Source organism: Bradyrhizobium sp. CCBAU 21365, from assembly GCF_015291305.1.
Classification (GTDB): domain Bacteria; phylum Pseudomonadota; class Alphaproteobacteria; order Rhizobiales; family Xanthobacteraceae; genus Bradyrhizobium; species Bradyrhizobium elkanii.
In genome coordinates this window covers 8,789,969-8,844,585 of the sequence record NZ_CP030036.1, presented here as the reverse complement: position 1 = coordinate 8,844,585, position 54,617 = coordinate 8,789,969, and the positions used below count along the sequence as shown (strand labels likewise).

Annotated in this window: 63 protein-coding genes and 2 tRNA genes (1 of these 65 cut by a window edge); 43 read left to right on the top strand and 22 right to left on the bottom strand. The window is 59.3% G+C overall.

From position 1 onward, the window contains the following. The first annotated feature begins 31 nt into the window (after nucleotides 1–31). A complete protein-coding gene (locus tag XI02_RS46125; RefSeq protein WP_256438803.1) occupies nucleotides 32–157 on the top strand; it encodes a hypothetical protein in 126 nt (41 codons plus the stop codon). Between the two features lie 55 nt (nucleotides 158–212). Here XI02_RS46125 and XI02_RS41865 read toward each other — a convergent pair. Further along, nucleotides 213–287 (bottom strand) — tRNA-Thr (locus XI02_RS41865). 265 nt (nucleotides 288–552) lie between these two features. Here XI02_RS41865 and XI02_RS41860 point away from each other — a divergent pair. The 17 genes from XI02_RS41860 (at nucleotide 553) to XI02_RS41780 (ending at nucleotide 14,227) form a co-directional block, all read left to right on the top strand. After that, nucleotides 553–798 carry a hypothetical protein gene (locus XI02_RS41860; protein ID WP_370142335.1) on the top strand — a complete coding sequence of 82 codons (246 nt, stop codon included), beginning with the start codon at nucleotides 553–555 and terminating at the stop codon, nucleotides 796–798. A 40-nt stretch (nucleotides 799–838) separates the two neighbouring features. Beyond that, the gene (locus tag XI02_RS41855; protein WP_069280267.1) at nucleotides 839–2,536 is read left to right on the top strand and encodes a cyclic nucleotide-binding domain-containing thioredoxin-disulfide reductase; all 1,698 of its coding nucleotides are present in this window, start codon (nucleotides 839–841) and stop codon (nucleotides 2,534–2,536) included. Between the two features lie 185 nt (nucleotides 2,537–2,721). After that, entirely contained in the window at nucleotides 2,722–3,030 is a 309-nt protein-coding gene (locus XI02_RS41850; protein WP_172646579.1) for a UBP-type zinc finger domain-containing protein, read from the top strand. Between the two features lie 171 nt (nucleotides 3,031–3,201). Beyond that, the gene (locus XI02_RS41845; protein ID WP_172646580.1) at nucleotides 3,202–3,711 is read left to right on the top strand and encodes a hypothetical protein; all 510 of its coding nucleotides are present in this window, start codon (nucleotides 3,202–3,204) and stop codon (nucleotides 3,709–3,711) included. A gap of 126 nt (nucleotides 3,712–3,837) precedes the next feature. Continuing rightward, the gene (locus XI02_RS41840; RefSeq protein WP_069280264.1) at nucleotides 3,838–4,662 is read left to right on the top strand and encodes an alpha/beta fold hydrolase; all 825 of its coding nucleotides are present in this window, start codon (nucleotides 3,838–3,840) and stop codon (nucleotides 4,660–4,662) included. A gap of 234 nt (nucleotides 4,663–4,896) precedes the next feature. After that, nucleotides 4,897–5,325: a DUF2948 family protein gene (locus tag XI02_RS41835; RefSeq protein WP_016842465.1), complete on the top strand. Its 429-nt coding sequence runs from the start codon at nucleotides 4,897–4,899 to the stop codon at nucleotides 5,323–5,325. Between the two features lie 122 nt (nucleotides 5,326–5,447). Continuing rightward, nucleotides 5,448–6,743: a histidinol dehydrogenase gene (gene hisD, locus XI02_RS41830; RefSeq protein ID WP_172646581.1), complete on the top strand. Its 1,296-nt coding sequence runs from the start codon at nucleotides 5,448–5,450 to the stop codon at nucleotides 6,741–6,743. Next, entirely contained in the window at nucleotides 6,740–7,246 is a 507-nt protein-coding gene (locus XI02_RS41825) for a UPF0262 family protein (protein WP_016841326.1), read from the top strand. The genes hisD and XI02_RS41825 overlap by 4 nt, the downstream gene beginning before the upstream one ends. A gap of 54 nt (nucleotides 7,247–7,300) precedes the next feature. Continuing rightward, on the top strand, nucleotides 7,301–7,765 hold the full coding sequence (locus XI02_RS41820) for a low molecular weight phosphatase family protein (protein WP_016841325.1): 465 nt from the start codon (nucleotides 7,301–7,303) through the stop codon (nucleotides 7,763–7,765). Nucleotides 7,766–7,963: 198 nt separating this feature from the next. Continuing rightward, a complete protein-coding gene (locus tag XI02_RS41815; RefSeq protein WP_018269043.1) occupies nucleotides 7,964–8,593 on the top strand; it encodes a Maf-like protein in 630 nt (209 codons plus the stop codon). A gap of 356 nt (nucleotides 8,594–8,949) precedes the next feature. After that, nucleotides 8,950–9,144 (top strand): DNA gyrase inhibitor YacG, encoded by a 195-nt coding sequence (gene yacG / locus XI02_RS41810; RefSeq protein WP_172646582.1) that lies wholly within the window; start codon nucleotides 8,950–8,952, stop codon nucleotides 9,142–9,144. Between the two features lie 139 nt (nucleotides 9,145–9,283). Next, nucleotides 9,284–9,359 (top strand) — tRNA-Phe (locus tag XI02_RS41805). 163 nt (nucleotides 9,360–9,522) lie between these two features. Then, nucleotides 9,523–10,722: an integrase arm-type DNA-binding domain-containing protein gene (locus XI02_RS41800; protein WP_194483335.1), complete on the top strand. Its 1,200-nt coding sequence runs from the start codon at nucleotides 9,523–9,525 to the stop codon at nucleotides 10,720–10,722. Nucleotides 10,723–10,876: 154 nt separating this feature from the next. After that, complete coding sequence (locus tag XI02_RS41795) at nucleotides 10,877–11,110, top strand: hypothetical protein (protein WP_194483334.1); 234 nt, start codon at nucleotides 10,877–10,879, stop codon at nucleotides 11,108–11,110. 56 nt (nucleotides 11,111–11,166) lie between these two features. Beyond that, nucleotides 11,167–13,053, top strand: coding sequence for a type IV secretion system DNA-binding domain-containing protein (locus XI02_RS41790; protein WP_194483333.1), 1,887 nt, complete (start codon nucleotides 11,167–11,169; stop codon nucleotides 13,051–13,053). 189 nt (nucleotides 13,054–13,242) lie between these two features. Then, complete coding sequence (locus XI02_RS41785; protein WP_194483332.1) at nucleotides 13,243–14,085, top strand: hypothetical protein; 843 nt, start codon at nucleotides 13,243–13,245, stop codon at nucleotides 14,083–14,085. Further along, on the top strand, nucleotides 14,072–14,227 hold the full coding sequence (locus tag XI02_RS41780; RefSeq protein ID WP_194483331.1) for a hypothetical protein: 156 nt from the start codon (nucleotides 14,072–14,074) through the stop codon (nucleotides 14,225–14,227). The genes XI02_RS41785 and XI02_RS41780 overlap by 14 nt, the downstream gene beginning before the upstream one ends. A gap of 73 nt (nucleotides 14,228–14,300) precedes the next feature. Here XI02_RS41780 and XI02_RS41775 read toward each other — a convergent pair whose 3' ends face one another. Both XI02_RS41775 and XI02_RS41770 read right to left on the bottom strand, forming a co-directional pair. Then, nucleotides 14,301–14,558, bottom strand: a complete 258-nt coding sequence (locus XI02_RS41775) for a hypothetical protein (RefSeq protein WP_194483330.1) — start codon at nucleotides 14,556–14,558, stop codon at nucleotides 14,301–14,303. 156 nt (nucleotides 14,559–14,714) lie between these two features. Next, nucleotides 14,715–14,924 (bottom strand): hypothetical protein, encoded by a 210-nt coding sequence (locus tag XI02_RS41770; RefSeq protein WP_194483329.1) that lies wholly within the window; start codon nucleotides 14,922–14,924, stop codon nucleotides 14,715–14,717. An 89-nt stretch (nucleotides 14,925–15,013) separates the two neighbouring features. Between XI02_RS41770 and XI02_RS41765 the strand changes: the two genes are divergently transcribed. After that, nucleotides 15,014–15,667, top strand: coding sequence for a hypothetical protein (locus XI02_RS41765; RefSeq protein WP_194483328.1), 654 nt, complete (start codon nucleotides 15,014–15,016; stop codon nucleotides 15,665–15,667). Nucleotides 15,668–15,870: 203 nt separating this feature from the next. Continuing rightward, nucleotides 15,871–16,080 carry a hypothetical protein gene (locus tag XI02_RS41760; protein ID WP_194483327.1) on the top strand — a complete coding sequence of 70 codons (210 nt, stop codon included), beginning with the start codon at nucleotides 15,871–15,873 and terminating at the stop codon, nucleotides 16,078–16,080. A 739-nt stretch (nucleotides 16,081–16,819) separates the two neighbouring features. Here the strand turns inward: XI02_RS41760 and XI02_RS41755 are convergent. The 3 genes from XI02_RS41755 to XI02_RS41745 form a co-directional block, all read right to left on the bottom strand. Further along, on the bottom strand, nucleotides 16,820–17,815 hold the full coding sequence (locus XI02_RS41755) for an alpha/beta fold hydrolase (protein ID WP_194483326.1): 996 nt from the start codon (nucleotides 17,813–17,815) through the stop codon (nucleotides 16,820–16,822). Between the two features lie 238 nt (nucleotides 17,816–18,053). Further along, entirely contained in the window at nucleotides 18,054–18,380 is a 327-nt protein-coding gene (locus XI02_RS41750) for a hypothetical protein (protein ID WP_194483325.1), read from the bottom strand. 280 nt (nucleotides 18,381–18,660) lie between these two features. Further along, nucleotides 18,661–19,266, bottom strand: a complete 606-nt coding sequence (locus tag XI02_RS41745) for an ABC transporter substrate-binding protein (RefSeq protein WP_246783630.1) — start codon at nucleotides 19,264–19,266, stop codon at nucleotides 18,661–18,663. 292 nt (nucleotides 19,267–19,558) lie between these two features. On the opposite strand from XI02_RS41745, the gene XI02_RS41740 reads away from it, so the two are divergent. The 3 genes from XI02_RS41740 to XI02_RS41730 all read left to right on the top strand — a co-directional run bounded on the left by XI02_RS41740 (nucleotide 19,559) and on the right by XI02_RS41730 (nucleotide 22,767). Next, entirely contained in the window at nucleotides 19,559–21,550 is a 1,992-nt protein-coding gene (locus tag XI02_RS41740) for an AI-2E family transporter (RefSeq protein ID WP_194483323.1), read from the top strand. Between the two features lie 182 nt (nucleotides 21,551–21,732). After that, the gene (locus XI02_RS41735; RefSeq protein WP_194483322.1) at nucleotides 21,733–22,086 is read left to right on the top strand and encodes a hypothetical protein; all 354 of its coding nucleotides are present in this window, start codon (nucleotides 21,733–21,735) and stop codon (nucleotides 22,084–22,086) included. Between the two features lie 312 nt (nucleotides 22,087–22,398). After that, on the top strand, nucleotides 22,399–22,767 hold the full coding sequence (locus tag XI02_RS41730) for a DUF1236 domain-containing protein (RefSeq protein WP_371814024.1): 369 nt from the start codon (nucleotides 22,399–22,401) through the stop codon (nucleotides 22,765–22,767). 523 nt (nucleotides 22,768–23,290) lie between these two features. Here XI02_RS41730 and XI02_RS41725 read toward each other — a convergent pair. Both XI02_RS41725 and XI02_RS41720 read right to left on the bottom strand, forming a co-directional pair. Next, entirely contained in the window at nucleotides 23,291–23,500 is a 210-nt protein-coding gene (locus XI02_RS41725; protein WP_194483321.1) for a hypothetical protein, read from the bottom strand. Between the two features lie 291 nt (nucleotides 23,501–23,791). Continuing rightward, nucleotides 23,792–24,037: a hypothetical protein gene (locus XI02_RS41720; protein WP_246783604.1), complete on the bottom strand. Its 246-nt coding sequence runs from the start codon at nucleotides 24,035–24,037 to the stop codon at nucleotides 23,792–23,794. A 560-nt stretch (nucleotides 24,038–24,597) separates the two neighbouring features. Here XI02_RS41720 and XI02_RS41715 point away from each other — a divergent pair. From XI02_RS41715 to XI02_RS41695, 6 genes are all read left to right on the top strand, one after another. Beyond that, nucleotides 24,598–25,047 carry a Phasin protein gene (locus tag XI02_RS41715; RefSeq protein WP_194483320.1) on the top strand — a complete coding sequence of 150 codons (450 nt, stop codon included), beginning with the start codon at nucleotides 24,598–24,600 and terminating at the stop codon, nucleotides 25,045–25,047. Between the two features lie 585 nt (nucleotides 25,048–25,632). Beyond that, a complete protein-coding gene (locus XI02_RS41710; RefSeq protein ID WP_194483319.1) occupies nucleotides 25,633–26,742 on the top strand; it encodes a histidine kinase dimerization/phosphoacceptor domain -containing protein in 1,110 nt (369 codons plus the stop codon). Between the two features lie 221 nt (nucleotides 26,743–26,963). Continuing rightward, entirely contained in the window at nucleotides 26,964–27,272 is a 309-nt protein-coding gene (locus tag XI02_RS41705) for a hypothetical protein (protein ID WP_194483318.1), read from the top strand. A gap of 215 nt (nucleotides 27,273–27,487) precedes the next feature. Further along, the gene (locus XI02_RS41700) at nucleotides 27,488–27,943 is read left to right on the top strand and encodes a PAS domain-containing protein (RefSeq protein ID WP_246783603.1); all 456 of its coding nucleotides are present in this window, start codon (nucleotides 27,488–27,490) and stop codon (nucleotides 27,941–27,943) included. A gap of 480 nt (nucleotides 27,944–28,423) precedes the next feature. Continuing rightward, nucleotides 28,424–28,555, top strand: a complete 132-nt coding sequence (locus XI02_RS46605; RefSeq protein WP_371814173.1) for a hypothetical protein — start codon at nucleotides 28,424–28,426, stop codon at nucleotides 28,553–28,555. Between the two features lie 327 nt (nucleotides 28,556–28,882). Beyond that, the gene (locus XI02_RS41695; protein WP_194483317.1) at nucleotides 28,883–29,155 is read left to right on the top strand and encodes a hypothetical protein; all 273 of its coding nucleotides are present in this window, start codon (nucleotides 28,883–28,885) and stop codon (nucleotides 29,153–29,155) included. Between the two features lie 360 nt (nucleotides 29,156–29,515). Here the strand turns inward: XI02_RS41695 and XI02_RS41690 are convergent, their stop codons facing one another. From XI02_RS41690 to XI02_RS41670, 5 genes are read right to left on the bottom strand one after another with little or no spacing between them, the layout of a single operon-like run. Then, nucleotides 29,516–30,244 carry a M48 family metallopeptidase gene (locus XI02_RS41690; RefSeq protein ID WP_194483316.1) on the bottom strand — a complete coding sequence of 243 codons (729 nt, stop codon included), beginning with the start codon at nucleotides 30,242–30,244 and terminating at the stop codon, nucleotides 29,516–29,518. Then, nucleotides 30,241–33,210 (bottom strand): type I restriction endonuclease subunit R, encoded by a 2,970-nt coding sequence (locus XI02_RS41685; RefSeq protein WP_194483315.1) that lies wholly within the window; start codon nucleotides 33,208–33,210, stop codon nucleotides 30,241–30,243. Before XI02_RS41685 ends, XI02_RS41690 begins: the two co-directional genes overlap by 4 nt. Next, complete coding sequence (locus XI02_RS41680) at nucleotides 33,207–34,508, bottom strand: restriction endonuclease subunit S (protein ID WP_194483314.1); 1,302 nt, start codon at nucleotides 34,506–34,508, stop codon at nucleotides 33,207–33,209. The genes XI02_RS41685 and XI02_RS41680 overlap by 4 nt, the downstream gene beginning before the upstream one ends. Continuing rightward, nucleotides 34,498–36,024 carry a class I SAM-dependent DNA methyltransferase gene (locus XI02_RS41675; RefSeq protein ID WP_194483313.1) on the bottom strand — a complete coding sequence of 509 codons (1,527 nt, stop codon included), beginning with the start codon at nucleotides 36,022–36,024 and terminating at the stop codon, nucleotides 34,498–34,500. The genes XI02_RS41680 and XI02_RS41675 overlap by 11 nt, the downstream gene beginning before the upstream one ends. A gap of 9 nt (nucleotides 36,025–36,033) precedes the next feature. After that, on the bottom strand, nucleotides 36,034–36,666 hold the full coding sequence (locus XI02_RS41670; RefSeq protein WP_194483312.1) for a restriction endonuclease subunit S: 633 nt from the start codon (nucleotides 36,664–36,666) through the stop codon (nucleotides 36,034–36,036). A 163-nt stretch (nucleotides 36,667–36,829) separates the two neighbouring features. On the opposite strand from XI02_RS41670, the gene XI02_RS41665 reads away from it, so the two are divergent. The 8 genes from XI02_RS41665 to XI02_RS41630 all read left to right on the top strand — a co-directional run bounded on the left by XI02_RS41665 (nucleotide 36,830) and on the right by XI02_RS41630 (nucleotide 41,506). After that, a complete protein-coding gene (locus tag XI02_RS41665) occupies nucleotides 36,830–37,081 on the top strand; it encodes a hypothetical protein (protein ID WP_194483497.1) in 252 nt (83 codons plus the stop codon). A gap of 136 nt (nucleotides 37,082–37,217) precedes the next feature. Continuing rightward, nucleotides 37,218–37,505, top strand: coding sequence for a DUF3892 domain-containing protein (locus tag XI02_RS41660; protein ID WP_194483311.1), 288 nt, complete (start codon nucleotides 37,218–37,220; stop codon nucleotides 37,503–37,505). 112 nt (nucleotides 37,506–37,617) lie between these two features. Continuing rightward, the gene (locus XI02_RS41655) at nucleotides 37,618–38,205 is read left to right on the top strand and encodes a hypothetical protein (protein WP_194483310.1); all 588 of its coding nucleotides are present in this window, start codon (nucleotides 37,618–37,620) and stop codon (nucleotides 38,203–38,205) included. A 45-nt stretch (nucleotides 38,206–38,250) separates the two neighbouring features. Then, a complete protein-coding gene (locus tag XI02_RS41650; protein WP_194483309.1) occupies nucleotides 38,251–38,619 on the top strand; it encodes a helix-turn-helix domain-containing protein in 369 nt (122 codons plus the stop codon). 501 nt (nucleotides 38,620–39,120) lie between these two features. Further along, nucleotides 39,121–39,822 carry a hypothetical protein gene (locus XI02_RS41645; RefSeq protein ID WP_194483308.1) on the top strand — a complete coding sequence of 234 codons (702 nt, stop codon included), beginning with the start codon at nucleotides 39,121–39,123 and terminating at the stop codon, nucleotides 39,820–39,822. An 877-nt stretch (nucleotides 39,823–40,699) separates the two neighbouring features. Further along, on the top strand, nucleotides 40,700–40,969 hold the full coding sequence (locus tag XI02_RS41640) for a hypothetical protein (protein ID WP_194483307.1): 270 nt from the start codon (nucleotides 40,700–40,702) through the stop codon (nucleotides 40,967–40,969). Between the two features lie 158 nt (nucleotides 40,970–41,127). Then, a complete protein-coding gene (locus XI02_RS41635) occupies nucleotides 41,128–41,274 on the top strand; it encodes a hypothetical protein (RefSeq protein ID WP_194483306.1) in 147 nt (48 codons plus the stop codon). Nucleotide 41,275: 1 nt separating this feature from the next. Further along, on the top strand, nucleotides 41,276–41,506 hold the full coding sequence (locus XI02_RS41630) for a hypothetical protein (protein ID WP_194483305.1): 231 nt from the start codon (nucleotides 41,276–41,278) through the stop codon (nucleotides 41,504–41,506). On the opposite strand, the gene XI02_RS41625 is transcribed toward XI02_RS41630, so the two are convergent. The 6 genes from XI02_RS41625 to XI02_RS41605 form a co-directional block, all read right to left on the bottom strand. Continuing rightward, nucleotides 41,503–42,255, bottom strand: a complete 753-nt coding sequence (locus XI02_RS41625) for a hypothetical protein (protein WP_194483304.1) — start codon at nucleotides 42,253–42,255, stop codon at nucleotides 41,503–41,505. The genes XI02_RS41630 and XI02_RS41625 overlap by 4 nt on opposite strands. Before the next feature lie 347 nt (nucleotides 42,256–42,602). After that, nucleotides 42,603–42,887 carry a hypothetical protein gene (locus tag XI02_RS41620; RefSeq protein WP_194483303.1) on the bottom strand — a complete coding sequence of 95 codons (285 nt, stop codon included), beginning with the start codon at nucleotides 42,885–42,887 and terminating at the stop codon, nucleotides 42,603–42,605. Next, a complete protein-coding gene (locus tag XI02_RS41615; protein ID WP_194483302.1) occupies nucleotides 42,874–43,212 on the bottom strand; it encodes a hypothetical protein in 339 nt (112 codons plus the stop codon). The genes XI02_RS41620 and XI02_RS41615 overlap by 14 nt, the downstream gene beginning before the upstream one ends. Further along, a complete protein-coding gene (locus tag XI02_RS41610) occupies nucleotides 43,212–44,009 on the bottom strand; it encodes a competence protein ComEC (protein WP_210339752.1) in 798 nt (265 codons plus the stop codon). Before XI02_RS41610 ends, XI02_RS41615 begins: the two co-directional genes overlap by 1 nt. Further along, the gene (locus XI02_RS44950; RefSeq protein ID WP_210339751.1) at nucleotides 43,975–44,295 is read right to left on the bottom strand and encodes a hypothetical protein; all 321 of its coding nucleotides are present in this window, start codon (nucleotides 44,293–44,295) and stop codon (nucleotides 43,975–43,977) included. The genes XI02_RS41610 and XI02_RS44950 overlap by 35 nt, the downstream gene beginning before the upstream one ends. A gap of 117 nt (nucleotides 44,296–44,412) precedes the next feature. Next, nucleotides 44,413–44,991 (bottom strand): T4SS efffector SepA family protein, encoded by a 579-nt coding sequence (locus XI02_RS41605; protein WP_194483301.1) that lies wholly within the window; start codon nucleotides 44,989–44,991, stop codon nucleotides 44,413–44,415. A gap of 1,035 nt (nucleotides 44,992–46,026) precedes the next feature. Here XI02_RS41605 and XI02_RS41600 point away from each other — a divergent pair. The 6 genes from XI02_RS41600 (at nucleotide 46,027) to XI02_RS41575 (ending at nucleotide 51,057) form a co-directional block, all read left to right on the top strand. Continuing rightward, on the top strand, nucleotides 46,027–47,016 hold the full coding sequence (locus XI02_RS41600) for an NADP-dependent oxidoreductase (protein ID WP_172646583.1): 990 nt from the start codon (nucleotides 46,027–46,029) through the stop codon (nucleotides 47,014–47,016). Between the two features lie 72 nt (nucleotides 47,017–47,088). Then, nucleotides 47,089–47,760, top strand: coding sequence for an HD domain-containing protein (locus tag XI02_RS41595; RefSeq protein WP_172646584.1), 672 nt, complete (start codon nucleotides 47,089–47,091; stop codon nucleotides 47,758–47,760). A 210-nt stretch (nucleotides 47,761–47,970) separates the two neighbouring features. Then, nucleotides 47,971–48,393 carry a cupin domain-containing protein gene (locus XI02_RS41590; protein WP_172649020.1) on the top strand — a complete coding sequence of 141 codons (423 nt, stop codon included), beginning with the start codon at nucleotides 47,971–47,973 and terminating at the stop codon, nucleotides 48,391–48,393. A 224-nt stretch (nucleotides 48,394–48,617) separates the two neighbouring features. Continuing rightward, nucleotides 48,618–49,592 (top strand): GlxA family transcriptional regulator, encoded by a 975-nt coding sequence (locus tag XI02_RS41585; protein WP_172646585.1) that lies wholly within the window; start codon nucleotides 48,618–48,620, stop codon nucleotides 49,590–49,592. Nucleotides 49,593–49,765: 173 nt separating this feature from the next. Next, nucleotides 49,766–50,407 (top strand): HD domain-containing protein, encoded by a 642-nt coding sequence (locus XI02_RS41580; RefSeq protein WP_172646586.1) that lies wholly within the window; start codon nucleotides 49,766–49,768, stop codon nucleotides 50,405–50,407. A gap of 110 nt (nucleotides 50,408–50,517) precedes the next feature. After that, nucleotides 50,518–51,057: a DUF4863 family protein gene (locus tag XI02_RS41575; RefSeq protein WP_172646587.1), complete on the top strand. Its 540-nt coding sequence runs from the start codon at nucleotides 50,518–50,520 to the stop codon at nucleotides 51,055–51,057. A gap of 251 nt (nucleotides 51,058–51,308) precedes the next feature. Here the strand turns inward: XI02_RS41575 and XI02_RS41570 are convergent, their stop codons facing one another. From XI02_RS41570 to XI02_RS41560, 3 genes are all read right to left on the bottom strand, one after another. Next, nucleotides 51,309–52,964 (bottom strand): MFS transporter, encoded by a 1,656-nt coding sequence (locus tag XI02_RS41570; RefSeq protein ID WP_172646588.1) that lies wholly within the window; start codon nucleotides 52,962–52,964, stop codon nucleotides 51,309–51,311. A gap of 82 nt (nucleotides 52,965–53,046) precedes the next feature. Then, complete coding sequence (locus XI02_RS41565) at nucleotides 53,047–54,063, bottom strand: MBL fold metallo-hydrolase (protein ID WP_172646589.1); 1,017 nt, start codon at nucleotides 54,061–54,063, stop codon at nucleotides 53,047–53,049. Between the two features lie 64 nt (nucleotides 54,064–54,127). After that, on the bottom strand, nucleotides 54,128–54,617 hold the 3' portion of the coding sequence (locus tag XI02_RS41560) for an alpha/beta fold hydrolase (protein WP_244980915.1). Its footprint extends 374 nt past the window's final position; 490 of the gene's 864 nt are visible here — the last part of the coding sequence; the start codon falls outside the window, past its right edge; its stop codon occupies nucleotides 54,128–54,130.

Sequence of the window (54,617 nt, the reverse complement as noted above, 5' to 3'; positions counted from 1 at the left end):
TCGCTCGAAAACGCTTCTGAAGGACACCATCATGCACGGCATCATCGAAAGCCTCAGCCCCGAACACGATCAGATCGATTGGAAATGGGTCGGCAGTGTGTTCGCGTTCTACGTCGTGCTGACGATCGGCGGGATGGGCGCGCTGCTGGCGCGTTGATCCAGCGCATGCGGGCGCACCGCGTGCCTGCGATTGCCATTGTTTGCGAAGATCCTGGTGCTGCCAGACAGGATTGAACTGTCGACCTCTCCATTACCAATGGAGTGCTCTACCACTGAGCTACGGCAGCATGCCCGGGAAAAATTGAATCGGCCCCAAGGGCCCGTCCAAGCGGGCGGTTCTTGCCACAGGCCTCCCTTTGGCGCAAGCGAAACAGCGCCCCTGTCGCCCTTGAAATTGGCAGAAATCGACCGCCTCGCCGTTGATTCCGGCCAATCTGGCCGATTTCGGCCGGATTGGGTTCCCGATCGCGCCGAAACTATCCCGATCCGCGCTCGCCGCCGAATCATATCGCCGCAACTGGCCGACCGGGCAGGGTGCGCGGGCATCCGCCATTGGCTATGCTCGCCTCGCGCGCAGGGCGGTGGCGGTTCGAGAGTTTTGCAATGACAGGCGATCAGGACAGAGCCGGCGGGCAGGCCGGAGCCCGCGTGAAGGATTCACGACAGGATCGTCTCAAGCTGGCGCTGCGCGAAAACCTGAAGCGGCGGAAATCGCAGGCGCGCGGTCGCGAGGATGTGGCTTCCGAACCAGCCGATGGCTCGGTAGATGACGCCGGCGGAAACGAGCCGCGCCGTTAACCCGGTTCGTGCGCATTGTTAAAGGAAGCGGGTCGCCGAGATGGCTGTAGATGAGACGACGATCGATCGGCTGAGCGCAACCGCCTATGCCTTCCCGCGCCATGAGCAGACCTTTCCGACCCTGACCGCGCACGAGATCGAGCGGATGCGCCGCTTCGGCGAGCCGTGCTCATACCAGGACGGCGAGGCGCTGTTCGAGACCGGCAAGCCAGGTCCCGGCATGTTCGTGGTGCTGTCGGGCAGCGTGTCGATCACCCAGCGCGACGGCCTCGGCCATGTCGCGCCGATCATCGACCAGGGACCGGGGCAGTTTCTCGCCGAGATCGGCCAGCTCTCCGGCCGCCCGGCGCTGGTCGACGGCCATGCCGACGGGGTGGTCGAGGCGCTGCTGCTGCCGCCCGACCGGCTGCGCGCGCTTTTGGTTGCCGAGGCCGATCTCGGCGAGCGCATCATGCGCGCGCTGATCCTGCGCCGGGTCAGCCTGATCCAGGGCGGCGCCGGCGGGCCGGTGCTGATCGGGCCAGCCTCGGTCGGCAACATGGCGTCGCTGCAGAATTTTCTGGCGCGCAACGGCCAGCCGCACCACTTCCTCGACCCCGAGACCGACAAGGATGCCGCCGACCTCGTCGCGCGCTATTCGCCGACACGCGCCGAGCTGCCGCTGGTGGTCTGTCCCAACGGCACCGTGCTGCGCAATCCGTCAGAGATCGCGCTTGCGATGGCGCTCGGCATGATCGGCAACAGCGCGCATGAAAAACTCTACGATGTCGCCGTGGTCGGCAGCGGCCCGGCCGGGCTTGCCACCGCGGTCTATGCGGCCTCGGAAGGCCTGTCGGTCGCGGTGTTCGATTCCCGCGCCTTCGGCGGCCAGGCCGGCGCCAGCATGCGCATCGAAAACTATCTGGGCTTTCCGACCGGCATCTCCGGCCAGGCGCTGGCCGGGCGAGCCTTCAACCAGGCGCAGAAATTCGGCGCCGAGATGCTGATCCCGGTCTCGATCAAATCGCTCGACTGCACGAAAGCGTCCGGCGCATTCGTGCTCGACACCGCCTGCGGGCATACGTTGCGCGCGAAATCCGTGGTGGTCGCCAGCGGGGCGCGCTATCGCCGGCCCGAGATCGACAATCTCGATGCCTTTGAAGGCCGCGGCGTCTGGTACTGGGCCTCGCCGATCGAGGCGCGACTCTGCGCCAACCAGGATGTCGTGCTGGTCGGCGGCGGCAACTCCGCGGGGCAGGCGGCGGTGTACCTGTCGGCGCATGCCCGCAGGGTCAACATGATGATCCGCGGCGGCGGGCTCGGGGCCAGCATGTCGCGCTATTTGATAGAGCGCATCGAGGCGACGCCGAATATCGAATTGATGTTCAACACCGAGGTGATCGGGCTCGACGGCGCCGAGACGCTGCAGCGGGTGCGCTGGCGCAGCCGGCTCGCGCCCGACGAATTCACCATGGATATCCGTAATCTCTTTTTGTTTGTCGGCGCCGATCCGGCGACCGGCTGGCTCGAGGGCTGTGGGGTGCAGGTCGACCGCGGCGGCTTCGTGATGACCGGCGTTCAGACCGGCGAGGGCGCGCGCGCCGTGCCGCTGCTCGAGACCACGGTGCCCGGCGTGTTCGCGGTCGGCGACGTCCGCTCCGGATCGGTCAAGCGCGTCGGCGGCGCGATCGGCGAGGGCGCGCAGGTCGTCGCGGCCCTGCACGGCTATCTCGCCGACGCGGGCAGTCCGACGCTGTAAGTACGATTGACGAGGTAAACGCAAACGTTTCCCGTCATCCTGAGGAGCCGCGAAGCGGCGTCTCGAAGGATGGACGGCATCTGTGGCCGATTCATCCTTCGAGACGCGCGTTCCGCGCTCCTCAGGATGACGGGTTGAAGAGGCGCACAAGGCAAAGAAGAGGCGCACAAGGTAAAGAGGTCGCAATGACAAAAGGCTGCACCCATATCGCCGGCATCCTGGATGTCACGCCGAGCGCGCTCGGCTGCGAGGAATGCCTGAAGAGCGGCAGCCGCTGGCTGCATTTGCGCATCTGCCGCACCTGCGGCCATGTCGGCTGCTGCGACGACTCGCCGAACCGGCATGCCACGGCGCATTTCCACGCCACCGGCCACCCCGTGATCGAGGGCTACGATCCGCCGGAAGGCTGGGGCTGGTGCTATGTCGACGAGGTGCTGTTCGACCTGTCGAAGCGCAAGACGCCGCATAACGGACCGATCCCGCGCTATGATTGATACAGCTTCGCACAGGGCGCACGATGCCGCATCGTGTGACATACGTGCGAAAATTTTCAGCAATCGCCGGCGCCGGCAAAATTTTAGATGAGATGTCGGCCGTCCTGCCATCGAAGCATGTAGCAATTTTCCGTCACGCATCGTAACCTCGCATGCGGGTCTCAACGGGGAGTGCGCCACGTGACGACATTGGTGCTTGTGCACGTCATTATCAGCCTGATTGCAATCGTCGCCGGCGTGCTCGTGATGTTCGGGCTGCTCGGCTCGCGCGCGATGCCGGGGCTGACTGCGATCTTCCTCGTGCTCACGATCCTGACCAGCGCCACCGGCTTCGCGATCCCGCCTTTGGTGACCGAGAAGCTGCTGCCGTCGCACATCATCGGCGGGCTTTCGCTGGTGCTGCTCGCGATCGCCTGCATTGCGCTCTATGCGATGCAGCTCAAGGGCGCCTGGCGTCCGATCTATGTCGTGACCGCGATGGTCTCGTTCTATCTCAACGTCTTCGTGCTGGTCATCCAGAGCTTCCTCAAGGTGCCGGCGTTGCAGGCGCTGGCGCCGGCCGTGCCGCCGAACCCGCCGTCCGGGCCGGTGTTTGCGGCGGTGCAGGGCATCGTGCTGGTGTTCTTCGCCGTGGTGATCATCGGCGCCTGGCGCCGGTTCAGGCCGGTCACGTTCGCCTGATCTGACGCGCGCGACATCATTTCGCGGCGACACGCGGCATAGAACACGATGCACGATCGTGCGGCGTCGGGCGCTCATGCCTGACGCGCCGAGAACCGATACATTTGGCAGAAGAGGAGCGATCAAATGCCCACCATCACCACCAAAGACGGCGTCGAGATCTTCTACAAGGATTGGGGCTCCGGGCAGCCGATCGTGTTCAGCCACGGCTGGCCGCTGTCGTCGGACGACTGGGACGCGCAGATGCTGTTCTTCGTGGGGCACGGCTTTCGCGTCGTCGCCCACGACCGCCGCGGCCACGGCCGCTCCGCCCAGGTCGCCGACGGTCATGACATGGATCACTACGCCGACGACCTCGCTTCCGTCACCGCGCATCTCGACCTGAAGGACGCCGTCCATGTCGGCCATTCCACCGGCGGCGGCGAGGTGGTGCACTACATCGCCCGCCACGGCGAGAGCCGGGTAGCAAAGGCGGCGATCCTGAGCGCGGTGCCGCCGTTGATGGTGCAGACCGCGAACAATCCCGGCGGCCTGCCGAAGTCGGTGTTCGACGGCCTGCAGGCCCAGCTCGCCGCCAACCGCTCGCAATTCTACCGCGACCTGCCGGCCGGGCCGTTCTACGGCTACAACCGGCCCGGCGCAAAACCGTCGGAAGCCGTGATCCAGAACTGGTGGCGGCAGGGCATGATGGGCGGCGCCAAGGCGCATTACGACGGCATCGTCGCGTTCTCGCAAACCGACTTCACCGAGGATCTGAAGAAGATCAACGTGCCGGTGCTGGTGATGCATGGCGACGACGACCAGATCGTGCCCTACGCCGACTCCGCGCCGCTCTCGGCCAAGCTCCTGAAGAACGGCACGCTGAAGACCTACAAGGGTTTTCCGCACGGCATGCCGACGACGGAGGCCGAGACGATCAACAAGGATCTTCTGGCGTTCATCAAGGGCTGAGGCGCGGGGCTGCATTCTCCGCCGCGCCGGTCTAACGCGTCCTCGGCGAATGAGGTTCGCTCTGGACGTCCACGAACTCGTCATGCCCGGGCTTGTCCCGGCCATGACGATATGTCGGAACTCCGTCGATCCAATATGCGGTTGCCGGGCGGCGAAGGTGCCGTTTGGGCGGAGCCGGTTCCTCCGGCTCGAAGTCTGGTACCTCCCGGGCCGCGAGGCGTTATAACCACCGTCATGTCGCCGCCCGCGCCGCTGAAACTGATCGCCCTCGACGCCGATGACCTCGCGGTCATCTCGGCCCATGTGCAGGACGCCCGCGTCCAGCCCTCTGACATCGTCTGGCGCCAGGACGAGAAGCGCCTCGTGGTCGGCCTGAACCGGCTGGACTGGGAGCAGACCCTGTCGGGCGGCACCTGCTCGCGCCGGCTGATCGCCGCATTGAGGTTCGACCGGGTGCTGGCATGCAAGTCGCGCAATATCGACCTGGAGGCCCCGGAAGCCACCCTGGAACTGCTCGGGATCGAGTTCTATGCCACCGACCCGCCGGGCGGCAGCGCGCTCCTGATGTTCGGCCATGGCGGGGCGCTGCGGCTCGATGTCGAGTGCCTGGAGTGCGAATTGACCGATCTCGGGGAAGACGACCTTGGGATGGCGCCGGGCTGATTGGGCGTGTCATTCCGGGTTCGGTCCTGCGGACCGCCCCGGAATGACATCCCCCAAGGGTTGACGGCCATTATCCGTCGCGCCATTGAGCAGGGACCCGAATTCCTCCTAAGAAAGCCGTCATGCCCGTTCGCCTGGACCGACAGAGCGCCGATTTCGAGCAGCGATTCCGCGATTTCCTGGCGGCCAAGCGCGAGGCGTCGGCCGACGTCGAGCGCGCCACCCGCGCGATCGTCGACGACGTGGCGGCCCGCGGCGATGCGGCGCTGCTCGAGGCGACCAAAAAGTTCGACCGCCTCGAGATCGACGCGGCCGGCCTGCGCATTACCGCAGCCGAGATCGATGCCGCGGTCGCGGCCTGCGACCCCAAGACCGTCGAGGCCCTGCGGTTCGCGCGCGACCGGATCGAGACCTTCCACCGCCGCCAGTTGCCGAAGGACGAGCGCTTCACCGATGCCGCCGGCGTCGAGCTCGGCTGGCGCTGGAGCGCGGTCGATGCGGTCGGACTCTATGTGCCCGGCGGCACCGCGGCCTATCCGTCCTCGGTGCTGATGAACGCGGTGCCGGCCAAGGTCGCCGGCGTGCCACGCGTGGTGATGGTGGTGCCGGCGCCGGACGGCAAGCTCAACCCGCTGGTGCTCGTGGCCGCTCATCTCGGCGGCGTCTCGGAAATCTACCGCGTCGGCGGCGCCCAGGCGGTGGCGGCGCTGGCCTACGGCACCGCGACGATCGCGCCGGTCGCCAAGATCGTCGGCCCCGGCAACGCCTATGTCGCCGCGGCAAAACGGCTGGTGTTCGGCAAGGTCGGCATCGACATGATCGCCGGTCCCTCCGAGGTGCTGGTCGTCGCCGACGACACCGGCAATGCCGACTGGATCGCGGCCGATCTCCTGGCGCAGGCCGAGCATGATGTCAGCGCGCAGTCGATCCTGATCACCGACAGTGCACGGCTCGCCGCCGACGTCGAGCGCGCGGTCGAGGCGCAGCTGGCGACCTTGCCGCGCGCCGAGATCGCCCGCACCTCGTGGAACGACTTCGGTGCCGTGATCAAGGTGGCAAAACTCGACGACGCGGTCGAACTCGCCAATGCGATCGCGGCCGAGCATCTGGAGATCATGACCGCGGACGCCGAGGGCCTGTCGAACAAGGTCCGCAACGCCGGGGCGATCTTCCTCGGGGCCCATACCCCGGAGGCGATCGGCGATTATGTCGGCGGCTCCAACCACGTGCTGCCGACCGCGCGCTCGGCGCGGTTCTCGTCCGGCCTCGGGGTGCTTGACTTCATGAAGCGAACCTCGATCCTGCGGTGCGGGCCGGATCAGTTGCGTGCGCTCGGACCCGCCGCGATGACGCTCGGCCAGGCCGAGGGTCTCGATGCCCATTCACGTTCCGTCGGATTGCGCCTCAACCTCTCATGAACAAGCCACCAGACGACGAGGATTCCAACAATCGCATCGTCGCGGTGACGCTCGACGAGGAATCGATCGGCCGTTCCGGGCCCGATATCGAGCATGAGCGCGCGATCGCGATCTACGATCTGATCGAGCAGAACCTGTTCGCGCCCGAGGGCGCTGCCGGGCCGGGGCCCTACACCCTGCATATTGCGATCACCGGCAACCGGCTGATGTTCGATATCCGCAAGGAGGACGGCGCGCCGGTGGTCGCGCATCTGTTGTCGTTGACCCCGTTCCGCCGCGTCGTGAAGGACTACTTCATGATCTGCGACAGCTACTATCAGGCGATCCGGACCGCGACGCCGGACAAGATCGAGGCGATCGACATGGGCCGCCGTGGCATCCATGACGAGGGCTCGCGCACGCTGCAGGAGCGGCTCAAGGGCAAGGTGCGCGTCGATTTCGAGACCGCGCGGCGGCTGTTCACGCTGATCACCGTGCTGCACTGGAAGGGTGAAGGCGCATGATCGGTGAAGCGGTGATTGACGGGGGCGTACCCCGATCGAAAAAAGCCTGATCGCATGGAAGCGCCGCGCGCGCGCAACCCCCAGGCCGTGCTGTTCGCATGCGGCCTGAACAGCGTGCGGTCGCCGATGGCCGAAAGCCTGCTGCAGCAGATGTTTCCGCAAGGCCTCTATGTCCGCTCGGCCGGCGTCAAGAAGGGCGAGCTCGACCCGTTCGCCGTCTCGGTCATGGCCGAACTCGGCCAGGACATTTCCAGCCACAAGCCGCAAACCTTCGAGGAACTCGAGGACTGGGAGGGGCTGAACTTCGATCTCATCATCACGCTGTCGCCGGAGGCGCACCACAAGGCGCTGGATCTCACCCGCACGCTCGCCGCCGATGTCGAATACTGGCCGACGCAGGATCCGACCGGCACCAGCGGCAACCGCGAGCAGAAGCTGGCCGCCTATCGCGAGGTCTGCGATGGTCTTCTGCTGCGCATCCGCCGCCGCTTTGCCAAGGCTGGCGCGGCAAACCTGTGAGGCACGGCGAGGCGAGGGGACCGGCGTGTTCCGATTCGCAGAACCGCCGCTTGTCGCCAGACTGACAAACAGCTGTGCTTATGGGGCCTTGTCTCCAGGCGGGGGCGCGATTCGCGACCGGTTCCAAGGTTGTGCATCCATGCCCCATCCGATAGGTTCCGCCCGCGTCCGTCCCTCCGATTCAGCCCAAAAGCCCGCATGCTAGGCCGTCCCAAATTCGTTCTTGCTTCCGGTTCGCCGCGGCGGCTGGCCCTGCTCAACCAGGCCGGCATCGAGCCCGATGCGCTGCGCCCGGCCGATGTCGACGAGACCCCGCGGCGGGGCGAGTTGCCGCGCGCCTGCGCCAACCGCCTGGCGCGCGCCAAGGCCGACGCCGCGCTGAAATCGGTGCATCTTGACGACGACCTGCGCGGCTCCTTCATCATTGCCGCCGACACCGTGGTCGCGGTCGGCCGTCGCATCCTGCCCAAGGCCAATCTGGTCGACGAGGCCGCGCAGTGCCTGCGGCTGCTGTCGGGCCGCAATCACCGCGTCTACACCGCGATCTGCGTGGTGACGCCGCGCGAGGCATTCCGTCAGCGCCTGGTCGAGACGCGCGTGCGCTTCAAGCGGCTCAGCGAGGACGACATCCAGGCCTATATCGGCTCCGGCGAATGGCGCGGCAAAGCCGGCGGCTACGCGGTGCAGGGCATTGCCGGATCGTTCGTGGTCAAGATGGTCGGCTCCTACACCAATGTGGTCGGCCTGCCGCTCTACGAGACCGTGACCTTGCTCGGCGGCGAGGGCTTTCCGATCCGCCACGGCTGGCTCAACTCCGTCGCGGTGTGAGGTATCCACTTTCGCGCGGCGACGGCCGTCGATAGCCGGATGCGATAGCTCCTCCCACCGGCGCGCTGCCAAAATATCGAAAACAACCCCATGCAAAGGAGCCGGCGGCTGGCGGCCTTCGACACGGCAACTTGACGCGTCGGGCAACTCAGCGGCATTCTTCCATTATCCAGAAATCGCGGAGACGCCCCTCGCTCCGAGGCTATCGCCCTGTGCTTGCGGGCGCGGTCGCCGTCTCGAGCCACGAGGCCAGGCACCTGCGCGGCCGGCGACGACGCATGTGCGATTGCCCTGCCCGCAAGCAGAGAGGGAGCGCAGCGGAACATGCGGCAGATGATGTAAACTCCGGCCCAGCCATGACCGACCAAGCCCGAACGCCCAAGGCCACACCCTCTGCCACCCCGCGCGCCTGCCCGATCTGCGGCAAGCCCGTCGAGCAGGCCTTCCGCCCGTTCTGTTCGGCGCGCTGCCGCGACGTCGACCTCAACCGCTGGCTGACCGGCCGCTATGTCGTTCCCGGCCGCGAGGACGACGAAGAGGACCCGGAATAGCCAAGATTTCCCAACAAGTTGGGGAAAGAGTGTCGGGCGGGCTCGCCGCGCCGAAGCCTTTGGCGAAGGCGGGTGGACACGACGCCCCGACCTCTCTATAAACCGCCCGCTCGCTCCGGCCTTTCGGCCCCGCGGGTATGCCCAGGTAGCTCAGTTGGTAGAGCATGCGACTGAAAATCGCAGTGTCGGTGGTTCGATCCCGCCCCTGGGCACCATGACTTCCGCCCACCGTGCTCCATCACGCTCCACGGCGACCTGAAATCCGAACTCCCGCAAAGAGTTAGGGGCTCAAGGTTCACCACGGCGACCTGTGACAGCCCGGAAAATTGCGAGTAGCTGCGAGAGTAGGACGTTCCTTGACACCAGGAGCCTACTCACATGCTCACGACCTTTCAGATCACCTCGGCGAAACCCGCCGAGAAGATGTACCGACTGGCTGACGGCCTCGGCCTTGCGCTGCAGGTCGAGCCGAACGGCACGAAGCTATGGCGCTTCCGCTACCGCTTCGCCGGGACGCAGAAGATGCTTTCGCTCGGGTCATTCCCCGAGGTGACGATCGCGCAGGCGCGCACGAAGCGCGACGAGGCGCGCGCCGTGCTCGCGACCGGCACGGACCCGGCCCGTAAACGCGAGCAGGACCGCATCACTGCGCAGCTCAACGCCGCCAACACCTTCGGCATCATCGCGCGGGAATACCTCGACCGCCTCCATGCCGAGAACGCTGCAGCCTCGACGATCTCGAAAAACAAGTGGCTGCTCGAAGACCTTGCCGGACCGCTCGCCAAGCGTCCCATCGCCGAGATCACCTCCGCCGAGCTCCTGCAGCTCCTGCAGCGGATCGAGAAAAGCGGCCGCAGGGACACGGCGCACCGGCTACGCGGGACACTCGGCAGCGTCTTCCGTTACGCAGTCGTGACATTGCGGGCACCGCTCGACCCCACAGCAGCGCTGAAAGGCGCCTTGCTCAAGGTGGACACCACGCACCGCGCCGCGATCACGGACGAGCGCAAGCTCGGGGGCCTCATGCTCGCCATCGACGAATACGATGGCTGGCCGACGCTCCGCGCCGCGCTGCTCCTGCTCGCACTCACGATGGTGCGGCCCGGTGAAGTTCGGCACATGCGCAAATCCGAGCTCATCATCCCGAAGGCACTGTGGCGCATTCCGGCCGAGCGCATGAAGATGCGGCGACCGTTTGACGTACCACTCTCCCGGCAAGCGCTCGCCGTGATCCGCGACATGTGGGACCTCACGCCCGGCAACGGGCTGTTGCTTCCGTCGATCAGATCGAGCGTGAAGCCGCTCTCGGAGAACGCCATGAACAGCGCACTCCGCAGAATGGGCTACGGCCAGGAGGAGATGACCGCGCACGGCTTCAGATCGTCGGCATCGACAATTCTTAACGAGCGCGGTTTTGACGACGACGTGATTGAGGCGGCGCTCGCCCACCAGGACGAGGACGAGGTGCGCAGGGCCTACAACAGATCGGCGTATTTCCCACAACGGGTCGAACTGATGCAGGACTGGGCTGACCTGTTAGACAAATTTCGTAAGGATTCCAGGCACAAAGCGGCATAGGGGCGTAATGGTGAACCGTGGGGAGACTCGACTCTCCACGGCAAATCAGTGACAATGCTGCCGCCTTGTTTGGAACCAGGGCACGCGATTGCAAACGCGTAATACAACCCGCCTGTAAAGGTCACATAGCAGGCCGACCCCGCAAGGTTTGGCAATGGAAAGGAAAATCCGACTACCGCTCTATCTCTCGTTCAAGGCTCTGCAAGAGAAACTGGGATGGCCACAAAAGCGAACGCAGACGACGCGCTACTACACCGAAAAGGCGTATGCGCATCTCGGTTTTCCCAAGCCTGGGAAGATCGGCGACCGCTTGCAGTGGTACACCCCGGACATTCTCGACTTCTACAAGCGCCAGGGGCTTCCTGTCCCTGATGTGGAGCTCGAATAGAGAAAAAGCAAAACAGGCCCGCGCATCGCGGGCCTTTTGGTTTTCTGGGGGTAGCCATGAACATCCTTGACGACCACTGCGCGCTCTGCGGCAAGAAGCTCAAGTTTTTCGACAAGCACGAGCACTACAACATCGGGGACCGCATCCCCTATGAGAAGAACGCGCCGCGCCCATACTTCTGCTCCGATCGCTGCCTGTACTGGGCGGCGAAGACGCAAGTGAAAGACCTGACGCCCCGTGAGCCGCCCACATATGAGGAGTGGTACGACCTCCCGTTCATTTACTCGCTCGATGGCGTGACGAAGTACCCCCGCGACGAAGCGCCGTATCCCGATTTCCTCACATATTTTCAAAACGCCGAAAAAGGACGTGTAACCGACCATCTCAAAGCGATGCACAAAACTTTGCGCGAGTTTCGGGAAAAGTGGCTCGAAGCCCGCGCCGACGCGGAACTGCAACGACTGCGCCAGGAGGATGAAAAGGTATTGCAGAAGCTCGCGAAAGAAGAAGCCGAGCTCGCGGCCGAGGAGCACGAGCGTGCATTGATCGAGCAAGGAGAGAGAGAGCAGGAGGAGAGGATGCAGAAAGACGCCGAGCGTGCGCTCTCGCTTCCCTACAGTGTTCGCTACGAGGGAGTGTCGATCACCGGCCCGGCCGGATCAGGGAAGACACACCTCCTGCAGGAATTGATACTCAACGACCTCACGGAGCGAAACCCGCCCGGCATTATCGTGATGGACCCCAAGGGCCTCATGGTGAAGCGCCTCGCGCGCCTCGACTACTTCAACCCCGACAACGGACGTTTGCGAGACCGCGTTGTCGTGATCGACGCCGCCGAGAAGCCGTATCCGGCGCTCAACCTGTTTGCCAACACCGCGCGCACCAGCGCGGAGCGCGATATTCTGTTCAGTCAGGCAATCTCAACCTTCCGATACATCTTTTCGTCCGGCAAATTCAATCTCACGCCCAAGCAGGCCAACTGCTTCGGCTATTGCGTCGCGGTCATGTTCGAGATGAAGGGTACGTTGAGCGACATTCAGTCCTTACTTCGGAAAGGAGGCGAGCGAGACGAGCGCGTCCAGGCCGCAATCCGCCGACTGCCCGATACACAGCGCTCATTTTTCGTGCGTGACTTTTCCGAGACATCCTACGGCCAGACGCGCGACGAGATCATCACGCGCCTCAACGAGCTCATGCTCATGCCAGCTTTCGTCGGCATGTTCGACCAGCGCCAACGCAAGATCGACCTGCTCGACTGCATCCAAAAGCGCAAGATTGTGCTCATCAACACGGGCATGAACCACAACAAGCTCGTTTCGCAGATGCTCGGCAGGCTCTTCATATCCATGCTGTTGAACGCTGCGCAAATGCGCACGCTGATCCACCCATCGCAGTGGCATCCGGTGATGTTTTATTGCGACGAGTTTTTAGAGTTTGCCGATAGCGACAAAACGCCCGAGCTGCTCCGCTTTGTCCGTGAATACAATATCGGCTGCACGGTCGCCTTCCACAACATGTTCGCGGAGGAGATGACCGACTCGTTGCGGTCGAGCATATCCACGAACACCAGGACGAAATTCGCCTACAATCCGAAGGGCAGGGACTTGCCGTATCTCACGGCCGACTTCGGCTGCAGGCCCGAGTTCTTCGCGCAGTACCCCAAGACCGACGACTATGCGCGCTTCATCTGCAGTGTGGACGGCATCATCCCGCCCACGCCCGTGACGATCCCGTGGCTCAACGTGCAGGACGAGCCGCAGATGACGGAAGAGCAAGCCCGGTGGGTGTGGGGCTATGGGAAGCAGAAGATGGCGCCTGACGTGCAGGAGAAGCCCAAGGCGCTCCCAGCGCCGCTGCGCGCGTTGCCCGAGTCCTTGCCCAAGATCGCGCCGACCAAGCAGGCGAACCCCCAGGATGATCCTGATTATTTTCCGCGCGCATAGTACGCCAACATCCGCCGCGCTCGCCCGCTGCTCCCCACCGAGCCCTTAGACAGGCTGGGCGCCGTGGCATAATTCAGGTGTATGGGAGCAGTCACTCAACGATCGCACAGCCGCGCGGAGATCGGACCTCTCCGTCATTATGCGGACGGCCACATCATCAGGCCGAGACTTACTTCGGCGCGGCGGGAAATGATCGCGCGCATTTACTCGCGCCGCAGATATGCCACGCCCGAATATGTCGCAATGTTGCTCGACCTCAACTATCTTGCTCTCAATCGGGTATTCAAAAAGCTGCGCGAGCTTCGCGTCCTAAAGCTCTGCTATTCCCAGGACACCAATCCCGGCGATCGGCTCGTTGGCTATCTCTATTCAGAGCTCGGCGACGAGGGCTACGCCGTCCTCGACGACGAGGGTATTGAGCTTCAAATACCCGAGCACGACAACAACCATGAAGCGCACGACATCGCCCGCGATTTGGTCATGCTATCTCTCGAAATCGGCATCAAGGAAGACGGCGACCTCGAGCTCATCTATCGTGACGACCTTCCGAAAAGCTACGAGCTTCAGAAGGTGAACGGCAAGCGGCAGTTTATGACCCCCGATGAGCCGCCCTTCACGATCCGCAGCAAATCGACGGGTATGTCTCGTCATATTGGCGGCGTAGAGATCGAGACAGGCTCGAACGGTGTCTCGCGCAAGGATGCCAGTCGCGCAGCCCCGGTTCAGAAACTCAAGCGTATTATCTGGCTCATTGAAAGCGGCGAGCTGCAGCGCACGCACAATTTCGGCAAGCAATTCTTCTGGATGTTCGTGTTCCGCACCAACATCCGCATGGAATCCGTCATGGTCTATCTCGAGGAAATGACCGCGCACAATCCCTCGCTGCGCAAGCATTTCCTATTCAAAAGACACCCGATCTTCGGCAAGTCGAAAGACAAGCCAAGGGCCACGGGTCACATACTCACGGAACCGTGGCAGCGCGTGAAGTGTGAACCCCTGTACCTAGATGGAGGCAAAGGTGCCCGACAGTAGACTGACTGAAATCAAGGACCTCATCATCCAGAAGGAGAAAATCGAGGAGCGGCTCGCGGTGCTTCTTGGAGACAAGGAAAAGCCCAGGCGTGGCAGGCCGAAGAAGGAGGAGGCCGGGGAGCCTGCTACAATTCAGGAATGAGTAAGGGCACCAACGGCCTCGGAAACAAATAAAGAAGCCCGGCATTTGCGCCGGGCTTTTCCGTTGCAATGATCTACTCGCTCGCGGGTTCGTCGGTCGGCGGCTCATTGTCCGGCAGCGGGATCATGACCTTGATGACGCCATCGAACCCGACCGGGATCGCGTTCACCTTGAGGCTGACGACGACGTTGCCGTCCTCGCGGCCCTTCCAGGCCGCACCGATCTGCGCCCATGCGCGGCCGCTTCTTGCGCGAACCGTGTAATCGGGCTGACGATCTTCGCGAGTACGCCGCACAGCATTGCGGGCGCGTTGGCTAATGCTTCCTTCCATGTTCAGGCTCCTCTCCCGCAGGTTTGTGCATTGAGGTGCGGGACGCCAGAGCCGATCACGCCTCTCTCTAGAGAGCATGATCGACAAGGCATGCAATGCGTCGGTAAGACGTAGGCCCTCGGGCGTCCCGCACTCAATCGTCTACCCTGCAGTATATCATCCCCCGTCACTCGGCACATGCCCGGCAACAAACCGTTCCGCACGCTTGAGTACCTTGATCGCGCACAACAGCTCCGCATGGCTCAATTCCTCGTCGGGTTGGTAAAGCGACACAGTGAACTTGCCTGGCGCTTTGTACGTCACGTCCGCACGCACCCGCCCGATGGAAAAACTCGGATTGAGTCTCGTCACATCAAAATTCGGCATTGAAACCTCCGTTGTTGACTCGCGATGCTATCGTGGCGCGCGGATGGTACAATGGGCTGCAGTGCTCTCTGACAACAGGAGGACTGCTCATGAGCATCTTTTCGGAGGTGAAGGAGAACGTCACCATCGAACAGGCCGCGCAGTATCTCGGCCTGAAACTGGTTAAGACGCCATCAAGCGGTGAGCGTCGCTATAAGTGTCCCGTGTGCGAAACGAAAGACCCCGATCCTCTGTGCATCGGAGACGAGTCTTTCACATGTTACGGCACCGGGAAGAAACCACATGGCGACGTTATCGCGCTGGTCGCGCACTGTAAGCAAATTTCGCAGACGGAAGCCGCAAAGCTACTTGCCAAGCATTTCCTTGCGGCTCCGGCGAGCACAGCCACCAAGCCCCGGCAAGCGCAAGCTACCGAAGGCGAGGGGCGGTCGGAGGCGCTTGCGGGAAGTGCTCTCCGGCCGTTGATATTCGATGATTGGGAGCACCCGACCATGAAGCTATTGAAACTCGACCCCGGCGTGCTGCAAGCGATTGGCGGCGGCATCGACCACACCGACCTGCTCGACGAGCGCATCTGCGTCCCGCTCCGCAAGGAAAATGGCGAGCTCGTGGGTTATCTGGCAATCGCCACGATCCCCGCGCAGAAGCCGCTCATGCTTTTTTGGCCCGAGGACATGACCATCTACATCGAGCCGGAAAAGCGCAGCCAGGACGAGATGCGAAAGCTCTTGCGCATCGTGTAGCCGATTCCTATGTTGGTCCCGAGGGCGTTCCAACCCTCTTGACGTTTCGTGCGACCCCGGCCGTTTTTCCAAGCGGTCGGGGTTACTTTTTTGTGATCGACGTGTCCAATGTCCACCACCGTGCCCCGTCTCCTTTTGTACTGGATTGATCCTGCTGACCCGTATGCAAAATAGGCATCCTCCCGAAACCAAAGGAGGATCACATGGCATTCGGAAGATCACACGGCCGCTTCATGGAAGGACAGCCGAACCACAACATCCGCACCGAGCGCGATCACGACGGACAGGTTGTCGTGGAGCGTCAGACGCGGAGCTTGTGGGGCACACCCTTCGGCGTATGGGAGCGCGCCGTGAATACGGGCAACCACGAGGACGCCCGCGACTTCGCAGACGAGGACCAGGACGACGACTAGCGCGTGGTACGATGAACTGCGGCCTTGAACAACAAAAGCAATAGCCCACTAAACCAATCAAGCCGCTCCCGGTTCTCTGGCGCTCCCAAACTGCCCCGCTTCGGCGGGGTTTTTTTAGTCCGGAGATTGCTAACTAGTGAATATGCACATTCAAAAACCGTCAAGATCGAGCATCAGATTAACTCCCAGGGCAGCAGCTCATTGCATTCCTTATCGGCGCCGCTGACGCGGCACGACTAGCCGCGACCTGACGCGACAGGCTCCGGCATGCCACGACCGGGCACGTCACAGCCAATTTGGCGACGGCATGTGTCCATGTGCAGAGAACGAGCGAGCCACCTTGCGACCCCTGCTGCAGCCCGCATTCCGTACGCAGTTGGCAAGTCACTACGATCTAGGGTGCGTACTCATAAACTCTGCCGCTGAGAGTAGGCGCACCTATGTCCGCTTGTCCCCCAACAGCGGCGCGAAAGCGGACATTGTCGGACTTCCGAGATGGGCCAGAAGCTGACACAGGCCGCCACTTCGCGTTGGTCATGGTCCGTTGGCGGGGCATCCCACGGGCGAAAGCGTTCGGCGGCGCCCTGCTGGTTCCCCGGGAAGATGTGCACGGCGATGGCGCGTTGGGTGCGGGTAGCACCGCAATACGGGCGGTATTCCGGGGTGCAGCGTGAAAATCTGGCCCGTCTAGTCAGGACGATCAATCGCCCTGACTCGCTATGTCAAACCCCAACGCTGCTCAATTTGCGCCTGCTTCGTGGATAGCATCCATGACATCGTTGGTCGCGGACTGCTGCACCATATGGCCGGCACCGGCGACACGGCGCATCTTGCTCTGCTTCAATTCCGAATGCAGACGACCCGATTGCTCGTCGATGTCGATCAAGCGGTCATCCTCACCGGCAATGATTACGACCGGCAATTTGAGCTCACCGTATGATTTCGAGCCGTGAAAAGCTGCGGGAATCATCATCGCAGCTTCCGCAGCGCTGGCGCGAATCTGCGACGGACGCACCGCCATTGCCTTGGGAAAACCATGAAACTTCCCGGGCACCGCCGCCGGACCAAAAAGCTTCCGTAACATCAAGGGCCAGATCGCCCGTGAGAGAAGCGGTGCTACGGTGGTCGCAGCCACGTCGCCAAATCCGGGAATAGCCGGGCCAGATTGCGCCAGCACATCGGCGCGTGCCGTAGGGAAGTAATAGCCGGAGGCAAGGACCAGCGCCGCGACCATGGATGGATGTCGCGTGGCCAAAGCAATCGCGACCGACGCGCCCCAGGAATGTCCAAGCACGATTGCGCGATCAACATTGAGACGGACCAACGCCTTGTTGAACAGATCCGCCTGTGCCTGCGGAGTCCAGACAACGTTGCGCGGCCTGGTACTGTGCCCGAAGCCGGGCCGGTCGAAAACTATCGTTCGATAGCTTTGGGAGGCCAATTCGATCAGGCCGGACGATTCGAAGTCCTGGATCATGCTGCCGTTACCGTGAAGCAGAACCAGCGGCTCGCCTGTCCCGCGCTCGACGTAGTGGAGATGCACGCCATCGATCTCCAGAAACCGCCCTTGCGGCGGATTTTCGCGCTCGGCCTTCTTGGCGAGCCGCCAATTGACGAACGCGGCAGCCGTGAGGACGCCGGCGGCTGTGGCGAACGCGGCAGCGACGGGATATTTTTTTACGTTATCAACGTAGATCGCCGTCAGGGACGGCGAGCGCGAGCGAATGGTTTTCATGGAGACCGCTTTCTTTAACGATAAGATGGAGGAGCACTACTGTCCCGGTCGCACGCCGGCTTCCTTGTCTTGGAATTTCTTGTGCGTATTGAAGCGAAGGCGTTATGTTCCTAAGTGCAAACCAGTGACGATTTGCTTGTGGCGCGGGAGTTTCGCAACGCGCGATTGAATCGGGGACACGCCAAAGCGCCGCATAACACGTGCATGAAGAAAGCCCGCATTTCTGCGGGCTTTCTTGTTACCAGCCGCGACCACCGCCGAAGCCGAACGAGACGCTCGGACCACCATAGCCATAGCCACCGCCGCCATAGTACGGCTGGCCATAGCCGTATCCGCGACCATAGTACGCACGCGGGGCGTAGTATCCGTAGCTGTTGCCGTAGTGCGGCCGATAGCTGCGATAACCGTAGTGGCGATAGTAGCGGCCACGGGAACTAAAGTCCGTGGATTGCTGGGTCACATCGGTTGCGGCCCTCGCCGTGACATAGTTGTCCGCGGCGTTTGCAGCGGAGCCACCGACAAGTGCTGTCGCACCGACGGCAAGAGCGAAAACTAGCTTGGTCATGAAGACTCCCATCAATTACTGTGGGAAGCTAATGGATCGCGCCCGGATACGTTCCTGTTCGCCGCATTACATCGCGGTAAGTCGTTGAACGTCCGTTCATATTCCCCAGTGCCGTGAGGACTCGCACCACCGAGGTGGGAGGTGCCCGGTATGTCCGCGTGGGGTCAAAGGCGGTAGTTGCCGATAGCCTGCCGCTCGTCCGGTCTATCCCCAAGAGCAGACGTGGGGGCGATCAGCACGAAGAGGCAGCTATGGGCCAGAAGCAGTCATTTTGACTTGTCTATTCGATCACCGCGTCGGCACGGGCGAGAAGCGCCGGCGGAACTTTAAGACCAGGCGTCTGGGCGGCCTTCGTGTTGATCACCAGCTCGAACTTGACCGGAGTTTGCACGGGGAGTTCGCTTGGCTTTTCACCTTCGAGGATACGGTCAGCATAGATCGCCCCACGTCTATATTCCTCGATGAGAAAAGGACCGTAGGAGATCAGGCCGCCGCTCTCGAACGAACGGGACCAATTAATCGCGGGAATGCCGTGTCGAACCGTCAGGGCAACAATTTTCGCGCGCTGAAGCTCCGTGAATGCGTCCGGTATGACAACGAGAGCGCTGTTTGACTTTCGCGCCTCAGCTGTGACTTGGGCCTCGACTGCGTCCATATTCTCAACAGGCGAAATTACGGCCTCAATTCCGAGAGCAGACGTTGCCGTTTTGAACGGCTCCACATAGCTTTCGATGAAAGTCGCTGATTGCGGGTTAAAAAGCATCGAAGCCCGAATGATGCCTGGCGCGATCTCCTTGATCAACTCAGCCCACTTGCCTGCCAGCGAAGGGACGATCGGCGCGAAGCCTGTCATATTACCGCCCGGTCGCGGAAGACTTGCGATCAATCCCGCGCCAACCGGGTCGGCAACCAAAACAAAAACTACGGGAATGGCACGGGTCTTCTAGGAGTTCCAAAGTCGATTACCTCCGCGACGACTAAGGGAGCTTAGCGAGGCGCCTGGGGCTTCTTTCGCCTACGAAGAAACCTTTGTGCTTCCCTTGGATTGGTATTCTGCGGCGGAACCCGAAAAGGCAGCCGTCCATCGAAGCCGCACGGCGTAACGCCCGTGCGGCTTTTTTGTAGACCGAGCGCCACTCCTGGAGCGGTCTTACGGCGACTTCAGTCTTGGGAAGCAGATGAAACAGCTGACGCGGCGACCATTTCGTGAGCGAACGACAGAAGAACTGGTGGCCCTGCTCGGTGCGGTAGCCACTGCAATTCTGGCTGCCATCCTCATCTCGATGCTTTATTTCGGGCGTGATATCTTCGTACCTGTCGCGTTGGCGATTCTGCTTAGTTTTGTGCTGGCACCCCTGGTTGGATTACTGCAGCGTATCCGCGTGCCCCGCGGATTGGCCGTCATAACCGTGGTCATTCTTGCCTTTTCGCTGATCTTTGCGGTCGGCAGTCTGCTTGCCACGCAACTGACGCAACTCGCGGGTGACCTCCCCCGCTACCAATCGACGATCAGCGAAAAGATCCAGTCCTTTCGGGACACCAAAGCCGGCAGAGGCACGCTCGAACGCGCTTCCGACATGCTGAAAGATCTCGGCAAGGAACTTGATAAGCCAAAAGACGCGCCTCTTGCGGGTCCGCCAGCTTCGGTGACGGCTTCGGGCTCTCCGGTGCCGCTCGTGCCCGTTCCGGTCGAAGTACGACAGCCCGACCCAGGCGCGCTGGAAAGCCTGCGCACCCTGATCTCTCCGTTGATTCATCCGCTCGCGACCACCGGCATCATCATTATCTTCGTCATCTTTATTCTGCTGCAACGGGAAGACCTGCGTAACCGCCTGATCAGGCTGGCAGGCTCGTCCGATCTGCAACGTACGACAGCTGCGCTTGACGATGCAGCGAGCCGCCTCAGTCGGCTCTTTCTCACCCAGCTGATGCTAAACGCTGCCTTTGGCGGCGTGATCGGCCTCGGTCTGTGGCTCATCGGCATTCCCAGCGCTATCCTCTGGGGTATTCTCGCGGCGGCGCTCCGCTTCGTTCCCTATATCGGCGCGGCCATTGCAGCCGCCTTTCCGCTTGCGCTGGCGGTCGCCGTCGATCCCGGCTGGTCGATGCTTCTTTGGACGCTCGCACTCTTTCTTGTCGTTGAGCCCGTGCTGGGTCATGTGATCGAGCCGATGGTCTACGGCCGCAGCACAGGGCTTTCTCCGGTCGCCGTCGTTGCGTCGGCTACTTTCTGGACGGCGCTATGGGGCCCAATAGGCCTCGTCCTTGCTACGCCCCTCACGGTTTGCCTCGTGGTACTCGGGCGCCATGTCGAGCGCCTGGAATTTCTTGACGTCATGTTTGGAGATCGGCCGGCTCTATCGCCCCCTGAAATGTTCTACCAGCGGATGCTGGCAGCGGATCCGACGGAAGCCGCGGAAAAGGCCGAAGAGTTTCTCAAGGAGCGATCTCTTGCGTCGTACTACGAGGAAGTCGCCGTGAAGGGTTTACAACTGGCGCAAGCCGACGCCGAGCGCGGTGCACTCGACCGGGAGCGGCTGACGTCGATTCGAGACGCAGTGAGCGAACTCGCGGCAGACCTTGCAGATCAGGATGACCGGGCCCCCACCAACGGTAATTCAACCACAGATGCAGAAGCATCGTCCGTGATCGAAAGCGTTGCAGAAGATCCGGCGCGTGAAAACCTGCCAGTCTTGAGCAAGGAAGCTCTGCCTTCGGAATGGCAGGGAGAACATCCCGTGCTCTGCGTGGCAGGGCGCAATCTGATCGATGAAGCGGCTGCGATCATGCTGGCCCAGCTGTCCACGGCACACGGTCTGGCAGCGCGCGTCGAGGGGGCGGAAGCACTTTCGACGACGAACATCTTCCGCCTCGATACTACCGGCGTTGTGGTCGTCTGCCTGGTCTATCTCGACGCCAGCGGGCCGGCGCACATGCGCTACTCCGTTCGGAGGTTGAGGCGGAAATTGCCAACAGCCACGATTATCCTGGGCTGTTGGGTCAAGGACTTTGACCCGGTTGCGCTTGAATCGCTGCGGGAAGGCGCGAAAGCAGACCTCGTTGCGACGAGCCTCGGTGATGCGGTCAAGCTGTGCATCGAGGCGACGGGGATAAAGGACCAACGTCAGCAAGCCCTCCAACAGGAAAAGTCCGCGACGGCAGCCGCTTGATATTATCTATCATCGCCACAGTTGCGATCGGTACCCAACCCGCCCTTACCAGTCGGTGCCTCAACAAAGAGTCCTGCCGAGAGTAGGAACAGAGGCTCACGCCAGCACTTAGCTTGGTAATGGGCCCAGGGAAGCGATCGGCTGATCGTTCGAGGCCATCGACAGGCGCAAATGGAGGTTTCGTGGGAAAGCTATTGGATCTTTACGAAAGTCAGCGGGTCACGGAAGCTAAGAATGCCAACGTGGATGCCGAAGCCGAACGCGTGAACCAAGCTCACGAAATTGGCGCCGACATCGATCAACTCGCTTCCAAACTACAAAGGCATTTGAAGCCGCATACCGTCGATGCGACGAGAGTGACGGTAAGTGACGGCGCGGATTCTGAAATCACAATTGATGTAATTGAACCCAACCTGGCCAATCCCGGGACATGTTTTCGCGTGGCTGGCTCGCAAGGTGAGCTTGCAGAATACAATGAAGAGGAGCTGTTGTCTTTCCTAGTTGACTGGATCAACGCTCAGCCGCGCGCGGCCTAATCAGACTTGACCTATCCCGTATGGTCACGAGTTTGTATTCCCCTTAGGTGAGCGTAAGAAGCCGGTCCGACGGAACCTTTCTGTTTACCCCCCCCCATTGAAACCGACGCTCCGGCGCGCGCTCTTGGTAACAAGGGAGCGACGGCCGTCTACATCCGATCAGGGCGATGCGGGAGTTGATCCCAGTCCACGTCGAACCATGCGGCATGCGGAGATGCCGGACCCCGTTCGAGGACATCCAGCACCGCGCAAACTCCTTCGATTTTGCGACTAAACGTGTAGCCTCTTAACAACGTCAATTTCTCGCTAACCGTGGGGACGACTGTTCCGCGCGACATCCGTCTACAGACGCTGCCCTCCGACGTCGTTGAAGTCGTGCCGCAGTACCGTGGTTACAGCTTCTTTGTCGTGCGTGACGAAATCGTCATCGTCGAGCCTTCGACCTTTCGGATCGTAACGGTGCTGCCGCGTTCCGGTGGATCAACGGCCACTGCGCCGGCTCCGGCCCGTTCGACGGCATCATTCACCGACAACGACCGGGACATCGTACGCAAGCACGTTAAATCCAGGACAAGCGAGCGTCAAACGACCGGCAGCACAGCGAAAACAGTCATCCGCCGCGGGAAGCGCCGTCGCTCCGTGAATATCGTTATATTCATCGCGAAAACCGGACCTACTTGATCGACCCGGGCGAACGGACGGTGATCGAAGAAATCGACTGATCTAACTTGACCCGGAATCGGATAGGGGCGGCTCAATGAGCCGCCTCTATGACGGGACAGCAGGTTTGGAGATGCGCGACCAGCCGCGCACACCGCCAAGGGGCGCGGCTCGCCGCTGCGCTTCAGTGAATGCCCCTTTTCCCTTCGCCAAACGGCCCCGGCAGGGGCACCGCCGAGGCCGCAACCATTTACGGTTTTACTCCCGGGTGGGTTTGGGGGGCAAATTTCCGGGAGCAACGAGTCGACTCTTGAGCAGGAGTGACGTTCCCTGCCAGGTGTGCGAGAGAGCCGTTGTGCGATCTTGATTTCATTGGCGCTGTTCCCGCGGGGTACGTCGGCTAAGGGCCACGTGTGGACGGCTCCGGGTGGCAAGAAGAACCTTCACGTTGCATTATTGATCGGAGTAGCGTGCGGTTCACATGACCGCTGGTTATAACGCCCGCGCGGCTGATTCGATGTCAGCTCAAAGGAGGCAGACACGATTAGGAATTACGTTCTTCAGCCAGGAATTGATCTAAATCGATCCGCAGGTCCTTGGCCACATCGCCACTTATCGCGAGTCGAAGCACGCCATCTTCGGTCAAAATCTCCAGAAACCCGGTCAGCGGGTCAATTGTGGACATCTGCACGGCCGTTTCTAGGAGCCTTAAGGGAATGTCCGCGCGTATATAGCCTTGAATCGGTTCGCTCATTGAAAGTTGTGATTCCATGGAAGCCATATGAAAAGGGCTGCCAACACAGCAAGGACGGCGAGCGTGCCAACGATTATCCCGGCCGTGTTGCTCTCGCGGTTTCGACCGCCGGTCAGGTCGTTTCGGCTTAGGTCGTCGCGGTCATTTTGCATTCAAGTTTTTCTCAAGGCCCTGAGGGCAACAGACCCGAGTGCTGAATGTTCCTGCCCCGCAGGCCGGTTTCCCTCTCTCAAGATTGATCCGGTGCGGCGATAGCAAGTGCGGCCAAGCGGACGGCGCGAGGTCGAAACATTAGGCCAACCGAGCCAGATTGGCCGCAACGCTCTTGCGGTAGAAATCGATCACCTCTGCTGGTTTGCCGCCGCTCATTAGCATCGACCCTGCTTCGAGCGCTGCGTCTACTTTTTCGCTCATCATAAGTCGAGTTTCTTCTGCGGCATTGACTGCGCCGGTCGCAATTCTGCGCAGGCGAATGTCGATAACGTTGTTAGACTCCACCGCCAACATAAATGCGGGATACCAAGGGTAAAAGAACATTTCGCTGTCTCCTGACCGCGGGATGCTGCATTTTGCTAACGGCAAGAAGTGGCGTCGGTTGCTATCGCCTCTCGATCAGGGTGAATTCGCCAACGATTGAGGCCTGGCGGGGTCTAGAAGAAGATCAGGATCGCGACAGAAAAGGTGAGCACAGCGGCACCCAAAGCGGCAACGCCAAGAAAGATGCGCTCCACGAGGGATGGGGAATGGTCGAAGTGAGGCTGATCGATCATGCGATTCTCCCTTCTGATGAGGCGGGAGTGCTACCGAACTCTCAGTCACCGTATGCCAATACAGAGCGGTGATGGTTCGATCATGGATCAGCGAGGCATTGGCTTCTGTTCTATTTTGCTCACTCGTAATGATTTCAGTGGAGCGGCGTAAGGGATTGCGCGCTTGCCATCGAGCGCAGTCTTGTATCCAAACTGGCAGAATCGTTGGATCAAATGAGCTATTTTGCTCAGACTCTACGGCGAAAGCGATTTCGATATCGTCGGGAACGTTACGCTACTCAGCCGTTGTTCTCTACGATCTCAGTTCTCTCTTCAATTGGAGTTCCAATGAGCAAGCGAAAGCCGATAAAGTCGAAGCCCGCGCGCAGTCCGAAAATCGGGGCCAAGGCCCAAAGATCTGCCCAGGAAGTTGTTAGAAGCCCGAAACATCCGCGTCCGGGAGAGGCAACCTTGGCTGCTCCAAAGTCTCTTAAGGGCGCTGCTTTACAAGAAGCTGGACTTGCTCAAAACGGGGCGACATTGCCAAGTGAAATCGTGGATACCGCGAAGGCCGGAATGTTTTTCCCTTCGGCTACGGCAAACGTGCGCGCTTATCAAGCCATGCTCCTGGAAATAGCCCAGGCCAACGTGAATTTTGCTTTTGAATTTGCTCAAAGGCTTGCGACGACAAGATCGCCTATCGGATTGCCTATCGTCATCGCAGAATTCACAAGCAAGCGGGTCGCGATGTTCCGTAAGCATTCTAAAGAGCTGAGTGAATTAAGTACCAAGCGGTGAATAGCGCGATCTAACAAATGGCGACCGATTAAGCCAGAAGGACATTGCAGGGGTCGTTTTCCCCGGTTGTCTCTCGGCCCTTCAGGACGTCATCGAAACGTTGCCCCGGCCATACTGCCGTGCTCAGCACTTTGCCGCGCCACGGCGGCGCCGTTTTGGGTCAAAGGGCAACCTTCCCAGAAGCCGGGCTAGGTTCTCTCTAGTCCCGAGAGCGGACCTCGGCAGGATCCCTTCGAGATGTCTGCTACGGGTCACAAGCTGCCCTTACCGGGTGGCCCTGACTACGGCAGCTTTGGGGCCATCAGCGGACATCGAAAATCCCATAGAGGCGTCATTTTGCGGGCACGGGCGGTGAACTGTCTCGGAGACGGCAGCGAAGAACCGCCCAAGGTCGCCCACGAGCTTTTCGTACCGGACTTGATCGGCGAGGCGAATGCACTCGTCCGCGCGGGATGCTAGGCCTTCTGATCTAATTGTTCCGCAGCAGCAACTGGCAGTTCCCTGTTCGCTACAACCCTATGTGTCCTTGTTGATTGAGCCAAATCACCCATATTCCATCTGTCCCCGAAAAATGAAGGATTCTGTGTGGCATTCCCATCGGCTATCATTCCGGCCAACGAACCGCAGCGCATGGCAGCAGTGAGGCGCTACGAAATCCTCGATACTCCCGGCGACGGCTCCTTTGATCGTGTCACCGCCATTGCCGCGCGGGTCTTCAACGTTCCGATCTCGATCATCAGCATCGTCGACAACGACCGCATTTGGTTCAAGTCGCACCATGGATTGGATGTCCCTCAAATCGGGCGGGAGGCCGGGTTGTGCGCCTCGGCCATCTTGAAAAATGAACCGCATATACTTTCTGATGCTTCAAAAGATATACGATCGCTCGCCAACCCGCTCGTCGCTGGCGACTTCGGCCTGCGCTTCTACGCTGGCGTACCGCTGACCACTTCTGATGGCTACAATCTTGGGACACTTTGCGTCATCGATAAGGAGCCTCGACCGATCACGCCGGAGCAGATCGAGGACCTGAAAGACCTCGCCGCAATGGTGATGGACCAGCTTGAGTTCCGGCTATCCGCGCTACGTACCCTGGCAAAGGCCGACAAGGCACTGGAGCAGGCCAAGCTGCTGGCGCGGGAGATCGACCATCGCGTCATGAATAGTTTGCAGTTTGTCTCAGCGATGCTTCGCTTGGAGGGTAAGGGCGCGGGCGATACAGCGAGCCCCCATCTCGAAGCGGCAGCGAGCCGGGTCGAAGCGGTGGCGCGCGTGCACCGACATTTCCATCTTGAAGACGACATCGCGCAGGTGGCCGCGCTCACCTATCTGGGTCGCCTGTGCGAAGACTTGTCCGGCATACTCGGCGTGCCGGTAGAGGTAGATGGCGAGCACGATTTTTTGCCGACGACATCCATTCAATCGGTCGGGCTGATCGTGAACGAGCTCGTTACAAACGCCGCCAAGCATGGCGCGGGCAAAATCACTGTAACCTACAAGCCAGTTGAGACCGGCCGCGAACTCACCGTTTGCGATCAGGGCGAAGGATTGCCAATAGGTTTCGATTTAGCTCGGAGTCGGCGCGGCCTGGGCATGAAGATCGTCGATGTGCTAGCCAAGCAGCTCGGCGGAGCAGTTGCGGCGCGCCCGAATCCTTCCGGTACCGGAGCCTGCTTCGCGGTGACCTTCCATTAGCTCAGTAATGGCTTTGCGCGGTGTCCGCATTGGCAACGCAAAAGGCGTAGTCGATGACCGTTGTGGGTCAGGAGCGGACCCGCGCCGCCGCCCTGCCGTAGGTCAGCTTTGGGCCAGAAGCAGACCCATCGCGCTGGGCAAGCAACGCGCTCAGCGTTGATCTCTATCAACCTTAGACGTACCATTTGGTGGTCACTCTTCCCTGTGACGGAGGGCGGATCATGATTTCCGAGGAAGTGCTGTCGCAACCTCCCAGCGATCCAGAACGTCCCGAAAATTACACCAAGCTATATGAGCTTTGGAAAGAGGCGCGAGGCGTAGTGGACTTTGTCGCAACCGACGAGGAAAAATTCGGCGATTGGGACTTGCGCGTGCAGAGCTTGCTCGATCCAGCTGAACGCGAATTCTACCTCAGCCCGTACGATGGCTTAGACCTGCGGTACCTTGACTATCGCTCGGTAAGTAGAATGAACCACCTCACAAAGATCTTGCTCAATCGACAAGGCATCAACGCGCACGGCTCCCGTTAGCTGCACCGGCATGTGCGCTCCTTCGAACGCTGGCCCAAGCCAGTGACAGGTCCGCTATTTGCAAAAACGGGGCAAAACACCCTCCCGCTAAGTCAGGTACCCGACACGAGCTTGGGCTTGCTCAGCCTCGGGATGCCTGCGCTTTGGCTCGGCTGACCCTTTTCCTCACCAGCGGCGGGTGGTAATATATTTCTACACCTCTCGGAGACGCGCCGATGCAGAGGTTCATTTGCGAACAGAACATCGCCCGATTTGAACGACTTTTTGGCGAGGCCCAGGATGAGAAAGTCCGGACAACGCTGCGTAGCTTGCTCGCATCGTCGAAGCGCGAACTTGCCCTTTTGAACTCGGAGACGGATGGGTCCAACGCTTTCCCATCCTCTCGTCGTCGTATGCAGTTGGCCGATCCAGCAGCGGTGAGGCAGCAGTTTCAGCCGGAGTTCGACAGCTCTCCGCATCCATACATGCTGCTGGACCCCGGTCCCGGTCTACACATCGTGGACATCAACGATGCCTACGCCGCCGCCACGTTCATCAGTCGGGCGGACGTGGTGGGCAAGTCCCTGTTTGAGGTATTCCCTGACAACCCGGATGATGCGCTCGCCGATGGCGTCAGCAACCCCTCTACGCATCATTGCGGATCGCGACGGAAACCAAGCGTCCACACGTGATGGCCGTCCAACGCTACGACATACGCGATCCCAGCGGCCAGTATGTGGAGCGGCATTGGCAACCGATCAACACGCCGATCCAGGACGATGCCTCGCGAGTGATCTTCTTACTGCATCACGTTGAGGATGTGACCAACCAGGTGTTGTCACGGTCGCAAGGCGAAACGGATCAAGCCCGTACTGGTTGACCTTTGGGTCGAATTGCGGTGGATCAAAAGCTCGCGCGGTGGCCGATCCTATACTTCATACTCATGTCAGCCATTGCGACCTATCGATGTCCGGTCACAGGACTGAGTACGGCGTGCCCTCTTCCTCCGAACACTGCGGCTGATCCCACGGCTGCGGAGTATGTCCGCTGTATCGCCTGCGGTCGGCAACATCTGTTCAGGAAATTGACAGGACAACTGTTTAGTGAACCCAGCAGCGACGTGACAGGCGAAAACCCGGCGGTGTCCTTTTGTCCTATGAGACAAGGCGAAGCTGACGAAGCCAGTACGCAAGCCAAAAGCAACCTGGGTTGAGCCGAAATTTTTCTCGGACATTGAATACCGAGATATCACTTCGGAGGGCTTACTACGGGCACACTCCTTTAAGGGCCTAAGCAAGGGCTGATAGCAGCAGCCAACTTGAATGCGAATTCCACTTGTCTCCGCCTCGGTGGAGATTAGGCGTAGACCGTTGCCAAATTGCTTAATGTGGATATGCTCGCCCTGATTGCAGCGAGGAGTTCTGTATGGACGGCCCTTTTAAGCGCGCAGTGAAAATTGACGACCAGTACGTAGACATCACGGTCTATCGCAAGTCGAAGACGGTTTGGGAAGCTGTAGGCACCCACCACAACAAAACGTACCGCTCAACTGGCCGCAGCATGAGTCAAGCAGAGACCGCGTGGGTTCGTCAGGTCAAATACCACTATCACCAAAACTAAGGCTCTCAGCGATGACAGACCAAGAGGCAGATCGCGATGCATTCGAATTCGCGCTAACCGGCGTGATGCAGCTGCTACTCGAAAAGAAGTTGGTGAGGGTGGACGACCTTAAGAGCTTTACGCTCGATGCTTTGCGGAGCCAGGGCGAGATGCTAACGAGCCCAAACATAAAGGCCACGAGCGCGGAGAATGCTGCAGATGCTGTCACCCGCGGAAAGGGGTTTCTCCGCCTGGCAGCCTCGTTGGATAACACCTTCCTGAATTTCAGGCGCTGGTACAAGTAGATGCGCCCCCGCTCCCAAGCTGCCATGGCGTGTGCAGCCTTGATGCTGTCCAGCTGTTTCGAGAGCTCTCCAAAGTTATCGAAGAACGAGGAGGGGCTTCTCGAAGCCGTCGTATATCTATTCACTGGTCTCGAAGACAACGCAGGGGACCGCTATGGTCTTAAAATTCTTTGGCAACGATCAGTGAAGGGCCGAACCATTGAGTATAGGCGAGTCAGCAAAAATGGAATTGGCTTCTCTAAGTGATCGATCATCCGGTGCCCGACGAAAACCGACAGTAGCACGTGACCGGGATTCGCAGCTTTCGGGAGTGAACGTTTTGGCGCGTTTGATAAGCAAGCGCGGATCAGGCCCCGAGTGCTAGAAGGAAAATAGGTGGCCCTTGCGGCTCAACCGTCGCACCCGCTCTTCGTAATCCGGCATAATGATCTCTAAGCTTCGCCAAAAGCGGCGCGAATGATTGCGCTCTAAAATGTGACAAACCTCGTGAGCGATAACATACTCAATCAATGATTTGGGAGCCATTACGAGCCGCCAATTGAGGCGAACGCGCCCTTTCGCGTCGCAACTGCCCCACCGCTTCGATTGATCCACAACCAGGATCGACGGTGTTTCAACGCCGAGCCGCTCTGCCATTCTGCGCGCACATTCAGCGAAGTGGACGATGGCCTTCTGTCTGTACCATCTACGAAGTCCAATTCGAACGTCTTCCACTTCCGCGTTTGGTTGCGAAGACGCAATGAGATGTGCCCCACGAGCTGCAACTTCCGTTGCAACAGCGGATCGATTGGTCACCCGCCTCATTCGATATGGGCGGCCTAAATAATAGAATGTCTCACCGCTTACAAATTCGTGAACAATTGGCGCCGCGCCTAGCTCTCGATACCCCGCCTGCTTGCGTAACAGCCAGGGTCCTCTGTTGCGGACAATTTTGATTATTCGATCATCATCTAGATCGTTAGGCGCAAGAACACGGACGCCGTCGTAGCCGACCGAAATCGCGACCGTCTTCCTTCTGGAAGTCCGCTCGATCGAGAAGCTAACGACCTCTCCACCAAAATTGAGGCTATGCGCGAAGACTACGGTCATCGAGCCAATCTCGCACGTGCAACATCCATCACTTTAGCCGTGGCCGCCTCGATCTTTGTTGCTTCCATGCCTATCGTTCGAAGTCGCTCTTTTATTGCTCGGCGCATTTGGCGCTGCACATCCTCTTTGTGCTGCCAATCAATAACTACAGCATAGCTCTCTAATGCTTTTGCCACGTCTGTCGCGGCGCCGGCACGAGCTTCGATTGCAACTGCGTCATCAATGAAAGGTAGAATCGCTCCTGCCGTGCCTGTGAGACCGTTCCCCGATGCGCTAGCACCGGCGCGCGCCCCCGTAACTTGCAAGGTAATTTCTTGCAACCGGGCAAGCGCACTGGCAGCGGAAATACGAGATTGCCGCCGATCATTGACGATCTTCTCTAACTGCTCCCATAACGAAGCGTAGGCAGTCGGATTTTCGTCGCGGTGAACGTGTATCTCATGGCGAATTGCATGCTCGATTTCAGCGGCTTTGGCTTCCACCGACGACATCATCTCAAGATGCTGCTTGAATGCAGGGTCAAGGATATCTCGAGGTGCAAGAAGTTGCTCGACGCCCTCGGCCGAGAGATGCTGGGTAATAATTTGCCCAACCTTCGCGCCATAATCCTTCGGGTCGAAAGGTTCTTGATAGTGAGCTCGACGTGCCGTCACACGTATTCGTGAGAGCCACTTCAGATCAGACACGTAAGGTTCTTCCAAGGCTTTGGGATCCGGCAAAACCATATCGATCGCTTCCGCGAATCGAAGAAAATCCAATTCGAACTTTGCCCGAACGTCGTCGGGATCGAGCAGCGCCAGGCATTGTTCCTCATCATTGCGATCGACTCCCTCGAACAGCCTCATGGCCGCTCGATGCCGGCTTTCGAGAAGTTGAATTTTCTCAGAAAGCGGACGAAGTGCGTTCGATACGCCATCTTCCTCGGAGAACAGGTCGAGCGCGTCGGTAATGCGCCGATTGTCACCCCAGTAGTCGACTACAAGCCCGTAAGTCTTGCCGTCCGCTGTACGGTTCACTCGGGCGATCGCTTGTAAGAGCGTATGCTCACGCAGCGGCGCATCCAGATAGAGCACCTGTTCAATCGGCGCATCGAAGCCAGTCAGAAGCATATCGCAGACAACTAAAATCTTGAGCGGGTCGTCTGGTTTCTTGAAGCGCGCAATTCGATCATCTCGCTCGCGCTTCGAGAGATGGTGTGCTTGTAAGCGCGCGCTGTCGTTGTTCGATGCGGACATAATCAGTGCACACTCAGGTGCTCCAAACTCTCGCAGCGCTTCGATATACGTCACTGCCACGTCGCGACTGACGGTCACGATTTGCGCCTTGAAGCCGTTCGGTTCGATCGTCGTCCGATAATGTTCTAGGATATCCTTGGCAATCGTTTCCACTCGCACCTTTGCACCCGCGAGCTTTTCCTGAAGCCGCATCCCGCGTTTTAGCCGCTCAATCTCCTTATCTGACAATTCAGGAAAAGCTTTCCGGATGTCCCGCTCAAGGTCGCGTCCATCGATTCGTAATCGCGCATCGCGCATCTCATAGAAGATGGGCACCGTTGCACCGTCCTTCACCGCTTGATCAATCAAATAGCGGTGTAAGTAATCTCCGAATACTTCGCGGGTGCTACGATCCTTCTTATCTACGGGCGTACCTGTAAATGCGAGCATGCACGCGTTAGGCAGGCCAGCGCGCATCCGGGCGGCAAGAGCGCCGTATTGAGTGCGGTGCGCTTCGTCTACCATGACAAACACGTTTGGAGCGTTAGTAATAACTGAGGCGCGCTTTGGTACCGCGCTGTGGAACTTGTGCACCGTCGTCAACACTGTTGTTCCGGCGCCACCAGCGACAGCCTTTCGTAGTGCCTCGCCGCTCTCTGCCTGAACTGGGTTTGGGAAGCCCGAGCGTTTGAACTGCGCAGTAATCTGATCGTCAAGATCGTTGCGATCGGTCACTATGACGAGTGTTGGGTTTTCGGCCTCGGGCAAGCGCCGAAGCTTTGTGGCCAAAAACACCATGGTTAGAGATTTTCCCGAGCCTTGGGTATGATGGATTACCCCGCCTCGGCGCTGTGGATTGACTGCAGTCCGAATGCGTTCAATCGCTTTTCCGACAGCGATGAATTGCTGATAACGAGCAAGCTTCTTCGTGCGCCGACCCTCGATGGTCTCAAACATCACAAAATTGCGGACTAGGTCGAGCAAGTTTGCAGGTGCCAGAAGCCCGGCAAGCAAAATATCCTGGCCCGTTGGTGTGCGGCCGAGTTGTGCGGTGAGTTGATCGAGGGTGAGTGGGTAAGGATCCTTCCACTCTGCCCAATGTCGCGCAGGCGTTAGCGTCGTACCGTATTTCGCGACGTCACGCGCAAGTGCGATGGAAAATTGCGCAGTCTCAAACAAGCGCGGCGCGCCAAGTCCCGTGAACTCGTCGCGTCCTTCATATCGGCGAAACTGACGGATAGCCTCGCCTACCGGATCAGCGAGTGCTGGTGATTTACACTCGATAACCGCGAGTGGTAGCCCGTTTACGTAGACAATAATATCGGGAATGATTTCCTGTCGCGGCCCTTTTATCGACACCTGCCGTGCGAACTCAAATTCGTTGGCCGACGGATTGTCAAAATCGAAAAACCGTACGGTGCGATCCTGCCTGCGACCATTCTCCGTGTGTGGCACAGTAACACCATACGAAAGCGACGTATGAACGCTTTCGTTGGCCTCCATGAGATCGAGTGCTGCGACACGTGTCACGGCCGCTAAGGCGCGGCGCACACCATCTTCGCCAAGCCAAGGATTGAGGCGCGCTAGGCATTCAGCAAGTCGGACTGTCAACACTGGTTCAGCCGCGTTGCCCTCACGCAGGCGACGCACATCTTCTCCAGACAACATCTGAAAGTCGAAGAGCACTCTCAGAAGGTCCGCGGCCGGTTCCTCTGCCCATTCCAACTCAAGCTTATCGTTGGCGGAACTCATGCCGCCTTTTCCGGCTTGTCGCGATGGCGGGCGATTACGCTATCGGGCAGGCGAAGGCGACCAGAGAGAAGCTCTTGGGCGAGCGCAGCCCTATACTGAACAAATAATTCTAGAGTATCGCGCTCGTGTTCAATTCTTCGGTCGAACGCTGCACCAACTTCACCGATTTTCTTCTGCTCTTGCAGCGGTGGAACAAGAATTTGGAGCGCCTTGAATGTATCCATGTAGATATCAGGAAGTACGCTCCCAGCCATCAGTCGCAGCCATTCACGAGACATGTGGCGGAAGACTTGTTGCAAGTATTGAGGGCAAAGCGTCGGCCCACATATCCAATTTGCGAAATGCTGGCTGGTGCACATCTCGCGGCTCATGATCGACGCAAGACCGACATTCGCGGTTCGTTGGAGGACCACCGTTCCAGCGGGCAACATGCGCGCCGATGAATTGGCTAATCCCTCTGGTCCGATCGTTTCGGCTGTCTCCGAAATCGTGAGCCTGCCCAGAGCATCCGCATCCTGGAGTGAAATCCAGGGGATGCTCCCGTCCCAATAGGTAGGCTGCTTACGGTCCGGTGTATGCCCGCTCTCAAGTTTGGCGACCTTGATAAGGGTGACCAGTTCCCAATCGACAGGGATATGAGTTACGCCTTCCGCGATGCGCCCAAGAACCCAATGGGTAGACATCCTTTTTACGGGCGCTTTGGCTCGCCGGATGCCAAGCGTGAGAAGTTCGCGCATTGCCGCGCGCTTCGCTTGCGCAATCCGCTCGATCAGCGATTCTGTCTTCGCTATCACGTCCTCCAGCGACCCCAGCATCTCCGAAATTGCTCGTTGTTCGGGGAGCGGCGGAACTAAGACTTTGATGGTTTCGAACGCATCGTACGGGGTCGACTTACGCTTACCCTCCAAGTTACCTCCTTGGCTTAGCGCTTCGTACCTTGCGATCATTCGAGGAAGACGAATCAATGCTTCCAAATACCGCGGGTCCGTCTCGGATCTGTGCTTGAATACGTTGTACGCCGGGCTAATAATTGCGGGCTTTTCCCCACGATAACGGCCGATCGCTCCGTAGTAGAGCGCCATCGGCGCGAGCCCGAATTCCCCCGGCTTGATAACTCGATATTTCGAAATGTCTTCGCTAGCGATTTCTTTATCGTAGGTCTCGGATTGAGGTATCACACCACGCTTGGTGACACTTAGGATATCGAGTTTTGCATTCGTGCCCAAGCGACGTTCAATACTCTCACAGAGGTCCTTCAATCGCCCAGCGCGCCACCCTTTTGGTAACTCAGCCAGCATAGCCCATCTCCTTGAGGAGGGCATTCATGCGCGCAGTAGCTTCGTCCCGTGCCTTCTCAGCCTTCCAGAGCTTCTCGAATTCGGCTTTTACGTCGATCGGCTTTTCCGGCTCCAGTGTATCGATGTAACGGGAGATGTTGAGATTGAAATCATTCTCCTCAATCTCTTGTTGGTCGACGACGCGGCAGAAGCGATCCTCATCCTTCCAAGCCCGAAATCCGTCAACGATCCGGGTAATGTTTTCTTCGCCCAGAATGTTTTTCTTTGGCCGCTCTTGAAACTCCTTTGCCGCGTGGATGAAAAGAACCTTGCCTTTTCGCGCGGCGACTTTCGCTTTGTTGAGAATGAGCACCGTCGCAGGAATTCCAGTGCCTGCGAAGAGATTTTCCGGTAAACCGATAACTGCCTCAAAAAAATCCGCCTTCAGCATTCCCTCGCGAATACGCCCGTCTCCCGAGCCTCGAAACAGCACGCCATGCGGCATTACTACGCCGCACATGCCTTTCGTATTGAGTGTCGCCACCATATGTTGAACAAATGCAAGATCGCCCATGTTCTTGGGTGGTATGCCATAGATAAAGCGATTGAAGCTTTTCTTCTCGTTTTCGCCTGAAACGTCGTCAGCGCCCCACGCATCTAGTGAGAAGGGCGGATTTGCGATGACACGGTCATAGAGAATGAGATTTCCATCCGGATCAAGGAGACGCGGGTTGCGGATCGTATCTCCCTTCTCAATTCGCGCATCACGCAGGCCATGCAACAGCAGGTTCATTTTCGCGATTGCCCATGTTCCAAGATTTTTCTCTTGTCCATGAAGAGTGACGTTGATCGGCTGCCCAAGACGCTTGCCTTCTAACTGGGCCACATGATCCGCGCACTGGATCAACATGCCGCCCGAGCCGCAGGTGGGGTCGCTAATGCGCATGCCCGGCTTCGGATCAAGCAATTCGACAATCAGGCGCACGACATGGTGAGGCGTGTAAAACTCGCCACCCTTTTTGCCCGCATCATCGGCAAATTTGTCGATTAGATATTCGTAAGCGCGCCCGAGCATGTCTGGTTCGGACAGCGCCGCATTCGAAAGATCGATGCGCGAAAAGTTATCGATCAATCGGGCGAGTACTCCTTCTCGGTTTTTTGCATCGCCAAGTCGCGATTCCGAATTGAAGTCGATATTCGCAAGTACTCCCTCAATCGAGGGGTTGGCATCTTCAATCGCGGCACAAGCCTTGTTGAGCTGGTCTCCAATACCAGTCGTCAGTTTCTTGAGTTCTGACCAGCGCGCCCGTTCTGCCAGGAAGAACTCATGTTCATCCGGGTCACTGTAGGCGATGTCGGCCGACAGACCTTTGCGAATGCATTCCTGCGCCTCTTCCTCAAAACGATCCGAAAGACGCTTCAGGAATAGGAAGCCGAATATATAAATCTTGTAGTCGGAGCTATCGATTGAGCCCCGCAAAATGTCGGCGGACCTCCAAAGATGGTTTTCAAGTTCGGCGCGTGTGAGCTTTGCCATTTTTTCCCTCTATTTTTTCTGTTGGTCGCCGAATAGTCGCGCGTCCACCAGACGGCGTGCGAGCGTACGGCGAATTTCTGCGGCCTCGATTGCCGTCCGATAGGCAGTCTGTGCGTCGCCGATGAACGCGGCGATGCGCTGCTGCTCGTCAAGCGGTGGCAAATCAATCTCAAGCTTGGCTAGGTCCTTCGGCGACAACGACAACAGCGTGGTCGCGCCCCTGCGCAAGACTTCGATCTTCGGGCGAAACACTTCGCTCGATAGGATCGCGAAAAGCGCGCCGCCGGTCGCCCTCGGGCCGTGGCGAACGACAATGACATTGCCACTGGCGATCGCGCCTGCTGTCTCCTCGCCGACCAGACCAAATTTCAGCAGGGTCCCCCGGCCGGTGAGGAGCACATCGTGCGGGCGCACGGCGTAAGTTTTGGCGCGGGAAACATCTCGGAAGCCGACGGTCTCCAGGGCCGCGAGCATGGTCACCCCGCCATCCTGAAGATCGCGCACGCCAATTACAGGCAGCTTCTCGCCAGGGCGCTCAAGAGTGTCTTCGCGTGACACGCCGATGCCAGCGAAAACTTCGGCGATATCCCCCAAACGAACGGGAGTGGAGGGTCGCAGTGGTTGCACGAGAGCTGGCTTCATGGCACTTTTATGCGCTATCAGCCAATCGATTTCAATACAAAAACGAATTGTATTAGGCTACGGAATGAGTTTTTCAGATTTTTCTTGATTTTGACAGAATCTCACAACATCCTGCGAGCGTCGGACATGAGTCCGGTGATCGAAACCAACATCGGAGAACAATATGGGTACTAGAGCCGAGCCCAGCGGGCTCGCACTGACGGCACAGGATGCCGCACTGATTCGAGGAATGATCGATCGGGGTGACCGCCACCACGATATCGCAGCGTTCTTCGGCGTGAATCAGGGCCGCATTGCTGAGATCAAGGACGGGTCCCGGTTTCCGGGTGTCCCGGCCGCCGCCGCCAAGGATCTTCCGCCGAAGGGGCCGTATCTCGTCCCAAAGGTGGCCTGGCAAGAAAACCGGCTGCGCTAACAGCCGGTTTTCAAAACCGGGGCCGAAGCCCCGCTAGGTCGTGTCTTGAACACCACGAATCTAGCTGGCCCCTCCCTAAAGATCAATGACCCGGTGCTTCGGTCGGGTCATCTCTTTATGAAAGGGTAGCAGCATCATGGCTGACTACAGGATTGATTGCGTCAATAAACCAAATCGAATGAGTCCTCACGAGCACATCACGCACGTGGGCGGGCCGAAGCCGGACGGTTCAGGACGTTGGAAGGATACGGTTCCGAATGTCGTCCGGATGATCGAGCAGCAGACCCACCGCTTCTATACAGCCGAGGGTGGTGCGAAAGCATGGGTTGGCGTGCGGACCAGTGCCGCCGGCAACAAGTTCCTGCAGACCTACGCCGACGGCATTTGGAAAGACAATCTGCTGGCTCTGAACGAGTGCTCGTGAGTTAGGCTGCGTTGCTGGCCGGCGACCATCGTTGTGGTTGCCGGCCTTCGATTCGATGATCGCGCTGGGGATAACCCGCGAGGTGTGGTGACGAGACGGTTATCATCAGTGCATGAGCATCGACCAGTCGCGACACGTCGCGACAAGCGACGACGGCGATTTTACCCTCTCTATAGACGATGCTCTTGAACGCTACGCCCGCGCCGGTCTCCCCCGAACACCACGCAGCATCCAACGCTATTGCGCCAAGGGGCATCTCGATTGCCGTCTCGTCGAAACTGCCTTCGGCGAGAAATACCTGATCTCCCCCAGCTCGATTGACAAGCATATCGCGTACATTGAAGAGGTGCGACCAGTCTCGGCAGGTCGCGACGTGTCGCGACACGTCGCGACAGATGTCGCTCCGGAAAACAAGGACCATATAGCGCTAGCGCCTGGTCCGACAAGCGAAGACAAGTCGCGACTGGGCGCGACAAATCCACCAGACGAGTCGCGCTATGTCGCGGCTCTTGAACGCGAGAATGCGTTTCTTCGAGACCAGGTGACCGTGAAGGACAAGCAAATTGGGGAGCTGACCGAGCGAGCTCGCGAGACGAACCTACTTATTCATGGTCTACAAAAAATGCTCACGCCGTTGCTCGGCACGGCACCATCCGGAGATCAGAACCGTGAGGATCGATCAATCAGCGGAATGCAGTAGGGGATAAGCGAAAACTGCTTCATTTGGCCGTCGTATAATGCCGGTATGGCATTCGGCTCAGACCGCCCGATCGGCGACATTCTCAAAGAGCGCAACATGCGCCTGAATTCGATCGATCCCATTTCGCGCCACGGCTTCACTCAAATACCGAACTTCATTCTGCGCGATCCGAACGTTTCAATAGGCGCGAAAACTGTCTACGCACTCCTGCTCAGCTACGCATGGCACAACGAGTTGTGTTTTCCTGGCCAGGATCGCCTTGCAAAGGAGGTTGGCATGGGCCTCGCTAGCGTCAACCGTTTTATCAAGGAGCTGGAGGCTTGCTCGCTGATCGAAATCACCCGCCGCGGCCAAGGCAAGACAAACTTCTACACGGTCAACTTCGTTGTTAAGAAGCAAGGACGGAAAGGCTGATTTCCATATATGGAAATCAAGATTTCCAACTATGGCGCGTCTAGAATTCCATTGGCGGAATTCACTCTATATAAGAATATGCATTTAAGAATACGCATATCAAAAATACGCAGTAGCAAAATGCTTTTTTTCAAAAGAGGAAGGCTGTCAGCGAAGGCATGAAAACAGAGCATCGTAAAACGGCTCAACAGAGCCGTAGAATGGGCGAACACCGATTTTGTGGCTTAACAGAGCCATATTTTCAACGCCGCACAATATCTGATTTGCGACATACGATCTCCGTGTCGTCGGACAAACAGTGCTCAGATAGACACGTGATAGAATGGACCTAGTTTTGATCACCGGTCTCCTGGGCGCCGCAATAGTCAGCCTTTTCCGCCGCCAGACATGGACCGCTCCTCTTTTGAGAAAACGGGATCTTTACTTTTCGCGCAGGAGAAAGTGAATGCGACCGAATGACTCAATCCTCCTCCCCCATCTATGGGTCTCTTTAATGAACTAATGAGCCGTTTGGTAAATCGGGTCGCTGCGATCGGGGCAGCCGCCGCTAGTGCTGCCCTGCTTGCCTATTTTCGAGAACAATTCGCCGAGGGCTTAAAATGGCTCGTCAGTCCAATCATCCGACGTCTTCCCTGGCACAGGGAGGCGCTGGCGCATAGTCCGCAGCATGGCTTATCCAGCAATCTAACAATAGCCGATCTGTTTCTGCTAACGACCGATGGGAAACGTGCAGTCTACGCAAAGGCCGGAGACTACGTCGTGGGCTCCGAGCCCCTAAGCTCATATTTTGAGGGTGTCACCACTTCAGGCGATGCCAGAAACTTCGCCACAGAAATGGGAGTTATCCTCGAGACCAAAACCGAGCACGGCTTTCACGTGTCCGAAATCGATCTAGGCGCGCTTCTCCCCGCCGGAACACACTTTCACAATGAATATCGCGCTGAGCTCTACGATTCCTTCACAAGTGAAGAAGAGCATTGGACCCAAGAGATTGCATTGCCAACTAAGCATTTCACCTTACGTGTGCATTTTCCAAAAAAACGGCCGCCGATCCTGCTCAGATGCAAGCGTCTCGTCGGCCTCGCCGAGTACCAAATGAAAACCTCAGTCCGTACCGCTACACTGTTCGGGCGGCCGTCGGTTATGTGGGAAATTAAGGAGCCGCAGTTGGGAGAAATCTACAAGTTGGAATGGCGTTGGTAGCCAAAAAATATTCGTGCTTGGGGCGGTTAGTCGCCCAACCGGCCTCGATATCCGGTTCGGTAAAGACCGGAAACAACCCGGAATGAGCGTTTATGGGTCCGCGGTCTAGGCTAATGCTTCAATTCAATGAAGAGATTTCGTCTGTTTAGCGGGCCTCAAGGCTTCCCCGCGGCACAATGGACTAATGCAATGGACAGTCATTCCACATTCTACCTCTCCATTCTACCGTTCGCCCTGCTCACGGGGCTCCATTCTTCATCATTTCCGCCCTGTTCGCGCTGGCCTCCGCCAGCGGCTTCCTACTGCTTCGGGGCTTCTTCTGCTTTGCCCCTTCGCTCATTACATTCGCTCACGGGCAGGCGCAGGCCCGCGCTCGCGCGCGTTCCCTCGCAGTAGGAAGCCGCTGGCGTCGTCCCCGCCCCGCGCTCCACAGGGCGGCAGTTCTTCTCGGCTCCCGCATCCGCATTTCTCCGCTGCGCTTCTCCTCATTCCCTGCGGGGCGCAGTTCTCGGCAATTCCACCAAGCCGCCGGTCCTGGGAGTTTTCTGCTCCGCGCTTGGCGCGCGCATTTTCTGGCGGCGACGCGAGATTACGGACAACTCTTTAGGACATTCATTCGCGGCTGCTTACGGACATTTTCCGCGATCATCGCCGGACATTTCCGGCACCGGCACGATCTCCGGCAGGGTGCGATCCGGCGCCAGGTCAAAACTTGACACAGCCACTATTCAAATGCGCAGCGCTTCCGGTTCCTTGCACAAACCCAACGTCGGGTTATGATGGAGCGGTAAGGGAGAAACGCATAAGACACTCGCCTTGCATCTGTATGAAAACACCGACAGCGGAGAAGATACTCGTCAGCGTATGGGGCTACTCCATGACGCTAGTGGACTTCTACAAAGTGGTCCGCGAAACCAAGAGGAGCGTGTGGATCGTCCCCATCGCGGCCGTCGAAAATCAGACCGGCTACCTTTCCGGCACATGCGTGCCCGATCCGTCGCGGATCACTTTCGACAAACCGAGCATGATCCGAAAGCGCGACGGCTATTACAAGGGCAGCATCGCCCAGTCTAAAAATCACACCCTGGAGAACATGTACCTCCGCGACTGGGACGGACAGCCGAAGAGCTTTAACCACTGCGACTAATATGGAAGTCTCTCTCCGAACAAAGACCGGCTGGCGCCTCACTCAATACGGTGAGGACGCCAGAATGGTCCACGGCAAGTTTGTATGTGCGGTGTGCGGCGAGCCTCTCTTTATCTCGCCCGCAGGCCGCGTTTATTGCGATAACGTGCACGAATAATATGAAACCCGAAATCGAAGAACTGGAAAAAGTCGCTGCAGCGTTCGACTTCCTCTATCAGGACGGAGTGATCCGTCCGCCCGAGGAGCAGGCGAAAATCCGCTCGCTGCTCACCTTTATCGAGCAGCGCATTAGCTTTGAAATCTAATATGAAAAAGAACACCGCAGCCCAAGCGCTGCGCGCCATCCCGAGCGACAAACGCGCCGCCGCGTCCCGCGAAAACGGAAAGAAGGGCGGACGCCCCCGGATCATGCCCGACACCATCGAGATGTGCTGCGGCATTTGCGACGCGCGCTTCACGGCTTCAAAGGAGGTAGGAGGCTTCCTCGACGACCCCAAAACGAAAATTCGTTATCGCAGTAGTCACCGCTGCCGCTAGCCCCGCATCCGCTCCGCGATAAATGCGTTGTAATCCATCGTCCCCGGCGGGAATTTGCACCCGATCTGCGCCAGCTCTACGGCGTCGTCATAGGTGCAGCCCCGTCCGATCTTTGTGGGTATCTGCAAAACGGCCTGTTGCATCCGCTTGTCCAGCTGTTCCAGGTTATTGAGCCCGATCGACAGCCGCCCCTTTCTCATCATGGGAATATGAAGATCACGCGCATATTGTCCGAAGTCTGAAATGATTACGTTGCCGGGATAGAGCAGAGCGAAGAGCGAACCGAGAACGGTGCGGTCGAAATCTTCGAGCTCGCCCATCCGTACCACGACCGACGAGCCGGAGAGCAGGAAGCGCGGCGGGCGCTTTGTCAGCACCTTGCTCAACACGGGACTGTCCATCAATTCATCGACCATATCCGCCGCTTCGCGGTCAGCGTCGCCGTTGTTGAATGGCAGTTTGTCAAAGCGCTTGGCGTTATTCGCTTTCAACTTATTCCGCAGCGCTCGCTTGCCGTCGCGGACCCGGAGTGTGTCTTTGCCGGAGTTGTCCCATAAAATGCCCGGCAGTCGGCGGCGCATCGCGTAACTCGCCGGAAGCGGATTTAGGCCATGCGTCTCGAAATCAAAAGCCTTTATCTTCTTGAAACGCTCCAAAAAGAGATCGCACAGCGGCCCGTCGTCGAGCAAAAGAAACGGCTCATCCGTATTCAAAAGTTCCGCTCTGTCGTTGTTTCCCAGTATGAGCATGGGGTCGGCGCCAAGCGGTACGCGCAGGGACGCATCGCTGACATATACGCGGACGGGACGCCGACCGCGAAAACAAGAACCGCCCGTTTAACTATAACGTGGATGAATTGTTTTAGCATACGTTCCCATTCCGGCTCGCGGCGGCGACCGCATGTTCTGATCTCGACACGTTTATTGCCCGTCACCTGGTACGATGAACTGCGGCCTTAAGGAGGGGCCGCACATGCGTTCTCCGCTCCAAGTCGTTTGCGCTATCTCGATAATCATCAACGTAGTGTTCGGCGTGATGCTCTTGAACAGCGCGAACTGTTATTGACGGAGGGACCGCCCCGATCTGGGGCGGTTTTCTATAGGACGAGGAATTGCAGATACAGCTCACCGGCATAATGAACACCGAAACGGTATGCGCGATAGCCGTAAATGCAGGCCGCGACGAAAAGGCCGACAGCAATGAGCCAGTCAGCATGCGTGAGCGCGACGACGGTTAGCACGAGGCATGAGGAAGCGAGCCCGCGATTGAGACCATAGTTACCGTTGAAGGTGTCGATCCGGTCCGGCTTTCCGTTTTTGCCGACATCAGCATAAATCTGCCGCGAAACCGGCCACCATTTCTTCGGGTCATATCCGGCCATTTTTGCAATCGTGATCTTCAGGCGCGTGTCCACTTTTCGTGCGCAGGTTCTCGACCTGCTCGGTCGAGAGCAAGGCGGGCGGATCGTGTGTCACCCAGTCCGAGGGCATGCCGTTCCACCAGAAGACCTTTTCGAGCGCGTTGGCGATGGCCGCGACCAGGTGCCCGGCGGCGTATGCGATCAGGACGAACAGGCCGAGCTCGCCGACCGAAAAAGCGTCTTTGGTCGTCAGCAGCTTCAGCTCGGGATAATAGAGCACCAGACCGAACATCAGGATCGAGCCGGGGATGATGATGCCGAGTTGCTCGTACAGCGTGGGCTTCATCAGTCGTTTTCCTGCTCGTCGGGGTACGGCGTCGGCTTCTTGGCTACCCATCCCGCACGGTCGGGGGCGTTCTTGGAGGTGCGGAAGTGCCCGTCCTCGGTCGTCATGACCTTGCCGCCACGATGCACGATGGCGCGCACCACCGCTTTACGGGGATGTACGGGATCCTCCTTAGCAGAGGAGATGAAGGCGCTGAAGGTCTCCTGACCTGCCGGCAGCGGTTGCGCCAGTCGCGGACCGAGCCACCGGTCCAGGAGCTCGGTCGAGACATTTCTGCGGCCGCCATGATGCGGCACCTGAAACTTGTCGATACCCGGCAGCACCCCGCCGCGCGCCTGGAAATAGTCGGCCGCCTCTTTCAGGCCATCGCGCCCGGTGTCGCCGGTCAGCAAAATACTGTGCCCGCAGATGTTGGCGTACTGCACCACGCTCATCTCGTTCTCAACGCTGGTTGGATCGGGAGAGAATTTCTCGGCCCCCCATCCGGATTTGATGAAGTGGATGATCGGGCGAGCCGCCTCAATAAGCCGGCTCAGCACCGTCTGCATGGCCTTAGACCGGATCGACCGCTGCGGCGTTTTCTCAGACTCGACGACGAGGTTGATGTACCTGCTCCTCGACGGCGCCAGCACGGTGAACGGACCGATCACCGCCCCTTGGAAGGGCTCGTAAATCGGAATGCCTTTCTTTCCGGCGATGTCTTCGAGCTTCGTGATATAGGGATAGTCGTCGCGCAGCCTGTCGCGAAGGCGGGCAGGGTCGTTATAGCGGGCGTAATGCGGAAGCAGCTCGTGCACGTAGCTCCACGGCCGGAGCATCCACAGCTCCGACGCGCATATTTTCGAGGATCGTGGCGAGGCCTTCGGCATGGTCCTGATCGGGATGGGTCACGATCACGCGGTTGATGTAGTCCGTGCCGTAATTGTCCCGGATATGCTTCTCGAAGTCAGCAGCCGTGCTCTCGAACCCGCCGTCGATGACGTGAACTTCCCACTGGCTGCCGATCTGAAACTTGATCGAAATGGCGTCGCCGGAATCGCTGCTGTGCACCGGAAAAAAATCGAGCTCGTAAAAATCGCTCATTGATCACCGAAAAATGAAAGGATTTCCCCTCGCTTTAAATAAGTTCCGTTCGGTTCCCTGCAACCCCGAATTGAGCGGAAAGCCGCCGGCGCGTCGTTGGGCCGGCGGCTTATCGCATCACGGGATGTACCTCATACGGGCGGTCTTGCCCGGATAGGCGGCCTTGGGCTTGTCGTCCCACAGGAAGACGACATCGAGCTTGAGGCCCAATTGCTTCACAAGATGGTGGATGGTCTTCCAGACGGGGTTGGCGGCTTGGCCCTGAACGGAAAGGCCTGCCTCCTTGATGTAGCGGTACCCCTGCGCCTCGTTGGCTTGGCCATCGGCGAAGTTGCACAACAGCATCTCCTTGAGCTTGTCGCCCTTGACACCCTTGAGACCAGCTTGGCGGACCAACTCGAACAGCAGGGGATTCCAGTACAGGCTGCCCTTGTCGAACGTCTTGCCATCCAGCTCGATCGACATGGGGCGCGTGAACGTCAGGTCGGGCGGGCTGTCGGGCGGAAAGACCATGTACCCAGTATCTTCATCAGGGGGACTCTCAGGCTTCCCTGCTATGGGTTTATGGATAGAGGCGTTAGAAAGATAGAACTCTACGCACTTCTGGATTACTGTCTCAGGCGTGTCGACGAAGGGCTCGGCGATGGCCTGAAGCTGACTGAACAAAGACTGGGAAACATTGATCTGCGGCATCATTTCTCTCTCCTCTGAGTTTAGAACCGGCTTCGTTGCCGGCCGTATTGATGTATCAATGTATCGATAGGACTACAAGCGGAATCTGCGCGCCGCTAGAAACTTTTTTGTTCTTGATACGTTCTAGCCATCGTGGAGACTATCGGGGCGAAGCATGGCAACTCAGGTGGAGGATCACGGCGCGATGTCACGCAGGACGACGTGACGAAATGAAAATCCGCCCCTGTGTCTACAGCTACGACCTGGACCTCCCGACGCTGATTTGGACGAGAGGTGCACCGTTTCCGCTCTCTAGGCTTGGGGAGCGGTTGAAGTGTCCAAGCTGCGGATCGCCCCGGGTGACATTGATCTTCCATATGCCGCGAGAACCGCAGAGTATCGCCCAGGGGAGGACGGTGATTTTCGTCAATTCAATTCCGCGGATTGGAATCGAATGCGCGAGTAGGCGCGAGAGTAGCGAAAATAGACGCCCGCGCCGAACCGCAGTATCATCAGTTGGTTACGCTCTCAATGCGACTCCGCCCCTGGGCACCATTTCCACGCTTTTCCGCGCTGAACTACGATTTGATGCGATGTCATTGCGTGAGACGCTGGACCGCGGCGTTGCGCCGTGCGTTGCCATCTCCGCGCAAGACGATGGCGATTGACCCGTAGGCCGAAGCCGCGATGGGAAAAATCGCGAGCGTGCTCCGATATCCGAAAACCCAAAGGGCGATTACGCGCCCTAAGTGAAGCCCGCAGCTTCCGATCACGCCTTTCGATCGGACCGGCTAAGGGTCCCCTGGCGTTACCCATCTCCAACATCGCGGCAGCATCGGCCGGATGGAATCGGAATAGATCGAGAACAATCTGACGGCGAAACCGCTCCGTGAAAGTTCGGACGGGCCTTGTCAGGAAACGACGTGCGGCTGTCCTGATCCGCATGGTCGCGCTCGTTGTCCGCGGCCCGACTCGTTGCGACATACGGATAAGCCCGTCCGATCAATCGCCCGGAACGGTCGACGCCAATCATGACGGGCTGAGCGCAAGGAGAATGTGATGACCGCGAGCAGCATTGTTCCTCAGGCAAACCAAGAGCGAACTCATTCAACTATGATGGCCTGGCGCGTGCACGAGTTTGGGTCACCGGAGACCATGAAGTTCGAGCGCGTGCCACGACCCGAGCCAGGTCCTGGCGAGGTCCTGATCAAGGTTGCGGCTGCTGGAGTTGGCCCATGGGATGGGTGGATCAGGTCCGGCAAGAGCGCTTTGCCGCAACCGCTCCCCCTCACTCTGGGCTCGGATCTGTCCGGCGAAAACGTCGCGATGGGGCCCGGAGTCACCGAACTACGTGTGGGAGATCAGGTTTATGGTGTTACGAATCCGCAGTTTGTCGGGGCCTACGCCGAGTACGCTCTAGCCTCCGCGGGCATGGTCTCGAACAAGCCAACCTCGCTAACCCACGTTGAAGCCGCGTCCGTTCCTGTCGTTGCCGTGACGGCATGGCAGGCGTTGTTTGATCACGCCCAACTCAAAGCGGGTCAAACGGTGGTCATTCACGGTGCGGCCGGCAATGTTGGATCCTATGCGGTTCAACTGGCCCATCACGCGGGTCTGCAAACCGTCGTGACCGCATCGACGGGCGATATTTCGGTGGTGCGCGATCTCGGCGCAAACCGTGTTGTCGATTACCGGACGCAGCGCTTTGAGGAAGAAGTACGCGACGCGGACGCTGTCATCGATCTGGTCGGCGGCGAAACCCAAACCCGCTCGTTCCAGGTCCTTCGTCGCGGCGGCAAGCTGATCTCGGCAGTGTCCCGCCCGGATCAGGATCTTGCAACGCGCTACGGTGTTGAAGCCACCTTCTTTTTGGTCGACGTCACGAGCCAATATCTGACGAAGATCGCTCGCTTCATCGATGGTGGAAAGCTGCGAACAAACGTCGGAGCAGTCTTACCCCTCGCGGATGCGCGCGAGGCTCATCTCATGCTGGAGCACGTGCGGCCTCAGCCGAAAGGAAAGATCGTGCTCGACGTCGGAGCGAGTTGATCGGCTAATCCTCCCGGAGCTTGCCCCAAATCCGCAGCCAAACACCACAGCAACTCTCGAAAGGACGCAATCATGACCACGCCGAATTTCTCCAATGCCCTCATCATTCCCGACTCTCTGCTCGCGAAAGAGGCTACCGAGATCCTGCGCGAACATTCCACTGATCTGCTCTTCAATCACTCTATCCGGGTCTACCTGTTCGCAGCTGAGCAGGGTCGGCAGAAGAAGCTGCGGTTCGATACCGAACTCCTCTACGTAGCTGCCGCTTTTCACGATCTCGGTCTCATCAAGAAGTTCTCGAGCCCAGACGAGCGCTTCGAAGTCGATGGCGCAAATGCCGCACGGCAGTTTCTCAGCACCCACAACATCGCTGAAGACCAGGTGCAGACGGTCTGGGAAGCAATCGCGCTGCACACCACTCCCGGCATCCCGAAGTACATGGGGCCCGAAGTCGCGCTCCTCAATTCCGGTGTTCTTCTCGATGTGATCGGGGTGGGATTCGATCAGTTCCCGGCGGAGCTGCGCGAGGAAATCGTCGCCAAGTACCCGCGCACAAATTTCAAAGAAGGCTTCATTCAGGAGTATTTCGCCGGCTTTGCGCACAAGCCCGAGACGACGTATGGCACCGTCAACGCCGCTGTTTGCGAACGTTTCATCCCGGGGTTCAAGAGTCCGAACGCCTGCGACCTGATCGCTGCGTCGCCCTTCCCGGATTCCCAGCACAAGGCTCACCATCATGACTAGGACCTACTCTGTGCTCCAGGAGCACAATCCGGGTTGCGATGAATTTCGGAAGCGCCACCATGAGCTTCAGTTCGGCGCTGCGTCCTGACTTCCGACTTGCGTGAGCTCGTTAGAGGAGAAGATGCGATGATCTCGATCAGTGAATTTGCCCATCGGATTGGTGCGGTATCAAACCCTCGAGATATGATGGCAAAAGCAGCGAGAGGAGTACTGCGAACGGCCGCCGTCCCGCTGATAGCAGCAGCGATCGTCCTGGGAGCCTCGCCGGCGATCGCGCAGGACCGGGAGCAGGTGAAAGTCGCCTTCGCGCACGCACTGCCGAATGTCGAAGGAAAGAGGCTGGTTGCTGTGACGGTGACTTATCCTCCCGGAGCCAAATCGCTCGCTCATCACCACGCAGCGTCGGCTTTTATCTACGCCCACGTGCTGTCCGGGGCAATCCGTAGTCAAGTCGGCGACGAACCCGCGAAGATCTATCACACGGGCGAAAGCTTTTACGAAATGCCCGGTTCGCATCACAGGGTCAGTGAGAACGCGAGTGACAAGGAGCCCGCCAGCTTACTGGCGGTCTTCGTTGTGGATTCCAAGGACGAGCCCTTGACGACGCCGGACAAGGCGCCGGGATCACAATAATGGCGCGACGAGTTCGCCAATGGCCGTGACGGTCCTTTTGGGGAGCTGCAAGGACCGCATGGTTGGCGGCTACGCCAGCGAAACCAACCGCTAGAAGTCCATAGCCCCTGGTTGATCCCGGATGCGCGGATGTTCGCTCTGCTGCCTGCCGGATCGCGCCAGGCCTTTTACGGAGTCCGGACTACCTGCATAATAAGGCTCCAAGGGTGGAGAGGCAGTAGCAGGTGCCGGTACAAGCTGTCGCGATTGTCGTCTGTGAGGGGGTCCAGGCACTGGATGTGGCGGGGCCGATGGATGTGTTCAGCGAGGCGAACACGTTTCTCGGCAGCGCGGATCGCTACGAAACCGTATTGGTTGCTGCTCACCGCGATCCGCTGCGCGCGTCGAACGGCATACGCATGGTCGCCGACCTGACCTTCGAGGAGGCGGCGGGCGGCTTCGACATCGTTCTGGTGGCCGGCACTCCGACGCCACCGGAAGCAGAGCCCGAACCGTGCCTGCTTCAGTGGGTCAAGGAGCTGCCGTGGCGCTCGAGCGTCTATGGATCGATATGCACCGGGGCTTTCGTGCTCGGCTATGCCGGACTCCTTGATGATCGGCGAGTCACGACCCATTGGCAGGATGCACAGGCGCTGGCGGCGAGATTCCCGAAGGCGAAAGTCGAACCGGACTTGATCTATGTGCGCGATGGACGGCTGATCACCGCGGCGGGTGTGACGGCTGGGATAGACCTGGGCCTGGCGCTCGTCGGGCAGCGGCACGGCGCGGAAACGGCGCTCAAGGTTGCCAAGCGTTTGGTCGTGGTTGCGCAGCGCCAGGGCGGACAGTCGCAGTTCAGTCCCTATCTCACGGCACCTGCCGATCCGGAATCGCCCATCGCACGCATCCAGGACCACGTCATGGCGAACATTGGGGATCGCCATACGCTGGAGTCGCTTGCCGCTGTCGTCGGAATGAGCCCCCGGAATCTGGCTCGGCATTTCGGGCAGGTGACCGGGACCACACCGCACGAATTCATCGAGCGCGCCCGCGTTGATACCGCGCGCATGATGCTGGAAGCAAGCGACCGACCGCTGAAGGCCATTGCCTTCGATTGCGGCTTCGGATCGGCAGACCGGATGAGGATTGTCTTCAGCACCCGTCTCGGCGTGACCCCTGTCCAGTATCGCGCCAGCTTCCGACGAGCGGAAACGGAATAGATCGCGAGCTAAAGAGGAAAGGGCTGTCTCCTGCTGGCGCGAAGGCGCCGAGGGTCCTTTTGTCAGGAAACGACGTACGGCTGTCCTGATCCGCAGCATCCCGTTCGTTGTCCGGAGCAGGGCTCTATTGCTTAATACCGAGAAGCAACCAGCTCAACCGAGGAGATTGCTCCATGTCCGAGATCATCGCCGGCATCCGCGTGCCTGACAGCGCCATCGCGCGCGCAGCCACGCAGCTCGTGCGCGATACCGAAGACGACCTGCTCTACAACCATAGTCGCCGCGTCTTCCTGTGGGGCGCGCTCACGGGCGAGCGCCGCGGGCTGAAATACGACCCGGAACTGCTCTACCTCGGCGCCATGTTCCACGACTTGGGTCTCACCGAGAAATATTCGAGCCCTGATCTGCGCTTCGAGGTCGACGGCGCCAATGCCGCCCGCAAATTCATGAAAAGCTACGGCGTGCCCGAGCGTGACATCGAGGACGTCTGGACGGCCATCGCGCTCCACACCACGCCGGGGATCCCCGAGCATATGCGCCCGACCATCGCGCTGGTGACCGCCGGTGTGGAGATGGACGTGCTCGGCATCGCCTATCACGACTTCACGCATGAACAGCGCGACCATGTCTGCGTCCATCATCCGCGCGAGGCGAACTTCAAAGAGAGCATCATAGATCACTTCGCTAACGGCATTATCAAGAAGCCGCTGACGACGTTCGGAAATGTGAAGGCCGATGTTCTGGCGCTGAAGGACAGGAACTATGTCCGTCAGAACTTCTGCTCGATCATCCTTGGCTCAGCGTGGCCACACTGAACCCTCGTTGCCATAGAAGGAGGCCGAGATTGCATCAACCATGCGACGATATTCGGTTCCGAAGAGCCGCGATCGCAGGTGTGGGAAGTAGTCGAAGAGGAGAGATCACCATGGGAAGCCGGGAAGAACTGATCAAGCGTAGCATTTCGTTTCTCCGGGAAGTCAAGGACATGACCCCCGGAGCTGAGATGGAGCGTTGGCTTAACGAGACCTATGGCGAAAACAGCGCGCTCTACCAGGATCTGGCTCGCCTGATCAAGATCGGGGTCGAGGAGGGATGGGCGGCAAACCAGGAGGTGGACGGTCCGAACTACCGGCGCAGTCGGATCATGGAGCCGACTCCCGAAACGTTCCAGTTCAGCATCACCGCTGTTTACATGAACAGCGCCGATCCGCGCCGCTTCAAAGACGAGGACGATCACGATGTGTTGCGCGGACAGTATCACGGCCATCCCTATGGCGAGCTCAACCTTGTGGTGCCCTTGAACAAGGGCGCGGAGCTGAAGGGATTGCAGGGCTGGCAGGGACCGGGCTGGACGGCGCCCGATCCGGGCAGCAGGCACTATCCCGAAGTCAGGGGGGGCGCGGTTATCGCGCTGTTCTACCTGCCGGCTGGACGCATTTCATACGATTTCAAGGCTCCCGCCTGATCATCGCACAGCAGATCGCCAGCCAGGCGGGGCTCCACGCGATCCGGTGCGGGGCGGGATGTAGCCAACCTCTGCCATAGTCCCACGCATCAGGCCATCATACTGAGCACAAAGAGCTGTTCCTCCTGTCGGTGACTGCGTATGATTCCTTCCCTGGGCACCAAAACTACGATTTTGTGCGCCAGGCTGCGATTTGGTGCGATTTCTTACGCCTGATGGTAGCACCCCAACGTTGTCGGCATGAACGGCATCTACGGCAACGACTGATTGCTGCGCGTGCCTAAGCCGGCATGCCGAAAACTAGCGGCGATGAAGTGGGTAACCTTGGGCTCGGCCGCAGCGCCATACTCGCGGATCGCGTCCTGAACGACCTTGTCGGCGTTGGTCACGCGCTGGTGTTGCCGGAGGTGCTCGAGCCATGAAGCGACCATGAACGTCTCCAGAAAGCGCCCGCTCTCGGCGCCATCCTCGAAAACGTCCCAGGAATAAGCGCCGTCGCTTCGCCTCTGCCGACCCAATTCCGTGATGGCGGCGAGGAACGCGTCGCGCTTTTCCGGAGCGATGAAATACTCGACCGTGATCAATACCGGACCACGATCTGCATCGGCGTCAATGGCCAAGATCGGGGCCGGCCAATGCATGGAAGGTGCAAGATCAACTCCGGCACCGGTTTGAAGCTTCCAGCGCCGGGTCAACGCGATCCCCGCGAGGGCACCCGCGGCAGCGAGGAAATGTGCCGCAGGCAAGCCGAGTCCAGAGGCAAGCTGTCCCCAAAGTACGCTGCCGGCCGTCATCGCTCCGAAGAATACGGTCACGAAAATAGCCAATCCGCGGCCCCGCACCCAATCCGGCAGTGAGACCTGAACTGAGACGTTGATCGTCGCGAGGACGGCGATCCATGAGACGCCTGCGATCAGGCAGGCCGCAAGTCCGATCGCCGAGTGATGCGCGATGCCCAGGAGGATCAGGCTGAGGGCCGTGCCGGCGGTGCCGGCTGCAACGAGCCGGTCGGGCCCGAAGGCCGCCTTCATCCAGGGCAGCATGAACGCACCGACGATGGCGCCCACGCCGATCGCCCCGAGCAAAATGCCGTAGAGTTCTGGACCCCCCGTGATCTGATTGCGCGCGACGAGTGGGAGCAGGGCCCAATAGGCGCTCGCGAAGAAGAAGAACGTCGCCGCCCTAACGAGGGTCGCACGGAGCTTGGGATTGAATCGCGCATGGCGGAAGCCGACCACCATGGCGCCGGCGAGACGCTCCGGCGGCAGCGCGCTGCCTTGCGAGGATGCGGGGCGCCACCAAAGGAGCGCTCCGATCACGGCGAAATTGCTCAGCGCGTTGATCCAGAAGGGTGCCGCGATGCCCAATCCGCCGATGACGGCGCCACCCAGCGCCGGCCCGATAGCTCTGCTGATGTTGACGCCGACGCCGTTGCTGGCGACGGCCGCGGCCAAGTCCTGCCTTGGGACAAGCTGCGGGACAACCGACTGCCATGCGGGTGCGGTGAAGGCAGCGCCGGCGCCGAGTAGAAATGTGAACAGCAGAAGGATGGGCGGAGTGACGAGGTTGAGTCCGACGAGCACCGCGCTCGCTGCCGCGATGATTGTAAGGACGATTTCACAACCAATCAGAAAACGGCGTTTGTCGACGGTGTCTGCCAGCGCGCCGGCCGGCAGCGCGAACAGGAACATCGGAAGGCTGCTCGCGACTTGAACCAACGAGACGGTGAGCGGGTTGGCATCGAGGCTGGTCATCAGCCATCCTGACGCCGCGTTGTACATCCAGGTGCCGACGTTGGCGACGACGGTTGCGATCCAGATGACCGTGAACGTGGTATGCCGAAACGCGATCCACGGGGAAGCGTTGCGCACTGCGGATGGATCCGGCTTTTCGTTGAACAGGGGCATCGAAATTCACTCAATCCATCGAACTCTGTCCGCAAAAGGCCGGCGGCGTTAGACCAACACGCTCGCGAATCCGAGCGTCGCGTCAGTCATTCGTTGGTTTCAATACGGTGGTGTAGTTCGCGAGTAACCACTCGAACCGGCCGTCGACCGAGCGGATATGCCCGATTCCCGGAAAGGCGATGTGAGCCGCCGCGATCCACGTCGAAGTCCGCGCGGCCTGAGCGAAGACCGCCGTGCGTTCTGCCTCAGCCGAGGACGGATCGCTGTCGTAGGTCACGGTAACGGCAGGGTCGGGAAACTGGATCGGAGCGACATGAACGAGGTCGCCCCACACCAAAAGTGTCTTTCCTTCACTCGAGACTTCGTAGGACGTGTGGCCTGGAGTGTGCCCGGGAGTAGGGAGCGCACGAATCTCCGGTGAAAGTTCCTGGCCTTCCGAGAAGGGCTTCAGCCGGCCTGAGTCTCCGTAGGGCTTCAACGAGGCGCGATCTCCTTCGAACATCGGCTTGAGGAATTTGGGCGCTTCGCTCTCGTTCTTGGCGTCGAGCCAGTAGTCGAGGTCCTTCTGGTTGACCCTGATGGTCGCGTTGGGAAAGACAGGCTTTCCCTGCGGGGCGATGCCGCCGACGTGATCCGCATGAAGGTGCGTCAGATAGATCTCGTCGATCTGCTCCGGCTTGTATCCGGATGCACGAAGATTTTCCAGAAGGTGCCCGCAGCATGCGCCATAGAGACTGCCGGCGCCGCTGTCTATTAGTATCAGCCGATCACCCGTATTCACCAAGAAGGCGTTTATAGAGCCCTCCAGGGGAACGGCGAGATCGGAGGCGGCGAGCAATGCATCTGCTTTGCCGGGATGACTTTCCGCGAGTTTCACGGCTTTCCGGTCTCCGCCCGCTGTGGTTTCGTTCCTCGTCATCACGTCGTGAACGGGAAACGGATGGGTGCCGTCGAGCAAAGCCGTTATCTCGACGCGGCCAAGCATGATGCGGTAGAAACCTGGCGCTTGGGTGCGGACCTGCGGAGCGCCGGCATGCGCCTGCTCATGAGACAACAGGGATACCAACGCCAACAGCGCGGCAGTGCAGATCGGCTTCATCCTCGTCTCCTCATCTCGAGGTACCTCGGCGAAATCGCGGGCATGAGGCAGTACGTTGACGATCTCACCCGCTCCAGCCCCTCAGAAAATCGAGAAGAAGCTTGTTGACCGCTTCCGGTTGTTCTTCCTGCGGAAGGTGGCCGCAGCGTTCGATTGGAGCCACGGTGAGGTTTTCAGCCATCTCGCTCCAGACCGCCTTCATGTCGAAGAGGCGGCCGACGGCGCCGAAATCTTCACCCCAAAGGGAAAGCACGGGGCATTTGATCTTCTTGTCGGCGTCCTCGATGTCCTGAGCGACGTCTTCCGCGCTCGCGCGATAGTCGGACATCGCGCCCCGCACTGCGCCTGGCGTGCTATAGGACTTCACGTAGGTCTCGAAGGCCTCGCCGGAGACCGTCATCGGATCGTGGCACCAGTCGGAAAAGAAGTGGCGAAGCCAGATGTCTTCGCGTCCTGCGATCAAGGCCTCCGGCAGGTCGGCGATCTGGTGGAACATGAAGAACCAGTATTCGCGGGCGATCTTCGCGTTCATCTCGCGCGCCACGACGCGGGTC

What these genes read in the sequence shown, in the direction of transcription:
- XI02_RS46125 (WP_256438803.1), top strand. Translation starts at nt 32, where the DNA reads ATGCACGGCATCATCGAAAGCCTCAGCCCCGAACACGATCAGATCGAT.
- XI02_RS41855 (WP_069280267.1), top strand. Translation starts at nt 839, where the DNA reads ATGGCTGTAGATGAGACGACGATCGATCGGCTGAGCGCAACCGCCTAT.
- XI02_RS41850 (WP_172646579.1), top strand. Translation starts at nt 2,722, where the DNA reads ATGACAAAAGGCTGCACCCATATCGCCGGCATCCTGGATGTCACGCCG.
- XI02_RS41840 (WP_069280264.1), top strand. Translation starts at nt 3,838, where the DNA reads ATGCCCACCATCACCACCAAAGACGGCGTCGAGATCTTCTACAAGGAT.
- XI02_RS41835 (WP_016842465.1), top strand. Translation starts at nt 4,897, where the DNA reads ATGTCGCCGCCCGCGCCGCTGAAACTGATCGCCCTCGACGCCGATGAC.
- hisD (WP_172646581.1), top strand. Translation starts at nt 5,448, where the DNA reads ATGCCCGTTCGCCTGGACCGACAGAGCGCCGATTTCGAGCAGCGATTC.
- XI02_RS41825 (WP_016841326.1), top strand. Translation starts at nt 6,740, where the DNA reads ATGAACAAGCCACCAGACGACGAGGATTCCAACAATCGCATCGTCGCG.
- XI02_RS41820 (WP_016841325.1), top strand. Translation starts at nt 7,301, where the DNA reads ATGGAAGCGCCGCGCGCGCGCAACCCCCAGGCCGTGCTGTTCGCATGC.
- XI02_RS41815 (WP_018269043.1), top strand. Translation starts at nt 7,964, where the DNA reads ATGCTAGGCCGTCCCAAATTCGTTCTTGCTTCCGGTTCGCCGCGGCGG.
- yacG (WP_172646582.1), top strand. Translation starts at nt 8,950, where the DNA reads ATGACCGACCAAGCCCGAACGCCCAAGGCCACACCCTCTGCCACCCCG.
- XI02_RS41800 (WP_194483335.1), top strand. Translation starts at nt 9,523, where the DNA reads ATGCTCACGACCTTTCAGATCACCTCGGCGAAACCCGCCGAGAAGATG.
- XI02_RS41795 (WP_194483334.1), top strand. Translation starts at nt 10,877, where the DNA reads ATGGAAAGGAAAATCCGACTACCGCTCTATCTCTCGTTCAAGGCTCTG.
- XI02_RS41790 (WP_194483333.1), top strand. Translation starts at nt 11,167, where the DNA reads ATGAACATCCTTGACGACCACTGCGCGCTCTGCGGCAAGAAGCTCAAG.
- XI02_RS41785 (WP_194483332.1), top strand. Translation starts at nt 13,243, where the DNA reads ATGATCGCGCGCATTTACTCGCGCCGCAGATATGCCACGCCCGAATAT.
- XI02_RS41775 (WP_194483330.1), bottom strand. Translation starts at nt 14,558, where the DNA reads ATGGAAGGAAGCATTAGCCAACGCGCCCGCAATGCTGTGCGGCGTACT.
- XI02_RS41770 (WP_194483329.1), bottom strand. Translation starts at nt 14,924, where the DNA reads ATGCCGAATTTTGATGTGACGAGACTCAATCCGAGTTTTTCCATCGGG.
- XI02_RS41765 (WP_194483328.1), top strand. Translation starts at nt 15,014, where the DNA reads ATGAGCATCTTTTCGGAGGTGAAGGAGAACGTCACCATCGAACAGGCC.
- XI02_RS41760 (WP_194483327.1), top strand. Translation starts at nt 15,871, where the DNA reads ATGGCATTCGGAAGATCACACGGCCGCTTCATGGAAGGACAGCCGAAC.
- XI02_RS41755 (WP_194483326.1), bottom strand. Translation starts at nt 17,815, where the DNA reads ATGAAAACCATTCGCTCGCGCTCGCCGTCCCTGACGGCGATCTACGTT.
- XI02_RS41750 (WP_194483325.1), bottom strand. Translation starts at nt 18,380, where the DNA reads ATGACCAAGCTAGTTTTCGCTCTTGCCGTCGGTGCGACAGCACTTGTC.
- XI02_RS41740 (WP_194483323.1), top strand. Translation starts at nt 19,559, where the DNA reads ATGAAACAGCTGACGCGGCGACCATTTCGTGAGCGAACGACAGAAGAA.
- XI02_RS41725 (WP_194483321.1), bottom strand. Translation starts at nt 23,500, where the DNA reads ATGAGCGAACCGATTCAAGGCTATATACGCGCGGACATTCCCTTAAGG.
- XI02_RS41720 (WP_246783604.1), bottom strand. Translation starts at nt 24,037, where the DNA reads ATGTTCTTTTACCCTTGGTATCCCGCATTTATGTTGGCGGTGGAGTCT.
- XI02_RS41715 (WP_194483320.1), top strand. Translation starts at nt 24,598, where the DNA reads ATGAGCAAGCGAAAGCCGATAAAGTCGAAGCCCGCGCGCAGTCCGAAA.
- XI02_RS41705 (WP_194483318.1), top strand. Translation starts at nt 26,964, where the DNA reads ATGATTTCCGAGGAAGTGCTGTCGCAACCTCCCAGCGATCCAGAACGT.
- XI02_RS41700 (WP_246783603.1), top strand. Translation starts at nt 27,488, where the DNA reads ATGCAGAGGTTCATTTGCGAACAGAACATCGCCCGATTTGAACGACTT.
- XI02_RS41695 (WP_194483317.1), top strand. Translation starts at nt 28,883, where the DNA reads ATGACAGACCAAGAGGCAGATCGCGATGCATTCGAATTCGCGCTAACC.
- XI02_RS41690 (WP_194483316.1), bottom strand. Translation starts at nt 30,244, where the DNA reads ATGACCGTAGTCTTCGCGCATAGCCTCAATTTTGGTGGAGAGGTCGTT.
- XI02_RS41685 (WP_194483315.1), bottom strand. Translation starts at nt 33,210, where the DNA reads ATGAGTTCCGCCAACGATAAGCTTGAGTTGGAATGGGCAGAGGAACCG.
- XI02_RS41680 (WP_194483314.1), bottom strand. Translation starts at nt 34,508, where the DNA reads ATGCTGGCTGAGTTACCAAAAGGGTGGCGCGCTGGGCGATTGAAGGAC.
- XI02_RS41675 (WP_194483313.1), bottom strand. Translation starts at nt 36,024, where the DNA reads ATGGCAAAGCTCACACGCGCCGAACTTGAAAACCATCTTTGGAGGTCC.
- XI02_RS41670 (WP_194483312.1), bottom strand. Translation starts at nt 36,666, where the DNA reads ATGAAGCCAGCTCTCGTGCAACCACTGCGACCCTCCACTCCCGTTCGT.
- XI02_RS41665 (WP_194483497.1), top strand. Translation starts at nt 36,830, where the DNA reads ATGGGTACTAGAGCCGAGCCCAGCGGGCTCGCACTGACGGCACAGGAT.
- XI02_RS41660 (WP_194483311.1), top strand. Translation starts at nt 37,218, where the DNA reads ATGGCTGACTACAGGATTGATTGCGTCAATAAACCAAATCGAATGAGT.
- XI02_RS41655 (WP_194483310.1), top strand. Translation starts at nt 37,618, where the DNA reads ATGAGCATCGACCAGTCGCGACACGTCGCGACAAGCGACGACGGCGAT.
- XI02_RS41650 (WP_194483309.1), top strand. Translation starts at nt 38,251, where the DNA reads ATGGCATTCGGCTCAGACCGCCCGATCGGCGACATTCTCAAAGAGCGC.
- XI02_RS41645 (WP_194483308.1), top strand. Translation starts at nt 39,121, where the DNA reads ATGAGCCGTTTGGTAAATCGGGTCGCTGCGATCGGGGCAGCCGCCGCT.
- XI02_RS41640 (WP_194483307.1), top strand. Translation starts at nt 40,700, where the DNA reads ATGACGCTAGTGGACTTCTACAAAGTGGTCCGCGAAACCAAGAGGAGC.
- XI02_RS41635 (WP_194483306.1), top strand. Translation starts at nt 41,128, where the DNA reads ATGAAACCCGAAATCGAAGAACTGGAAAAAGTCGCTGCAGCGTTCGAC.
- XI02_RS41630 (WP_194483305.1), top strand. Translation starts at nt 41,276, where the DNA reads ATGAAAAAGAACACCGCAGCCCAAGCGCTGCGCGCCATCCCGAGCGAC.
- XI02_RS41625 (WP_194483304.1), bottom strand. Translation starts at nt 42,255, where the DNA reads ATGCTCATACTGGGAAACAACGACAGAGCGGAACTTTTGAATACGGAT.
- XI02_RS41620 (WP_194483303.1), bottom strand. Translation starts at nt 42,887, where the DNA reads ATGGCCGGATATGACCCGAAGAAATGGTGGCCGGTTTCGCGGCAGATT.
- XI02_RS41615 (WP_194483302.1), bottom strand. Translation starts at nt 43,212, where the DNA reads ATGAAGCCCACGCTGTACGAGCAACTCGGCATCATCATCCCCGGCTCG.
- XI02_RS44950 (WP_210339751.1), bottom strand. Translation starts at nt 44,295, where the DNA reads ATGAGCGATTTTTACGAGCTCGATTTTTTTCCGGTGCACAGCAGCGAT.
- XI02_RS41605 (WP_194483301.1), bottom strand. Translation starts at nt 44,991, where the DNA reads ATGATGCCGCAGATCAATGTTTCCCAGTCTTTGTTCAGTCAGCTTCAG.
- XI02_RS41600 (WP_172646583.1), top strand. Translation starts at nt 46,027, where the DNA reads ATGACCGCGAGCAGCATTGTTCCTCAGGCAAACCAAGAGCGAACTCAT.
- XI02_RS41595 (WP_172646584.1), top strand. Translation starts at nt 47,089, where the DNA reads ATGACCACGCCGAATTTCTCCAATGCCCTCATCATTCCCGACTCTCTG.
- XI02_RS41580 (WP_172646586.1), top strand. Translation starts at nt 49,766, where the DNA reads ATGTCCGAGATCATCGCCGGCATCCGCGTGCCTGACAGCGCCATCGCG.
- XI02_RS41575 (WP_172646587.1), top strand. Translation starts at nt 50,518, where the DNA reads ATGGGAAGCCGGGAAGAACTGATCAAGCGTAGCATTTCGTTTCTCCGG.
- XI02_RS41570 (WP_172646588.1), bottom strand. Translation starts at nt 52,964, where the DNA reads ATGCCCCTGTTCAACGAAAAGCCGGATCCATCCGCAGTGCGCAACGCT.
- XI02_RS41565 (WP_172646589.1), bottom strand. Translation starts at nt 54,063, where the DNA reads ATGAAGCCGATCTGCACTGCCGCGCTGTTGGCGTTGGTATCCCTGTTG.